This is a genomic window from Holdemania massiliensis AP2, from assembly GCF_000327285.1.
Taxonomy (GTDB): Bacteria; Bacillota_I; Bacilli_A; order Erysipelotrichales; family Erysipelotrichaceae; genus Holdemania; species Holdemania massiliensis.
Genome location: NZ_HE998567.1, coordinates 59,136 through 116,806 on the forward strand (window position 1 = coordinate 59,136; position 57,671 = coordinate 116,806).

General features: G+C 50.7%; 53 protein-coding genes, 1 other RNA gene, 1 pseudogene, 1 riboswitch and 1 other annotated feature (1 of these 57 only partly in view). Of the genes and pseudogenes, 48 read left to right on the forward strand and 7 right to left on the reverse strand.

Going from position 1 to position 57,671, the window contains the following annotated elements:
• The 8 genes from BN162_RS00290 to BN162_RS00325 all read left to right on the forward strand — a co-directional run.
• Positions 1 to 992 (forward strand): V-type ATPase 116kDa subunit family protein (locus BN162_RS00290; protein WP_280109965.1); only part of this gene is annotated, 992 nt, incomplete at its 5' end.
• Positions 993 to 1,007: 15 nt separating this feature from the next.
• Positions 1,008 to 1,451 (forward strand): ATP synthase subunit C, encoded by a 444-nt coding sequence (locus BN162_RS00295; protein WP_006060813.1) that lies wholly within the window; start codon positions 1,008 to 1,010, stop codon positions 1,449 to 1,451.
• Between the two features lie 13 nt (positions 1,452 to 1,464).
• Entirely contained in the window at positions 1,465 to 1,773 is a 309-nt protein-coding gene (locus BN162_RS00300; RefSeq protein ID WP_020223048.1) for a V-type ATP synthase subunit F, read from the forward strand.
• A gap of 10 nt (positions 1,774 to 1,783) precedes the next feature.
• Positions 1,784 to 2,371: a V-type ATP synthase subunit E gene (locus BN162_RS00305; protein ID WP_020223049.1), complete on the forward strand. Its 588-nt coding sequence runs from the start codon at positions 1,784 to 1,786 to the stop codon at positions 2,369 to 2,371.
• A 25-nt stretch (positions 2,372 to 2,396) separates the two neighbouring features.
• The gene (locus BN162_RS00310; protein WP_040451249.1) at positions 2,397 to 4,151 is read left to right on the forward strand and encodes a V-type ATP synthase subunit A; all 1,755 of its coding nucleotides are present in this window, start codon (positions 2,397 to 2,399) and stop codon (positions 4,149 to 4,151) included.
• A 13-nt stretch (positions 4,152 to 4,164) separates the two neighbouring features.
• The gene (locus tag BN162_RS00315; protein WP_020223051.1) at positions 4,165 to 5,577 is read left to right on the forward strand and encodes a V-type ATP synthase subunit B; all 1,413 of its coding nucleotides are present in this window, start codon (positions 4,165 to 4,167) and stop codon (positions 5,575 to 5,577) included.
• Positions 5,578 to 5,581: 4 nt separating this feature from the next.
• Positions 5,582 to 6,208: a V-type ATP synthase subunit D gene (locus BN162_RS00320; RefSeq protein WP_020223052.1), complete on the forward strand. Its 627-nt coding sequence runs from the start codon at positions 5,582 to 5,584 to the stop codon at positions 6,206 to 6,208.
• Positions 6,209 to 6,349: 141 nt separating this feature from the next.
• Entirely contained in the window at positions 6,350 to 6,796 is a 447-nt protein-coding gene (locus tag BN162_RS00325) for a metallophosphoesterase family protein (RefSeq protein ID WP_020223053.1), read from the forward strand.
• Between the two features lie 718 nt (positions 6,797 to 7,514).
• Here the strand turns inward: BN162_RS00325 and BN162_RS00330 are convergent.
• A complete protein-coding gene (locus tag BN162_RS00330; protein WP_020223054.1) occupies positions 7,515 to 7,991 on the reverse strand; it encodes a GNAT family N-acetyltransferase in 477 nt (158 codons plus the stop codon).
• A 153-nt stretch (positions 7,992 to 8,144) separates the two neighbouring features.
• Here BN162_RS00330 and sigG point away from each other — a divergent pair, with 153 nt between their 5' ends.
• The 14 genes from sigG to BN162_RS00400 all read left to right on the forward strand — a co-directional run bounded on the left by sigG (position 8,145) and on the right by BN162_RS00400 (position 19,495).
• Positions 8,145 to 8,918: an RNA polymerase sporulation sigma factor SigG gene (sigG, locus tag BN162_RS00335; RefSeq protein WP_020223055.1), complete on the forward strand. Its 774-nt coding sequence runs from the start codon at positions 8,145 to 8,147 to the stop codon at positions 8,916 to 8,918.
• Between the two features lie 72 nt (positions 8,919 to 8,990).
• Positions 8,991 to 9,260, forward strand: coding sequence for a PRC-barrel domain-containing protein (locus BN162_RS00340; protein ID WP_020223056.1), 270 nt, complete (start codon positions 8,991 to 8,993; stop codon positions 9,258 to 9,260).
• 154 nt (positions 9,261 to 9,414) lie between these two features.
• Positions 9,415 to 9,822, forward strand: a complete 408-nt coding sequence (locus tag BN162_RS00345) for a cell division protein SepF (protein ID WP_020223057.1) — start codon at positions 9,415 to 9,417, stop codon at positions 9,820 to 9,822.
• The gene (locus tag BN162_RS00350) at positions 9,822 to 10,574 is read left to right on the forward strand and encodes a YlmH family RNA-binding protein (RefSeq protein WP_020223058.1); all 753 of its coding nucleotides are present in this window, start codon (positions 9,822 to 9,824) and stop codon (positions 10,572 to 10,574) included. Before BN162_RS00345 ends, BN162_RS00350 begins: the two co-directional genes overlap by 1 nt.
• Before the next feature lie 14 nt (positions 10,575 to 10,588).
• A complete protein-coding gene (locus BN162_RS00355) occupies positions 10,589 to 11,062 on the forward strand; it encodes a DivIVA domain-containing protein (protein WP_020223059.1) in 474 nt (157 codons plus the stop codon).
• Positions 11,050 to 11,271: a binding site (T-box leader), on the forward strand. It overlaps the preceding gene by 13 nt.
• Before the next feature lie 39 nt (positions 11,272 to 11,310).
• On the forward strand, positions 11,311 to 14,040 hold the full coding sequence (gene ileS / locus BN162_RS00360; protein ID WP_020223060.1) for an isoleucine--tRNA ligase: 2,730 nt from the start codon (positions 11,311 to 11,313) through the stop codon (positions 14,038 to 14,040).
• Between the two features lie 249 nt (positions 14,041 to 14,289).
• The gene (locus tag BN162_RS00365) at positions 14,290 to 14,817 is read left to right on the forward strand and encodes a YqeG family HAD IIIA-type phosphatase (RefSeq protein WP_020223061.1); all 528 of its coding nucleotides are present in this window, start codon (positions 14,290 to 14,292) and stop codon (positions 14,815 to 14,817) included.
• Positions 14,810 to 15,868 (forward strand): GTPase, encoded by a 1,059-nt coding sequence (locus BN162_RS00370; protein WP_020223062.1) that lies wholly within the window; start codon positions 14,810 to 14,812, stop codon positions 15,866 to 15,868. Before BN162_RS00365 ends, BN162_RS00370 begins: the two co-directional genes overlap by 8 nt.
• The gene (gene yhbY / locus BN162_RS00375) at positions 15,869 to 16,162 is read left to right on the forward strand and encodes a ribosome assembly RNA-binding protein YhbY (protein WP_020223063.1); all 294 of its coding nucleotides are present in this window, start codon (positions 15,869 to 15,871) and stop codon (positions 16,160 to 16,162) included.
• Positions 16,159 to 17,181 (forward strand): nicotinate (nicotinamide) nucleotide adenylyltransferase, encoded by a 1,023-nt coding sequence (gene nadD / locus BN162_RS00380; protein WP_020223064.1) that lies wholly within the window; start codon positions 16,159 to 16,161, stop codon positions 17,179 to 17,181. Before yhbY ends, nadD begins: the two co-directional genes overlap by 4 nt.
• A complete protein-coding gene (rsfS, locus tag BN162_RS00385; protein ID WP_020223065.1) occupies positions 17,174 to 17,512 on the forward strand; it encodes a ribosome silencing factor in 339 nt (112 codons plus the stop codon). The genes nadD and rsfS overlap by 8 nt, the downstream gene beginning before the upstream one ends.
• Positions 17,509 to 18,210: a class I SAM-dependent DNA methyltransferase gene (locus BN162_RS00390; protein ID WP_020223066.1), complete on the forward strand. Its 702-nt coding sequence runs from the start codon at positions 17,509 to 17,511 to the stop codon at positions 18,208 to 18,210. Before rsfS ends, BN162_RS00390 begins: the two co-directional genes overlap by 4 nt.
• Positions 18,207 to 18,899: a 5'-methylthioadenosine/adenosylhomocysteine nucleosidase gene (locus BN162_RS00395; RefSeq protein WP_020223067.1), complete on the forward strand. Its 693-nt coding sequence runs from the start codon at positions 18,207 to 18,209 to the stop codon at positions 18,897 to 18,899. The genes BN162_RS00390 and BN162_RS00395 overlap by 4 nt, the downstream gene beginning before the upstream one ends.
• Positions 18,896 to 19,495, forward strand: a complete 600-nt coding sequence (locus BN162_RS00400) for a TVP38/TMEM64 family protein (protein WP_020223068.1) — start codon at positions 18,896 to 18,898, stop codon at positions 19,493 to 19,495. The genes BN162_RS00395 and BN162_RS00400 overlap by 4 nt, the downstream gene beginning before the upstream one ends.
• Before the next feature lie 218 nt (positions 19,496 to 19,713).
• Here the strand turns inward: BN162_RS00400 and BN162_RS00405 are convergent, their stop codons facing one another.
• A complete protein-coding gene (locus tag BN162_RS00405; RefSeq protein ID WP_020223069.1) occupies positions 19,714 to 20,427 on the reverse strand; it encodes an IMP cyclohydrolase in 714 nt (237 codons plus the stop codon).
• 32 nt (positions 20,428 to 20,459) lie between these two features.
• Positions 20,460 to 20,540, reverse strand: a riboswitch (ZMP/ZTP riboswitch).
• 66 nt (positions 20,541 to 20,606) lie between these two features.
• Positions 20,607 to 21,185: a hypothetical protein gene (locus BN162_RS00410; RefSeq protein ID WP_020223070.1), complete on the reverse strand. Its 579-nt coding sequence runs from the start codon at positions 21,183 to 21,185 to the stop codon at positions 20,607 to 20,609.
• A 182-nt stretch (positions 21,186 to 21,367) separates the two neighbouring features.
• Here BN162_RS00410 and BN162_RS00415 point away from each other — a divergent pair, with 182 nt between their 5' ends.
• Genes BN162_RS00415 through nth form a run of 3 tightly spaced genes read left to right on the forward strand, consistent with a single transcriptional unit; the run spans position 21,368 to position 23,057 of the window.
• Positions 21,368 to 21,838: a hypothetical protein gene (locus BN162_RS00415; protein WP_020223071.1), complete on the forward strand. Its 471-nt coding sequence runs from the start codon at positions 21,368 to 21,370 to the stop codon at positions 21,836 to 21,838.
• Between the two features lie 3 nt (positions 21,839 to 21,841).
• On the forward strand, positions 21,842 to 22,393 hold the full coding sequence (locus BN162_RS00420; RefSeq protein WP_020223072.1) for a DnaD domain protein: 552 nt from the start codon (positions 21,842 to 21,844) through the stop codon (positions 22,391 to 22,393).
• Positions 22,380 to 23,057 carry an endonuclease III gene (gene nth, locus BN162_RS00425; RefSeq protein WP_020223073.1) on the forward strand — a complete coding sequence of 226 codons (678 nt, stop codon included), beginning with the start codon at positions 22,380 to 22,382 and terminating at the stop codon, positions 23,055 to 23,057. The genes BN162_RS00420 and nth overlap by 14 nt, the downstream gene beginning before the upstream one ends.
• A gap of 156 nt (positions 23,058 to 23,213) precedes the next feature.
• Here the strand turns inward: nth and BN162_RS00430 are convergent, their stop codons facing one another.
• From BN162_RS00430 to recU, 3 genes are all read right to left on the reverse strand, one after another.
• Positions 23,214 to 25,931, reverse strand: a complete 2,718-nt coding sequence (locus tag BN162_RS00430) for a tetratricopeptide repeat protein (RefSeq protein WP_020223074.1) — start codon at positions 25,929 to 25,931, stop codon at positions 23,214 to 23,216.
• A gap of 98 nt (positions 25,932 to 26,029) precedes the next feature.
• Positions 26,030 to 29,020, reverse strand: a complete 2,991-nt coding sequence (locus tag BN162_RS00435; RefSeq protein WP_020223075.1) for a transglycosylase domain-containing protein — start codon at positions 29,018 to 29,020, stop codon at positions 26,030 to 26,032.
• 3 nt (positions 29,021 to 29,023) lie between these two features.
• Positions 29,024 to 29,611 (reverse strand): Holliday junction resolvase RecU, encoded by a 588-nt coding sequence (recU, locus tag BN162_RS00440; RefSeq protein ID WP_020223076.1) that lies wholly within the window; start codon positions 29,609 to 29,611, stop codon positions 29,024 to 29,026.
• Between the two features lie 172 nt (positions 29,612 to 29,783).
• On the opposite strand from recU, the gene BN162_RS00445 reads away from it, so the two are divergent.
• The 21 genes and pseudogenes from BN162_RS00445 (at position 29,784) to BN162_RS00540 (ending at position 52,488) form a co-directional block, all read left to right on the forward strand.
• Positions 29,784 to 30,113 (forward strand): DivIVA domain-containing protein, encoded by a 330-nt coding sequence (locus tag BN162_RS00445; protein WP_020223077.1) that lies wholly within the window; start codon positions 29,784 to 29,786, stop codon positions 30,111 to 30,113.
• Between the two features lie 4 nt (positions 30,114 to 30,117).
• An RNA gene (gene rnpB, locus BN162_RS18230) (RNase P RNA component class B) lies at positions 30,118 to 30,479 on the forward strand.
• A 334-nt stretch (positions 30,480 to 30,813) separates the two neighbouring features.
• Positions 30,814 to 31,695, forward strand: a complete 882-nt coding sequence (locus tag BN162_RS17535; RefSeq protein WP_020223079.1) for a helix-turn-helix domain-containing protein — start codon at positions 30,814 to 30,816, stop codon at positions 31,693 to 31,695.
• Between the two features lie 3 nt (positions 31,696 to 31,698).
• Positions 31,699 to 32,292, forward strand: coding sequence for a CDP-diacylglycerol--glycerol-3-phosphate 3-phosphatidyltransferase (gene pgsA, locus BN162_RS00455; protein ID WP_020223080.1), 594 nt, complete (start codon positions 31,699 to 31,701; stop codon positions 32,290 to 32,292).
• Positions 32,279 to 32,758 carry a CinA family protein gene (locus BN162_RS00460; protein ID WP_147612119.1) on the forward strand — a complete coding sequence of 160 codons (480 nt, stop codon included), beginning with the start codon at positions 32,279 to 32,281 and terminating at the stop codon, positions 32,756 to 32,758. Before pgsA ends, BN162_RS00460 begins: the two co-directional genes overlap by 14 nt.
• 55 nt (positions 32,759 to 32,813) lie before the next feature.
• Positions 32,814 to 33,845, forward strand: a complete 1,032-nt coding sequence (recA, locus tag BN162_RS00465; RefSeq protein ID WP_020223082.1) for a recombinase RecA — start codon at positions 32,814 to 32,816, stop codon at positions 33,843 to 33,845.
• A 238-nt stretch (positions 33,846 to 34,083) separates the two neighbouring features.
• Positions 34,084 to 35,640 carry a ribonuclease Y gene (gene rny, locus BN162_RS00470; protein WP_020223084.1) on the forward strand — a complete coding sequence of 519 codons (1,557 nt, stop codon included), beginning with the start codon at positions 34,084 to 34,086 and terminating at the stop codon, positions 35,638 to 35,640.
• Positions 35,640 to 36,410, forward strand: coding sequence for a TIGR00282 family metallophosphoesterase (locus BN162_RS00475; protein ID WP_020223085.1), 771 nt, complete (start codon positions 35,640 to 35,642; stop codon positions 36,408 to 36,410). The genes rny and BN162_RS00475 overlap by 1 nt, the downstream gene beginning before the upstream one ends.
• Before the next feature lie 49 nt (positions 36,411 to 36,459).
• A complete protein-coding gene (locus tag BN162_RS00480) occupies positions 36,460 to 36,726 on the forward strand; it encodes a stage V sporulation protein S (protein WP_006060855.1) in 267 nt (88 codons plus the stop codon).
• A gap of 31 nt (positions 36,727 to 36,757) precedes the next feature.
• Positions 36,758 to 36,931, forward strand: coding sequence for a 4Fe-4S binding protein (locus BN162_RS00485; RefSeq protein WP_006060856.1), 174 nt, complete (start codon positions 36,758 to 36,760; stop codon positions 36,929 to 36,931).
• A 92-nt stretch (positions 36,932 to 37,023) separates the two neighbouring features.
• Positions 37,024 to 38,478 (forward strand): tRNA (N6-isopentenyl adenosine(37)-C2)-methylthiotransferase MiaB, encoded by a 1,455-nt coding sequence (miaB, locus tag BN162_RS00490; RefSeq protein ID WP_020223086.1) that lies wholly within the window; start codon positions 37,024 to 37,026, stop codon positions 38,476 to 38,478.
• Between the two features lie 318 nt (positions 38,479 to 38,796).
• Complete coding sequence (locus BN162_RS00495; protein WP_020223087.1) at positions 38,797 to 40,464, forward strand: ribonuclease J; 1,668 nt, start codon at positions 38,797 to 38,799, stop codon at positions 40,462 to 40,464.
• Between the two features lie 13 nt (positions 40,465 to 40,477).
• Complete coding sequence (locus BN162_RS00500; protein WP_040451104.1) at positions 40,478 to 41,179, forward strand: hypothetical protein; 702 nt, start codon at positions 40,478 to 40,480, stop codon at positions 41,177 to 41,179.
• Positions 41,180 to 41,328: 149 nt separating this feature from the next.
• Positions 41,329 to 42,771 (forward strand): annotated as a pseudogene (locus BN162_RS00505) (DNA translocase FtsK); the annotation flags it as partial.
• A gap of 169 nt (positions 42,772 to 42,940) precedes the next feature.
• On the forward strand, positions 42,941 to 44,008 hold the full coding sequence (locus BN162_RS00510; protein ID WP_020223088.1) for a BMP family ABC transporter substrate-binding protein: 1,068 nt from the start codon (positions 42,941 to 42,943) through the stop codon (positions 44,006 to 44,008).
• Between the two features lie 188 nt (positions 44,009 to 44,196).
• Positions 44,197 to 45,276, forward strand: coding sequence for an ATP-binding cassette domain-containing protein (locus tag BN162_RS00515; RefSeq protein ID WP_020223089.1), 1,080 nt, complete (start codon positions 44,197 to 44,199; stop codon positions 45,274 to 45,276).
• The gene (locus tag BN162_RS00520; RefSeq protein WP_020223090.1) at positions 45,266 to 46,594 is read left to right on the forward strand and encodes an FtsX-like permease family protein; all 1,329 of its coding nucleotides are present in this window, start codon (positions 45,266 to 45,268) and stop codon (positions 46,592 to 46,594) included. The genes BN162_RS00515 and BN162_RS00520 overlap by 11 nt, the downstream gene beginning before the upstream one ends.
• Positions 46,595 to 46,833: 239 nt before the next feature.
• A complete protein-coding gene (locus BN162_RS00525) occupies positions 46,834 to 48,366 on the forward strand; it encodes an ABC transporter ATP-binding protein (RefSeq protein WP_020223091.1) in 1,533 nt (510 codons plus the stop codon).
• Entirely contained in the window at positions 48,363 to 49,454 is a 1,092-nt protein-coding gene (locus tag BN162_RS00530) for an ABC transporter permease (protein ID WP_020223092.1), read from the forward strand. Before BN162_RS00525 ends, BN162_RS00530 begins: the two co-directional genes overlap by 4 nt.
• Positions 49,451 to 50,407 (forward strand): ABC transporter permease, encoded by a 957-nt coding sequence (locus tag BN162_RS00535; protein WP_020223093.1) that lies wholly within the window; start codon positions 49,451 to 49,453, stop codon positions 50,405 to 50,407. The genes BN162_RS00530 and BN162_RS00535 overlap by 4 nt, the downstream gene beginning before the upstream one ends.
• 116 nt (positions 50,408 to 50,523) lie before the next feature.
• Positions 50,524 to 52,488: an alginate lyase family protein gene (locus BN162_RS00540; protein ID WP_020223094.1), complete on the forward strand. Its 1,965-nt coding sequence runs from the start codon at positions 50,524 to 50,526 to the stop codon at positions 52,486 to 52,488.
• Between the two features lie 753 nt (positions 52,489 to 53,241).
• Here the strand turns inward: BN162_RS00540 and BN162_RS00545 are convergent.
• Complete coding sequence (locus BN162_RS00545) at positions 53,242 to 55,965, reverse strand: InlB B-repeat-containing protein (protein ID WP_020223095.1); 2,724 nt, start codon at positions 55,963 to 55,965, stop codon at positions 53,242 to 53,244.
• A gap of 779 nt (positions 55,966 to 56,744) precedes the next feature.
• Between BN162_RS00545 and BN162_RS00550 the strand changes: the two genes are divergently transcribed.
• Together BN162_RS00550 and BN162_RS00555 are read left to right on the forward strand one after the other, a co-directional pair.
• Positions 56,745 to 57,458, forward strand: coding sequence for a LytR/AlgR family response regulator transcription factor (locus BN162_RS00550; RefSeq protein ID WP_020223096.1), 714 nt, complete (start codon positions 56,745 to 56,747; stop codon positions 57,456 to 57,458).
• A gap of 2 nt (positions 57,459 to 57,460) precedes the next feature.
• Positions 57,461 to 57,671 carry the start of a sensor histidine kinase gene (locus BN162_RS00555; protein WP_020223097.1) on the forward strand. It continues 1,130 nt past the right edge of the window, so the window shows 211 of its 1,341 coding nt (coding positions 1-211); its start codon is at positions 57,461 to 57,463; its stop codon lies beyond the right edge, outside the window.

A 57,671-nucleotide genomic window follows, 5' to 3' on the forward strand; every position in this document is an offset into this window, starting at 1 on the left:
CGATGCTGCACAATGCCTGGCTGTTCCGTCCGTTTGAAATGTTTGTCGAAATGTATGGCCTGCCGAATTATCAGGATCTGGATCCGACGCCGTTTGTCGCCGTGACGTTCTGTCTGTTGTTTGGCATCATGTTCGGCGATCTCGGTCAGGGTGCGCTGTTATTGATCGGCGGTCTGCTGCTAGAAAAATGGAAGCACAACCGGCTGGCCGGGATTGTCGGCCGGGCAGGCTTGACCTCCATGATCTTCGGTTTCCTGTTCGGTTCAGTCTTCGGCGTGGAAACACTGCTCAATCCGGTTCATCAGAGCCTGTTTGGGGTTCGAGAGAAGCTGTTTGAGGTCATGGATGCCAGCGCGACGATGCCCTTGTTGATCGGCGCGGTTGCGATCGGTGCAGTTCTGATCTTAATGACGATGATTCTCAACATTTATCTTAATGTCAAGCGCAAGCAGATGGCCGAGGCGCTGTTCTCCCAGAACGGCATTGCCGGGTTTGTCTTCTATGGCTACATTATTTTGTTTTTAATCGGCATGTTCATGCCGAAAATGCTGCCGTTTAATCCGGGAAGCAAGCCGTTGATGATTCTGTTCATCGGGGTGCCGGTCGTGCTGTTCTTCTTAAAGGAACCGCTCAACGGCTTAATGAAGGGCGAAGGTCTGACGCCGCATCAGGGATGGGGCAACTTTGCGCTGGAAGAAGTGTTTGAAGTGCTGGAAATCATCCTGAGCTTTGTCACCAATTCGCTCTCTTACCTGCGTGTCGGCGGTTTCGTTCTGAGCCATGCTGGCATGATGCTGGTCGTCATGACGCTGGTCAAAATGACCGGCAACGCCGGACCGGTCGTCTTTGTGTTAGGCAATTTGTTTGTCATGGGCTTAGAGGGACTGATCGTCGGCATTCAGACATTACGTCTGGAATATTATGAAATGTTCAGCCGTTACTTTGTCGGCAACGGAAAGAAATTTACGATGATTTCATCGGAAAATGCATAAGGAGGAAAATAAACCATGTTAACATTACTTGAAATGCTGCTGCCTTTGATCGCCGTGATCCTGGTGATCGCACCGCTGTTCTTCATCTACAAAAAAGGCGCTTCGGCGGAAAACCTGAAAACCAAGCTGATCGCTCAGATCTGCGTCTTCGGCGGCGTCTTTGTCTTAGCGGTTCTGTTCCAGTTCGGCGGGGTCCATGCTTTGGCGGAAGGCACCGCGGCCGCTAATTCTATCACCGGCACGCTGGCTCAGGGGATGGGCTTCATCGCGGCCGCTTTGGCGACCGGCTGTTCTGCAATCGGCGCCGGCTGGGCCGTCGCTTCGGCGGCACCGGCAGCGATCGGGGCCATTTCAGAGAATTCGGAAAACTTTGGTAAAGCGATCATCTTCGTCGCCTTGGGCGAAGGCGTTGCGATCTACGGCCTTCTGATTTCCATTCTGATCATCAACAAACTGTAAGCCGGGGATTGTCATGAAACTTTATTTGATCAGTGACAATATTGATACCCAGATGGGCATGCGCTTAGCCGGGGTCGAAGGCGTCGTGGTTCACGAACGGGATGAGGTGCTGGCCGCTTTGGACAAAGTGATCAGCAATCCGGAAATCGCGATCGTACTGATGACCACGAAGATCGTCAACACCTGCCCGGACGTGGTATCCGATTACAAGTTGTGGCTGTCCAAGCCACTGCTGGTCGAAATTCCAGATCGTCACGGGTCAGCCAAAATCGGAGAGACGATCGACCGCTACATCAGCGAAGCGATCGGCATCAAATTGTGAGGTGAAAACAATGGCAGAGAATACAGAAGCGCTCACGGCGATTCAGGAGGATATCCAGGATCAGGCCGGTATGGTTACCCGTCAGATTCAGTCTGAGGTGCAGCAGCTGCAGGATGAGGAGATTCATTTCTTTTCCGAATCGCTGCAAAAGGAAACCGGGCATTATGAAGAAAAAGAAATCAGCGAGCTGGAACTGCTCCAAGCCACAAAGACCTCCCAAGCCAAGCTGAAGATCAAGCGGGATCTGTTGGCGCAGCGTCAGGCGATGGCGTCCGAGCTGTTCAACCATGTCGCAGACGAACTGAAGGCGTTTGCCGCATCCGAGGCGTATGCGGATTTTATGGAAAAGAAGCTGGATAAGCACGCTTCCCTGATCCGCAAACCGGGAACGTTTACCGTGCGCGAGCAGGACGCGGCGCTGATGCGTGAAATTTTAAAACGCCGGGGATATCCGCAGGCTGTGGAAACGGTCTATCTGGAATTTGGCGGATGGCGGTTTATGTGTCCGTCGGAAGGCTTTGAGATCGACGAAACGCTGGACAATGCATTAAGAAATCAGAAAGAGTGGTTCCAGAACAATTCCGGATTCACATTGTAATATGACGAAAACCGAGGTGAAGACATTGAATAACAATTTGATCTATTCAATCAACGGACCGGTTGTCACCGTCAAGGATTCCAAAGACTTTTCCATGCAGGAAATGGTCTTTGTCGGCAATAAGGAAATGATGGGGGAAGTCATCGGTATTGATGAACAGTACACCACGATTCAGGTGTACGAATCCACCACAGGGCTGAAACCGGGAGAACCGGTCCGGCCTTCCGGATCTCTGTTGTCTGCGACGCTGGGGCCGGGAATTCTGAAAAATATCTTCGACGGCATCGAACGTCCGTTAAAAGAATTGATGGAAACAGAAGGGGCATTCATTGCGGCGGGAACAACGGTTTCTCCGCTGGATGAAGAAAAGCTGTGGGATGTGACGATCCAGGTCAAACTGCACGATCGGCTGTGCCCGGGACAGATTTATGCGACCTGCCCGGAAACGGAGCTGATCGAGCATCGCTGCATGCTCAGCCCGATGCTTCCGGAAGGCGAGGTTGTTTACGTTGCGGAAAACGGACAATTTCATATCAACGATGAAATCGTGCGAATTCGCGATGATCAGGGCGTGGAACATGCGCTGAGCTTAGTTCAGAAATGGCCGATCCGCAATCCACGTCCAGTTGGACTGCGCAAACCTATTACCCGGCCTTTGATTACCGGACAGCGCGTGATCGACACGCTGTTTCCGATTGCCAAGGGCGGGGCGGCTGCGATCCCAGGCGGCTTTGGTTCCGGCAAGACGATGACGCAGCATCAGCTGGCAAAATGGTGTGACGCGGATATTATCGTTTATGTTGGCTGCGGTGAACGCGGCAACGAAATGACGCAGGTGTTGGAAGAGTTCACAGACCTGATCGACCCGAAGAGCAACAAGCCGCTTTTAGCGCGGACGGTGCTGATTGCCAACACGTCCAACATGCCGGTCGCGGCGCGTGAAGCGAGCATTTATACCGGCATCACACTGGCTGAATATTACCGCGATATGGGCTATCATGTCGCGATCATGGCCGACTCCACCAGCCGCTGGGCGGAAGCGCTGCGGGAAATTTCCGGGCGTCTGGAAGAAATGCCGGCGGAAGAAGGCTTCCCAGCGTATCTGCCATCGCGAATTTCGCAGTTCTATGAACGCGCAGGCTATATTGAAACCTTAAACGGTGCGGAAGGTTCCGTTACGATCATCGGCGCGGTTTCGCCGCAGGGCGCAGACTTCTCCGAGCCGGTCACGCAGAATACAAAACGTTTTGTGCGCTGCTTCTGGGCGCTGGATAAATCGCTGGCGTATGCTCGGCACTATCCGGCGATTAACTGGAATGACAGCTATTCCGAATATCTCGACGATTTAGAGCGCTGGTACGACAAGAACGTCGACCGGGAATTCAATGCGCTGCGTCAGGAAATCCGGGCGATTCTGCACGAAGAGAATCAGCTGATGGAGATCGTCAAGCTGATCGGCTCCGATGTGCTGCCGGAAGATCAGAAACTGACGATGGAGATCGCCAAGGTGATCCGTGTCGGCTATCTGCAGCAGAACGCCTATCATCCGGCCGATACGTACGTACCGTTTGAAAAACAGTTTAAAATGCTGAAAATTATTTCGTATCTCAACGCGCAGGCCAAAAAACTGGTAGCGCGGCGGATTCCGGTCTCGTTGATCGCGCAGACGGGGATTATCGACAAGGTCGTCAAAATTAAATATGACGTGCCGAATGATCAGCTGGAGCTTTTAGATGGTTATTTTGAGATGATCGATCAGGCTCTGGCCCAGGTGGAATAGGAGGAGAAAACAGATGAGCGTTCAATTAATGGGTTTGAATGAAATCAACGGTTCTCTTGTTGCCCTGGACAATGTCGATGACATCAGCAATGAAGAAATGGTTGAAATTGAGCTGGCAGACGGCTCTGTCCGCAGCGGCCGCGTCGTGCAGATTGAAGGCCGGCGGGCCATCATTCAGGTTTTTGAAGGAACAACCGGCTTATCCAAGACCAATAACAAGACTCGGTTGTTAGGTCATCCGATGGAACTGGCCGTTTCCCAGGAAATTCTGGGCCGGATTTTCAACGGTGCCGGTGAACCGATCGACGGCTTAGGCGAAGTTTATGCTGAAAAACGGCTGGATATCAACGGTCAGCCACTGAATCCGGTAGCCCGGAAATATCCGCGCAATTATATCAACACCGGGATTTCCGCAATCGACGGGTTAAACACGCTGATCCGCGGACAGAAGCTGCCGATTTTTTCCGGCTCCGGCATGCCGCATGACAAGCTGGCGGTTCAGATTGTCCGACAGGCTCAGCTGGCGGAGGGTGACGGCAAGAACTTCGGCATCGTGTTCGGAGCGATGGGCGTTAAAAATGACGTCGCTGATTATTTCAAGCGCAGCTTTGAGGAAACCGGCGTCATGGAAAAGGTTGTCATGTTCATCAATCTGTCCAATGATCCGATTATCGAACGGACGTTGACTCCGCGCTGTGCTTTAACGGCGGCGGAATATCTGGCGTTTGAAAAGAATATGCATATTCTGGTCATCCTGACGGACATGACTTCCTATTGCGAAGCCCTGCGTGAGGTTTCCAGTTCTAAGGGTGAGATTCCGGGCCGTAAGGGATATCCAGGTTATCTGTACTCCGATCTGGCCTCGCTGTATGAAAGAGCGGGCATTGTCGAGGGCGTTGAAGGCTCCGTAACGCAGATCCCGATCTTAACGATGCCTAACGATGACATCACGCATCCGATTCCGGACTTAACCGGATATATCACGGAAGGTCAGATTGTTCTGGACCGCTCGCTGCATCAAACCGGCATCTATCCGCCGATCGGTGTGCTGGCTTCGCTGTCGCGTCTGATGAAAGACGGAATCGGCGATGGCTTTACCCGCAAGGATCACGCGGATGTTTCCAACCAGCTGTTCGCCTGCTACGCGAAGGTGCAGGACGCGCGTTCGTTAGCTTCGGTTATCGGCGAGGATGAACTGTCGGATATGGATAAGAAGTACATGGCTTTCGGCCGTTTGTTTGAAAAAATCTTCGTCGGCCAGGGCTTTGATTCCAAGCGTTCAATCAATGAAACGCTGAATCTGGGCTGGGCGCTGTTGTCTACGCTGCCGATGGAAGCGCTGGATCGGCTGGATCCGGAAGTCATTAAAGAAAACTATGATCCGAAACGCGCGGCACGGATGCTGAACCTCAACGGACAGGAGTAAGCGTATGGAAAACAAAGTGTTTCCGACCAAAGGCAACCTGATCGCGTCCAAGAAATCGCTGGCTCTGGCTCGGATGGGCTATGATCTGCTGGACCGCAAGCGCAATGTCCTGATTCGGGAAATGATGCAGCTTGTCGATAAGGTTAAAATGCTGCGTGATGAAATTACGCAGAGTTATGAGACCGCGTATTATCTTTTGCAGCAGGCTAACGTATCGACGGGAATTATTTCCGATATCGCCGCCAGCGTGCATGTGGAAACCGGGGTGCATGTCACCTACCGTTCCGTCATGGGCGTCGAGGTGCCTTCAGTCAGCATTGAACCTTCGGAAACGAAAATGGAGTATGGCTTTGAAGGCACAAACTCCCGGGTCGATGAAGCGTACCTGCAGTTTCACCGCGTCAAGGAACTGACGATCATTCTTGCTGAGGTGGACAACAGCGTGTATCGGCTGGCCAATGCCATCCGCAAGACGCAGAAACGGGCCAATGCATTAAAGAACATCAGTATCCCTAATCTGGAAGCCACTGTGAAATTCATCACCGAGTCGCTGGAAGAAAAAGACCGTGAGGAATTCTCGCGGCTGAAGGTCATCAAGGCCAACAAAAAGAAGGATACCGCCATCGAATAGAAAAGGTAAAAAACCGCAGAAATCCACACAGACAATCGGTGGAACTGCGTTTTTTTTCTGATTCGTTCAAAAATCGTGTGGGTGAGAGAAACTTTTTTCTGACTTGGGTGTAGAATAAAAGGCAAAAGGCAGGTGTTTAACATGCGCGTAGGTTTGATTTCCGATACTCATAACGTATTGCGGCCAGAGGTGATCAACATTTTAAAAACATGTGATGAAATCTGGCATGCGGGGGATTTCTGCGAGCCTGAGATCTGGGAAGCCTTGAATGCGCTGAAACCACTGCGCAGTGTTCAAGGTAATAATGATGACGATCCGTTTTTCGAGCGGCTGCATACGGTCGAGATCTTTGACTGTGAAGGGCTGCATGTCGCGATGGCGCATATCCGTCAATCGCTGGACTGCGTTGCGGCTGACTTGAAAATTTATGGTCACTCGCATCAGGCGGAGGATCAGATCCAAGGCAGTACGCGCTGGCTGAATCCCGGCAGCTGCGGCCGGCGGCGGTTTCGCCTGGAACTGACGATGATGGTTCTGACGATTCGGGATCGCCAGATCCAAGCGGAACTCATTGTGCTGCAGCCCTAGCAGTCCCTCAGAAAATCAAAAAAGGCATAATTTTAAACAAAAAAAGCTGAACCTCAACCTTGATGTTCAGCTTTTTTTAGGCTGAGTCTGAAACGAAAGTTAGTTTTTTCACTGTACAGGAAGTTATTAGAAGTGGGCAGAAGAAGTAAGTTATACTTCGCTTTCACAATAACTTACGATCAAACAAAGTCTTATCGTAAGTTTAACGAATATATCGAATAATTTTTGTGCTCTCGTCCATGATTTTTACTCAAATAAATACAAAAAGAGTCGAATTCCTTCGACTCTCTCAAGTATGTGTCCGCAAACACATACCCCCATTACTATTTGTATAGTAACGTTTCTCATCAGAATATGCAAGATTTAAATGCAATTTTTCAAAGTTTGCAGATAAAAATCAATTCTCCTCAACATATCAAAATAGCTTTAGTATAGAAACAGGAACCTATGCAATACTATGATATCCTACGTTATGTAATAATTTTTAGAGTAAATCTTAATAAACGAAAAAGAGGAACGGCGAAATTATGTGCAGTGAAATGCAAAAATCTACTGTTCCTTTTTATAATTGCCTTTAACGATACCCTTTACTGAGTAAGAAACTGAAAAAGCCTAAACACGCACCTTTTTCATAGTACAAGCGATGATTATAAAAAAGTGTTGAGAAACGAAAGCAAAACGTAAAAATGCTTTGATTTAGATACGCTGCGCAGAGAACTCAAAGGCCTGCCAGCTGGTGGATCTTGTCTTCACTCAAGCGCCAGGTTGTCCATTCGGTCAAGCCTTCAGCACCTAGGCTCTTGTAGAAATTGATTGAAGGCGTGTTCCAGTTTAAGCATACCCATTCCATCCGGCCGCAGTGCCGTTCGACAGCGATTTCAGCCAGCCGCTTAAAGAAAGCTTTGCCATAGCCTCGGCCGCGTTTTTCCTGCAGGACATATAAATCTTCCAGATATAGACCTTTGCGTCCGACAAAGGTTGAGAAGTTATGGAAATATAAGGCAAAGCCGACAACCTCTTCCCCCTCATAGCCCAAGAGAACTTCGGCTCGGTGCTCCACAAACAGCTGATCATAGAGCGTCGCATCATCCCAGATCACGTCGTCGCTCATTTTTTCATATTCGGCAATCAACCGGATAAACCGGCCGATTGTGGCGCAGTCTTGGGGCTGCGCTTGTCTGATAGTCAATGTCATGGTGTCCCTCCTGAATCTGTTCTGTGATCTATTGTACAAAATTTTATATCGCTTGACCATCCCTTTTCTTCCAAAGAGTGCCAAAGGAATGCGGGAATATTCGATGTCGCCGCGGGAAGACTTCCATTACGCACATCAGGAGGGTCCGGGTCAATGGGTAAATATAAAGTAGATATCTGCGGTGTCAATACTTCGGCGCTGCCGGTTTTAAAGAGTCAGCAGATGACGGAGCTGTTCATCCAGCTGCAGAGTGGTGATCTGTCGGCGAAAGAGAAGCTGATCAACGGTAATTTGAAGCTTGTGCTGTCCATCGTTCAGCGCTTTGCGCACCGCACGGAAAACATGGATGATCTGTTTCAAATCGGATGTATCGGATTGATCAAGGCGATTGACAACTTTGATTTATCCCACGAGGTTCGCTTTTCAACCTATGCCGTTCCGATGATCATCGGCGAGATCAAACGCTATCTGCGGGATAATCAGATGATCCGGGTTTCCCGGCATTTAAAGGATCTGGCGTACAAGGTGCTGAAAGAAAAGGAAACCTTCATTCACACCTACCAACGCGAACCCTCCTTAGCCGAGCTGGCTGAGATCATGGGTGTCAGGGAAAAGGAGATTGCGGAAAGCCTGGAATCTTTGCAGAGCGTCGTCAGCATCTTTGAGCCGATCTATAATGATGACGGTGATACCTTATATCTGTTGGATCAGATCAAGGATGATCACGATGAAATTGGCAAGCTCTCCAGCCTGATCGCTCTGCGTGAAAGCATGAAGCATTTAAGTGATAAAGAAGCGCAGATCATCAATAAGCGTTATTACCAAGGCCAGACACAGACGGAAATCGCCTCTGAATTAGGCATTTCGCAGGCGCAGGTATCCCGCTTAGAAAAAAGCGCGCTGCAGTGTTTGAAAAAGAATTTCTGACAAAAGCTATAAAAATTCGATAGCGAAGCACAAAAATTCGACAGCGGCATACACTGGAATCAGGTGATAAAAATGAAATTCAGTGAACTGCAGGACAAACAGGTCGTCAATGTTCAGGACGGCACCCTGATCGGCCGCGTCGAGGATTTGGATGTGTCGCTGACCAACTACCAGGTTCAGTCATTTCTTGTCGGTAAAAATTCCAGCTGGCTCCGCTCTGTCTTCGCGTTTTTGTTTCCTCCGGCCCGCATCATCGTCGGACTGGATCAGGTGGTGAGCGTCGGCGAAGATGTGATTTTGATTCATCCGCGAAGCAAGAGCGGAAAAGCCAAAGAACAATAAACTGGAAAGAGCTGGAAAAGCATCAGGCTCTTTCATGACTTTCCGCAAACTTTGATGGAAAAAGGGCATTGAAATCCTTTCAATTCTGTGAACTCGGTATTCCCATGCGCAGATTTATGATATAATGAACAAGAATTAAAGGAAGGTGCAAACCATGGGAGTATTGGATAAAATGAAGAATTTCATCGCTCCAGTCGACGATGATTACGATGAGGAAGAACTGGAAGTAGAAGAAGACGAGATTGCCGCACCCGTCAAATATGAACAGCCGCAGACTAAAGGTGTAACCAAGATCGCTTCGGATACGAAAATGGTTTTATTTGAGCCGCGTTCATTTGACGAGGCTGAGGAAGTCGCGAAGCATTTAAAGGAAAGACGGGCTGCCGTTGTCAATCTGCATCGGCTGCAGCGGGAATATGCGCAGCGTACAATTGACTTTTTGACAGGCGTTGTCTTTGCTTTAGATGGAACGATTCAGAAAATCGGTCACAATGTCATTCTGTGCACGCCTAAATCCATCGCCGTCCACGGTGAGATCAGCTTGGACAGCGACGAGGAATAGTGCGGAACGCGCATTTTTCAAAGTCGGATGACGCCGCGCTGCAGGCCCGGCTGGAAGACTGGATGGATCAGTGCAGGACGCGCCGCAAGCCGGTGCGCTCCTGTTTTCTTTCACCTGCCCAACAGGCTTTTCTGACCCCGTTTCTGCCTTGGGATCTGGCGTACAAATGGGATGGCGGCTGTTTGGGGGCAGAGCGGAAAAAGTTGATTCTGGCGCCTGAGGAAGCCGATTTAAGCAGCGATATTGTCTGTCTGACCGCCCGGATTTCGGATAAATTTGTGCAGCTGAAACATCCGGATGTTCTGGGAGCTTTGATGAATCTGGATCTGGATCGTTCGCAGTTTGGCGATCTGTGGGTCGAGCCGGGGCGGATTGTGATCTATACCAGTGATGACCTGGCAGATTATGTCTGCATGAACCTGACGCGGATTCATCGCTTGTCAATTCAGCTGCAGCGATCCTCAATGCGGTATGAGCCAGCCGTTGAAAAACAGACGCTGACAGTGATCGTGACTGCATTGCGGTTAGACTGTGTGATCGGCGGGCTGTGCCGGATGTCACGGGCTAAGGCGCAGGAGCTCATCCGGGCGCAGAAGGTTTCCGTGAATCATAAAATTCTTGATGAATGCGACTTTCTGTGTCATAATGAAGACACGATTTCCGTGCGCGGGTACGGGCGTTTTGTGCTGAAAGGCCAGCGCGGACAGACCCGCAGCGACCGGATCGTTGCCGAATTTGAAAAATACGTTTAGAGAGGGGGATTTCTTTGGAACCGGGAACACCGAAATTCCGACTGATGAAAAACGGATATGACCGCTTTGCCGTCGATAATGCGGTTGACCGGTACGTCCAGGAAATAGATTCTCTGAAAAAACAGCTGGATCTGACCAGTCGTCAGATTCAGTCGGCCAACGAACAGCTGGCGGTGATCCGTCAGCGTTATCAAACCCTGGTCAGCGAATTAACCGTGAAGGAAAAGGCGGCGGATGATATCGCCCGCCTAGCCCTCAAGGAAGCCAACACGATCATCGAAACCGCGCAGAACAACGCGGATGCGATTGTGAGTGAAGCGCTGACAACCGCCCGGATCATTCTCAATGACCTCTCGCGGATCGCGTCGGAGGCGACGGAGATGAAAGGGGATATGCAGGAACAGCTGAGCTCGCTGATGGGCATGCTGGACCAGTTTGAAATTCCGCCGGTTCCGAAATCGGAATGGCTGAATCACGAAAAGCTTTGATGCAGGACGCGCCGTTTCCACACAAGCGGGAGTGCAGAGAGTCTGCGGGATGGTGAAACGCAGAACCCCGGCTGGAACTGGACATCACCTGTGAGCTGTCTTTTTGAATTCAAGTAGAAAAGACCGCGGCTCGGCGTTATGAGAAAAGCGCATCGCTGGTGCAAATCAGCGGTGAACGAAGGTGGTACCGCGCATCGTGCGTCCTTTTTGCAGGGGCGCTTTTTTATTGTTTTAGGAGGTAGAAGGATATGGATTACAAAAACACACTGCTGATGCCGAATACGAAGTTCGAGATGAGAGGCAAGCTGCCGGCCAAGGAACCGGGCTATCAGAACCGCTGGAAAGAACAGGCAATCTATGAAAAAATGCTGGAAAAACGAGAAGGCTGCGAGGCCTTTGTGCTGCATGACGGTCCCCCGTATGCCAACGGCGACATTCATTTAGGTCATGCGCTGAACAAGATCTTAAAGGATGTCATCGTCCGTTCCCATTACATGGCAGGCTACAAAGTGCCGTATATCCCCGGCTGGGATACGCACGGTCTGCCGATTGAAACCGCGATTACCAAGCTGGGCTATGACCGCAAGAAGATGGAACTGTCCGCTTTCCGCAAACTGTGTTACGACTATGCTTTGGAGCAGGTAGAGCGGCAGAAGGCCGGGTTTTTATCCTTGGGTGTCGTTGGAGATTATGATCACCCCTACATCACGTTAAAGAAAGAATTTGAAGCGCATCAGATTCAGATTTTCGGTCAGATGGCGATGGATGGCCTGATCTATAAAGGCTTAAAGCCGGTTTACTGGTCGCCGTCCAGCGAATCTGCGTTGGCGGAAGCAGAAATCGAATATAAAGATATCAAATCACCGACGATCTTCGTCAAGTTTGCGGTCAAGGACGGCAAGGGGATCCTGGACAGCGATACCTCGTTTGTGATCTGGACGACAACGCCGTGGACGATTCCGGCCAATCTGGCAATCTGTCTGAATCCGGAGCTGACCTATGCGTTAGTCGACAGTGAAAAAGGCAAGCTGATCGTGCTGGAAGAACTGATTGATTCGCTGTGGACGAAGTTTGGTTTGGAGAAAAAGGAAATCCTGAAGACGTTCAAGGGCCGTGAGCTGGAAATGATCACCTGCCAGCACCCGCTGTATGACCGCGAATCCTTGATCATCCTGGGCGATCACGTTACCGCGGATGCCGGTACAGGATGCGTCCATACCGCTCCAGGTTTTGGTGCTGACGACTTCTTCGTCGGACAGAAATATGGACTGCCGGCGTATTGCAATGTCGATGAGCACGGCTGCATGATGGAGGATGCCGGAGACTGGCTGAAAGGTCAGTATGTCGACGATGCCAACAAGACCGTGGCCAACCGTCTGGATGAGCTGGGCGCGTTATTGAAGCTGGAGTGGATCACGCACTCCTATCCGCATGACTGGCGGACGAAAAAGCCGATCATCTTCCGGGCGACAACCCAATGGTTTGCCTCGATCGACAAGATCCGTACGGAGCTGTTGGATCAGATTGACAAGGTGGACTGGATTCCGAAGTGGGGCCAGCAGCGGATGCACAACATGATCGCTGACCGCGGCGACTGGTGTATTTCCCGCCAGCGTGCCTGGGGCGTGCCGATTCCGATTTTCTACAACGAAGATGGTTCGCCGATCATGGAAAAAGCGGTCTTTGAGCATGTTGCTGATCTGTTCCGCGAACATGGAAGTAACATCTGGTTTGAGAAGGATGCGAAAGAACTGCTTCCGGAAGGTTATGCCAATCCGGCTTCCCCGCACGGAGAATTTACAAAGGAAACAGACACGATGGACGTCTGGTTTGATTCCGGTTCCTCACATACCGGAGCGATGATCGAACGCGGTCTGGGCTATCCGGCAGATCTGTATTTTGAAGGCAGCGATCAGTACCGCGGCTGGTTTAACTCGTCGCTGATCGTCGGTATCGCTGTACATGGACAGGCGCCGTACAAACAGGTATTAAGTCATGGCTTTGTCATGGACGGCAAAGGCGTCAAGATGAGCAAGTCGCAGTGGAACGCTGTCGCGCCGGGTGAGATCACCAAGAAATACGGCGCGGATATCCTGCGGCTATGGGCGGCCAGCGTTGACTATCAGGCGGACTGCAGCATGTCTGAAGAGATCTTGAAGCAGATCAGTGAAAACTACCGCAAGGTCAGAAACACATTCCGCTTCCTGTTAGCCAATATCAACAACGAGGAAGACTTCACCCGTGCGGATCTGGTTGCCGTCAGCGAACTGCCGAAGCTGGATCAGTACATGCTGGCGCTGCTGAACGACGTTAATGAGAAGTGTCAGCTGGCTTATCAAGAATATCGGTTCTCAGATGTCACAACGCTGCTGACTAATCTGATGACCAATGAATTCTCCGCTTACTACCTCGACTTTACCAAGGATATTCTGTATATCGAGCAGAAGGATTCACCACGCCGCCGTCAGGTTCAGACGGTGCTGTACCATGCGGTCGATGTGTTAGTCCGGCTGTGGGCGCCGATCTTAGTCCATACCGCGGAAGAGGTCAACGATTTCTTCCAGGGTGAAGCCGAAAGCATCCATCTGGGCAAGTTTGCCGAAATGTTTGCGGTGGAGGACGCCGAAGCCTTAAAGGCCCAGGTTGCGCGGCTGATGCTGATCCGCTCCGATATCTTCAAAGCACTGGAGGAAGCCCGTGCGGCTAAGGTCATCGGCAAGTCGCTGGAGGCCGAAGTGCTGGTCAATGTCAGTGATGAGGATCGGGCATTGATCGCCGAGCTGTGTGGGGATCAGTTCCATCAGTGGCTGATTGTTTCCAAAGTCAGCTTCTCGATTGATGAGCTGAAATCCTATGAAGTCTGCCAGGTTGAAATCGTACCGGCCGAAGGCACTGTCTGCCCACGCTGCTGGAACCTTTCCGAACAGGCGGACGAAGAAGGACTGTGCCCGCGCTGCCGCAAGGTGCTGGGTAAATAAGCTGGTGATTTTTTAGAACCGTTCAGATCCTGATGCAGAATTTCTGCACGGGATCTTTTTATCTTTTCAGAAAAACGAGCTAAATCGTTGTGCGCTATTGGATCAATTATGAAATCAGATCCATTCCTTGCTTTGCCAAAGGGAATAGGAAGGCTGTAAAAGTTAGACAAAAGACCATGATCGTTGACGTCTTTTTCGTTTCTTTGTAGGAAGGAATCTGATATAATCATTAAGATAAGGAGGAACCGTATGCTGCTGAAATACTTCACGCCTGCGCTCTATCTGAAAAGCTTCGAAGATCTGGATCTGAACTGGCTGATCAGCCGGAAGATCCGGCTTTTGATTTTAGATATCGACAACACGCTGGCTGCCCATGATGAACAGACAGCCGGTGTTCAAGCCCAAGCGTTTGTTCAAAAATTGAAAGATCATGGCATTCAGGCAGTGGTCATGTCGAATAATAATAAAGACCGCGTCAGTCTGTTTGCTTCCAGTCTGGACGTACCGTATTATTATTTCTCAACAAAGCCGCTGAAGCGGATGTATAAAAAAGTTCTGCGCGACACCGGATTGCAGCCGGAGCAGTGTGCGGTGATCGGCGATCAGCTGCTGACGGATATTCTCGGTGGCAATCGAATGCATTTTGTAACGATTTTAACAACACCGCTGGTCAGCCGGGATATCACCTGGACAAAGTTGAACCGGCTGGTTGAAAACCAGGTTTACCGGTGTTTGGAACAGGCTGAAATCTTGAAAAGGGGAGAATACGATGAGTGAAAAATGTCAGGGCTGCGGCGCCGTACTGCAGCATGATCAGCCGGGGGCGGCTGGCTATACGCCGAAGGTTGGCAGCAAGCTGTGCCAGCGCTGCTTCCGCCTGACGCATTATGATGATCTGCAGTTTTCGATGCGGGAGGGCATTGATCCTGATCGAATTCTGGCTCAGATCCATACAATGGACGCCCTGGTGCTGTGGGTTGTCGATCTGTTTGATCTGGAAGCGAGTCTCTTGGACGGTATGAATCGTCATCTGTTCGGTAAGGATGTGATCGTCGTCGGGACCAAGCGCGATCTGCTTCCGGAAACGGTCGGCAATGAGAAGCTGGCCCGGTTTATCTACGGGCGCTTAAAGGCGTTGGATATCCATGTTCAAGGGCTGGTCGTGACCGGCAAAAATATCCCCGGCGGCCCGGAAGAGGTGCTGCATGCCCTGCATTGGGCACACGGCAAGGATGTCGTGGTGATGGGGATGGCCAACGCCGGCAAAAGTACGCTGCTCAATGCGTTAATTGACAAACCGCAGCTGACCAGTTCGCGCTATCCCGGAACGACGCTGGATTTCAATCCGATAGTCATTGACGGCGTCACGGTTTACGATACGCCGGGGCTGACGCCGCGCAATTCCATGCTGCTGCATTTAGCGGAAAACGATCTGAAAACCGTGCTGCCGTCTAAAGCGGTCAAACCGGTCGGCTTTCAGCTGCGCGGGGATCAAAGCTTTGCGGTCGGCGGATTATGCCGGATTGATATTCTGAATGCCAAACCGGCTTCGGCGGTGTTCTACTGCAGCAATCTGCTGGAGCTGCACCGCGGGCGGGTGGATAAGGCCGATGAGTTGTGGCAGAAGCATTATGGTGAACTGCTGCAGCCGGTACCGACAACCGCACCGGTGAACCAGTGGAAACGAACTCTACTGACGCCGTTAGGCGAGAAAGAAGATATTGTGATTCCAGGGATTGGCTGGATGTCGCTGAGCGGAAATTACGATCAGATCGTCGTCACCCATCCTCAGGAAATCGAAATTAAACAAAGAAAGGCAATGATATAGATGTTAACCAATAAACAGAAAAGTACGCTGCGCTCGATGGCGAATTCGCTGCGGCCGCTCTTTCAGGTCGGCAAAGACGGTGTCTCGCACAATTTGATCAACACGCTGTCTGATTCGCTGGAAGCTCATGAATTAGTCAAGCTCAATATATTAAAGACCTGCTCAGAGGATGTCCGGCAGGTCGCTCTGGATCTGTCCAGCGGCACGCATGCCGAGGTTGTGCAGATCATCGGAAGAACGATTGTGCTGTACCGCGAAAGCCGCGAGCACCGCAGAATCGAGCTGCCGCGATGAAAATCGGACTGTTGGGCGGAACCTTTGATCCGATCCATAACGGTCATCTGGCGATCGCCAAGACGGCTTTGAAGCAGCTGAGATTGGATCAGGTCTGGTTTGTTCCGTCGCTGAAAACCCCGTTGAAGGACCGGGTGCTGACGCCCTTTGAGCTGCGTGTGGCGATGATGGAGAAGGCGCTGCAGCCCTATCGGCGGATGAAGATCTGCCTGGTTGAAAAAGACCTGCCGACCCCTTCCTATACCATCAACACCGTCAGAACGTTGAAGAAACAGGTTCCTGACGCAGATTTCGTATGGATCATCGGCGATGATCAGTACGCCAATCTTGATCACTGGAAAGACGTCGATCAGCTGCGTCAGCTTGTCCAGTTTGCGGTATTCAGCCGGCAGGGAATCGCCGTTAAGCAGCCGGGTTTTCTCTATGTAGAAAACTTCGCTCATTCCGCTTCCTCGACGGCTGTCCGGCAGGGAGCCTTAAAAGACGTGCCGAAGTCAGTGCGGCGGATCATTCATGACAGCGGGCTGTACGTGGAGGAGATAGCCAAGGCCTATTGCCATCCGCGTCGCTATCAGCACTGCGTTTCAGTGAGCGAGCTGGCAGTAAAACTGGCCAAGGCTCACGGCGTGAATCCGCGCAAAGCCTATATTGCAGGGATGCTGCATGATATCGCCAAGGGTCTGGATGAGGAAGCCGCCCGCAACTGGATTGAAGTCTACTGGCCGCAGGCTCTGGATCAGTCCTGGAAGATCTGGCATCAGTATATTGGGGCAACCTGGCTGAAAACCCGGCTGTATCTCTATGATCGTGAAATCATCGAAGCCGTCAGAGAACATACAACCGGAGACTGCCGCAGTGATCTGGCAAAAATTATTTACATCGCGGATAAAATTGATCCTGGCCGCGGTTATGATATCCGCCGTCAGTTGGCGGTATGCATGAAGGATCTGGATCAGGGTTTCCATCTGGTTCAGCAGGAACAGAAAATGTATTTACGCAAGGAGGGATTGAATGTCTGAATTACTGCAGTTGGTGGTCAAGGCCGCAGATCAGCGCTTGGCGGAAGCGATTTCCGTGCTGGATTTCCGCGGTCACAGCCCGTTTACCGATTACTTTGTGATCGCTTCGGCCAAAAATGAACGAATGGCTGATTCCATCGTCGATCATGTGATTGAGGAAGCCGAAAAGGCCGGATTCGCGGTCCGCAATGTCGAAGGCGGACAGGGCAGCCGATGGCTGTTAGTCGATCTGTATGAGGTTGTCCTGCACGTCTTTGTCGGCGAAGAACGGCAGGTGTATAATCTGGAAAAGCTGTGGGGCGATCTGCCGCGAATTGAGGTCGAGCTATGAGCTATGACAGTCTGGCAGCTTATTATGACGCTTTGGTCAAGGATGAGGAAGCCACGGCAGCCTGGCTGGATTATACCCGGCGCTATCTTGAGCCATGTTCATTGCTGGAGCTGGCCTGCGGCAGCGGTGAGATTTCGATTGCCTTAGCCGAAGCAGGGTACACTGTCGATGCGACAGACTTATCCCCAGCCATGATTCAGGCGGCTCAGGAGAAACCTCATCCAGACGCGGTAACTTTTCGCGTTATGGATATGCTGGATATGCAGACAGCGCTGTCAGTGGAAGGCATTGTGTGCTATTGCGACAGCTTAAATTATTTGACGTCGCTGGATCAGGTGGGACAGTTTATGGATCAAGCTGCAGAATTGCTTGAATCTCATGGCGTTTTGTTGTTTGATATGCATACGCCTCAGCGATTGGAAGAGTTCACTGAGGAATATATTGAAGAAGGGGTGCTAGAAGATACGCCGTATCAATGGACGATCTTAAGTGATGAGGATCGGATTTATCAGCACTTTGCTTTCTGGACGTCAGAAGGACTGAAAGAGGAACATCACGTCCAGACTGTTTTCGATCCGCTGGCTGTGCTTCAGCGGATGGAAGCGGCCGGATTTGAAGTAGAAATCATGACGGATTTTACTCAGCTGGGAATTCAGCCGGGTGAAAAATTATTTTACGCAGGGAGGAAGAAAGCATGATCGCGATTATCGGAGCGATGAAGGTTGAAATTGACGCGCTGCTGGCTTTGATGGAGGACGTCGAAGCCAGCTCAATTCAGAAGATTCCGTTTTATACCGGAAAGCTGGCTGATGTTCCGGTGGTTGTCACGCAAAGCGGCGTCGGCAAAACGCTAGCCGCGATGAGTACCACGCTGCTGCTGGAACATTTTGATGTCAGCGGTGTGATCAATATCGGCACAGCCGGCGGATTAATGGAAAATCAAGAGGTTCTGGATGTCGTCATTTCCACGCGGATTGCGCATCATGATGTGGATGTGCCAGGGTGGAATCATGGCTTCGGCCTAGATAACCCATGCTGCTTTGCCGCGGATGAACGGTGTGTTCAGGCTGTTTCCCGGGTCATTCAAGAGCACGACCGGGCCTGGATCGGTCCGATTGCTTCCGGCGATTGCTTTGTCAATACCGCACAACAGGTCGCAAGGATCAAACAGGAATACCCTGAGGCGCTATGTGCGGAAATGGAAGCCGCGTCAATCGCGCAGGTCTCTGCACATTACGGCGTTCCGTTTGTCGTTGTGCGTTCGCTGTCCGACATTACGTTAAAAGCAGGCAATGCAATGACGTTTGAAGAATATGCGCAGAAAGCCTCTGTCCGTTCGGCGGCATGGTGTGAAAAGGTTGTTGTGAAGCTGGCTGAGTGCTTATGAGTGAAACGCTTCGATTCTGGCTGGAACGGATCATGACCGTTGAGTTCTGGGTGGAAGCACTCTCGGCGTTTAAAGATCTGGGACCCTTGGCTCCAATCTGTTTGGCCTTGGTGGAATCCTTGATACCAGCCTTGCCGTTAGTCGCGATTGTTACGATCAATATCAGCGCCCACGGCGCGATCCTGGGTTTTTTTTATTCCTGGATCGGAACGACGGTGGGTTCACTGATCGTCTTTCTGTTCTTCCGTCGGATTGTCAAGCACCGGCTGATGCCCTGGTTCAGCCGCAGCGCTTCAATTCAAAAAGCCTTGAATTGGGTCGCCGGCCGCAATGCCGCGGTGCTGTTTATTTTAGTCGCAATGCCGTTTACGCCCAGTTCCTTCATCAACATTGCTTTCGGCCTGTCCGATTTTGAAGAATCAAAATTTATTAAAACCTTGATCGCGGCGAAGCTGATTATGATGTTCGGCTTAAGCGTGTTCGGCAAGACTTTAAGCATTTCGTTTACCCGCCCGATTTATCTGCTGCTGGCCGCTGGAATTCTGGCTGTTCTGTATTGCGTTTCTGTTCATTTCCGAAAAAAGCATGGGTTATAAAACTAACCTGCATCTTTTAAATTCGGGAATAAAGTTAAAACAGTAAGAACAGGATTAGAGAATAAGGCCGCGGCTGAAAGATTGGCTTAGTGTTCAGGCTGACCTGTATTCTGGGGTTTGAGGTCTAAAAAAAGGATACGCAATGAGCCGTTCTGTTATCCGGAACCGCTTCATTTCGCATCCTTTTATTTTGTTTTTAATTTCTTCTCAGCAACGGCTTAGGCGTGTTTATTGACAATCCGGGTTTCTGTTTCACCGCTTGCCAGATCGATCATCCGAACAAACAGCGAAACCTTATTGTCAGGATTCAGATTTGTCCATAACAGTTCTGTCATGGCATCCAGTGAATCGAGGATTTCCACCCGTTTTGGTTCTCCTTCAAAGCTAGGCAGCGGATCGCCGTCATGCATGTAGGTATGGATGAAATGGCCTTCGCCCGCCAGCGGATTTTCGTAGGCAAAGGTGTAGCGGTGGCAGGACTGCGGATCGCCGTCGCTGCTCTTTAAGATCGACAGCGCATAGTTGAACTTGCCGCTTTCAATATGCAGAATGCCTGAAATGCGGGGCGTAAAGTTCGGTCCGTCCGGCTCAAATTCCCGGCTGCGCAGCGCTTGTTCAAAAGTCAGCTGACGATCCATGCCGGCATAAATCGTATCGGTCTGATCCCCGTTGGTGACGATGGTCTTGTTGCCCAGAACCCGAACCGGAGCGTAAATGATTAAGGATGGATCAACCAGCTTTGACGGATCGTAGGCCTGCGTGCGGATGCCCTGTCCCTCAGTGACAAAAATACGATTGCGGCTGTTTTCACTGCGTCCCATGATGAAATAAGCGGCTACGGCTTTGCGTCCGTCCGGAGTTTTGCCCAGTACGATGCCCCGTCCGGGATAGGTGTTCCGTTGAAGATCGTCTTTGAGTGAGATTTTTTGCATAAATTTTCCTCCCTACATATGACGGGAAATGCTTTCCCGGCCCAGGCGGTCGGCTGATTCCGGCTTGTGCTCCCTGTGGTTATTCCACTGATCCGCCAGTTGCACATCCAACAAGAGTTTAGACTATTCCACGGAAAAAAACAAGGTCGTAAAAAAGAAAAGCCCTGAAAATTCAGGACTTACTCAGGCTGTTCAATTAACTCTCCCTGTTCTTCAACTTCACCGGTCCAGACGCCGTTGTCAATCATCCAGAGCTTCAGACTCGCAGCGTCAATCGGATCTTCTTTGTTCCAGCTGAGAACATTGTTGATGGTCTGCGCGCCGTCGTCGGCAACCGTCAGGGAGACAAAGGCCGGGAAGCTTTCAAAGCCCCACTGGCTTTTCAGCTTGGCTGCCGGATAATACTCACCCAGACTTGTCAGATCATAAAATTCAAACGCATCCAGCGCGGTGGTCTTCAGTTCCTGCGCTAAAGGCTTAAAAACATATTCATTGATATAGGCGCAGTCGTCATTATCCGGCCGGCAGAAATAAATCGTATGCGTGCCGGGAGCTAATTCTGACTGAGCCGAAGCTGAGGCCGGTGCTGCGTCATCGGGCGGCTCAACAGATCGAAGCATAGCGGAAGGCTCCGCGGCGCTTAAATAACTTTCTTCTATGCCGGTTGCGGCTTTCGGCTCCAGCGCTCGGTAAGAAAACAAGGTTGCGCTGCTGAGAAAAAGGAATCCCATCGATCCGATCATCAGTTTCTTTAACACATCATCACGCTCCTCAAATGCCAAATCATCATATCATGTTTCACACGCTTTTGCAAATCGGCCGGGCCGGGCGGAGAATCTTGCGGCGCAAAGCAAAAACTTACCTTTGCGTTAAAGCCGGGTCGAGTTCATTGTTTCAGCTGTCTGAATTTGATATAATAATGATCACAGAGGTGAAGGCCATGAATTCCAGGCGCGTCAAGTCGCTGCTCCTTTCGGGAGCTTTGACGGTTATTTTATTTTTATGTATTTTTATCAGCAGCGCAATTTTTGTTCAGGGTCCCTATATCAAAGACCGCAGTGCGGATCTGCGGCTGCATCGGCAGCTGATGGAATCAATGCGGGCTCAGGAAGGGGAATGGGTCGGTCGTTATGCTCTGAATGAAGTTACGTATATATCGCGTGTTACCTCCTTGTCCAAGCGATGGCTTGTTTGGTATGATGATCAGCTGACGATTAAGGCTCAGATTGAAGAAGCGCAGATTGATTCAGCGCAGGCTTTGGTGATTGGGGAACAAAATGGAATCCAGCAGGCCCAGATCCAGTTTGGCTGGGTACAAGACCGGCCGGCTGTGATTCTTGAAGATGCCAACCGTGAGCTCGCTCTGGACGCAGAGACCTTAGAAAAATTAATGCTGTATGAAAAGAGGTAGAGGATGAAGGCATGGTGGAAGCAGCCCTATATCAACCGGCTGCAGTGGATTCTGGAACATTATGAATGGTTCGGCTTTTCCGAAACGGAAGGGTTGGTTGTTTTGATGATTGAATATCTGAATACGTGTCAGACACCGATTACCCCGGCGTTGTTGGAAAAGAAAACAGGGCTGACGAAGGCAGCGCTGGATCAGGCGCTGAGTGTCTTATGCGCGAAGAAGTATCTGGAATTGAAAGCTGGACGGTCTTCGGTCAGTTTCAGCTTAGACGGACTTTATAACGCGGATACGGCGAAATCACAAAAAGCGATGGAACAGCCGGTTTTTGATTTATTTGAGGGAGAATTTGGCAGGCCGCTGAATTCTAATGAACTGATGACGCTGCAGACTTGGGTCAGCCGCTATGATTCTTCCGTTTTAGTCAAGGTTTTGAAAGAAGCCAGCATGTATCAGAAACTGAATTTTGCCTATATGCAGCGAATTTTGTCGGAATGGCAGCGGAAGGGTTGGATTGGGCCGGATGGCCGGGAGGTTAGAAATCATGAAAGTGGATGAAATTTTAGCGAAGCTGACGGAAATGTTTCCCGATGCGCATTGCGAGCTGATTCACCGCAATCCCTTTGAACTGGCAGTGGCTGTTGTCCTGTCAGCGCAGACCACAGACGTGTCCGTCAACAAAGTCACGCCGCAGCTGTTTGAGAAATTTCCGACGCCCCAAGCGCTGGCTTCCGCTTCATTAGAGGAAATTGAATCCTGCATTCGCCGGATTGGTCTGTATCATAATAAAGCCAAGAGTATTCAGGGACTGGCACGCGGCGTTGTTGAGCAGTTTGACGGGGTGATGCCGCAGACGATGGAAGAGCTGATGAGTCTTCCGGGAGTGGGGCGTAAAAGCGCCAATGTCATTATGTCTGTCTGCTTTGGTATGCCGGCGATCGCAGTCGATACGCATGTCGAGCGGGTGTCGAAGCGCTTAAGGCTGGCCGCTCCCAAAGATACTGTGCTGGAAGTGGAAAAGAAGCTGATGCGCAAGCTGCCGAAGTCAGAATGGTCGCATGCTCATCATCTGTTTATTTTTTTCGGCCGTTATTTCTGCAAGGCTAAAAATCCGCAGTGTCAGGACTGTCCGTTTACTTCCTTCTGCCGAGAATATCAGGCGCAGCAGAAGCAGGCTGAGAAAGTAGAAAAACAAAAAAGGGTCAAAGCCAAAGCGGCATAAACCGTGGGAAAATGAGTTCGTGGGATGGAAGACGAACACTTTGATCAAATTGAAATAAAGAAAAGGCGGATGTTTGACTGCTTGCGGCAGTTGTGCATGCGCCTTTGTTATATTTTATTTGAGCTGCCGTCAAAAACGAATTGGATTTCAGTTCGTTTATTTGCCCTTGAACAATTTAAATCCTTTTGGTTTCTCAAGCTCTTTTTGAGCCTGTGCCATCCACTCTGAGTCTCTACCTTCCGCTTTGGCTATTTTCAGCCATTTCAGCGCTTCTTCACGCTGATCTGTTTTCCAATAATGATAAGCCAGAACACTATGGAACCATGGCGTATCATACCCTTTCTCCAAGGCTTCCTTTAAATAAGCTTCGGCTTTCGGGTGGTGGCCTAAACGATCCTCTGTGCAGCCCAGCTGAGCCAGCAGCCAGCCGCTTTTTTCCTGCCGCAGATGATAGGCCCGCTGGAAATAATCCAGAGCTTTATCGTATAATTCCATTTCACTGTAATTCCAGCCGAATTCTTCATAGAGCGAAGCTTCGTCATGATCCTTTGCTTTGCGCAGATGGACAATCGCTTCGCGATGTTCTCCCATTGGACCTAAATTGCGGGCCATCATCCAATGATAATCGCTGCAGTCCTTTTCCTCTTCATCAAACCCCAGCGGGACTTCCTTTAACGCCTCTTCATACTTTTCCATGCGATTGTAAACGACGGCCAGCTGATAATGCGGCCAGCTGTCGGCATATCCCATATCAAGACCTTTCTTCAAACTGGCTTCGGCTTCTTCCAGCTGATCGATATTTTTATAAGAGATGCCTAACTGACAATACGTCCAGGCATTGTCGGGCTTGAGTTTGATTGAACGCTTCAAGTAGCCGATTGCTTCTTCGCTGCGGTCCAGCTGATTCAGACAGTAGCCGGCCTCACCCAATACCCAGCGATCTTCAGTTTCCGGCAGATTCAGCTTTTCCAGAACGCTCAGTTCTTCCTGATAGCGGCTAAGCTGAGAAAGAATCCAAGCGGTTTCTCGCAGATTCCAAGGTTCTTCAAAATTCAGCTGTTTTGCTTTTTCCATTTCAGCCAGAGCTTCATCAAAACGTTTAAGCCGACTCAGAGCGTAGCCAAGCTGAGCATGGGCCCAGCCGTCTTCCGGATCCTGTTCAATTGACCGCTCAAATAATTGGCGGCCTTCTTCATAGTTGTCCAGCTGAATTTGATTCCAGCCGATTTCGTTGATGATCCACAGATCGTCGCGGCCCAGCTCCTGTGCTTTTTTCAGCTGTTCCATCGCCGCTTCATTCTTACGCTGCCGGCCATAGTTCCAGGCTCTTAAGGAATACAGCTCAATGTCCTGCTTGCCTTTTTGTTCGGCAATATCCAATTCACTTAAGGCCTCGTCATAACGGTCAAGCTGACTGTAAGCATCGGCTTTGCGGTAATGCAGCCAATCATCATCGCGGCCCATTTCCTGCGCTTTCTGCAAATATTCCAGTTCTTGATCGTAAGCGCCGAGGCGATGATGCAGCCAGGCACAGTCGCTCCAGATCCAGATTTCATGGATGCCGGTCGCAAGAGCCTTGGAATAATTTTCCCGGGCGGATTCCAGCTGATCCATGCGGACTTGATTCCAGGCGATTTGAGCCAGTACCCAGCCGTTTTCAGGCTGTTCTTCCAACAGTTTGAAATAGACCTCAAGCGCTTCTTCCTTATGTCCGCCGGCTGCTAAATTCCAGCCCAGCTGAGTTTTAACCCAGAAGGGATCGTTATGGATTGGAGCGGCTTTTTCGTAGTATTGGACGGCCTTGTCATAGTCGTTGACTTCAGAATAATCGTAGCCCAGCTGAGCATACAGCCACCCGTCATCCCGTCCCAGGCTCAACGCTTTTTCAAGCAGCGGCAGGGCCTGCTTGGAATCGCCTTTCTGGGAAAGCTGGTAAGCTAAATGAGAAAGTGCGGCAATGTTGTCCGGGTCTTTCTGCAGTGCCAGCTCAAACTGCGGGATGGCTTCCTCCGGCAGATTCATGTCTTCTTTGACATAACCGATCTGAACCTCGATCCAAGCATCATCCCGACCCAGCGCTTTGGCTTGAAGAAAGTGCGGCAGGGCGGTTTCCGGTTTGCCCTGCATCGCATAGCAGCGCGCCAGCTCGCAATGACTCCAGATGTCCTGATCATTTAAAGCTACCGATTTTTCAAGATAGGACTGCGCTTGATCCGGATGATCAAGACTGTTGCAGCAGAAACCCAGCTCATTGAGCAGCCATAAATCTTCAGGATTCTCCTTGATCAGCTCCTGCAGCACTTCCAGCTCATCCTCCAACCGGTTAACACGCGAGCAGCTCCAGGCATATTCCTTCATGACCCATAGGTCGCGGTAATTCATGGTCAGTGCTTTTTTCAGTTCATTCAGAGCCTGATCGGGCTGTTCCATCCGATTGTAGCAGAATCCGATCTGAGCATGGCACCAGCCGTCGGTCTGATCAAAATATAGGGCTTCTTCAAAGTAACCAATCGCTTCTTCATATTTGTCCAGCTGGGTCAGCGTCCAGCCTTTTTCGCGATACAGCCAGGCGTCGTCGCGGCCTTTCTTTTCCGTCTGGTTTAAATAGTCCAGGGCGGATTCATGCATCTCCATCTTGTTCAGAACCCATCCCAGCTGTGAGAGGAGGCCGGCATCGTCCTGTCCTAAGCTTGAGGCTTTGCTTAAGCTCCAGAACGCTTCCTGATAGCGTTCCAGCATGCCCAGAATCCAGCCGCGTTCACTGTAATACCAGGCTTTATCATGAATCTTTGCTTCGTTGGCGTCGAGTGTCAGCAGAGCCTGCTGAATCTGATCTTCGTCGACCAATTTTTGGATTTCTTCTTCGATTTTCAAGTTATCAGCTCCTTGTTCTCATTTTAACATAAAAACGGCAGAGCAAATTGAATTTCCTCTGCCGTTGGCGAAATTAAGATTTTTGTAAGAATACGGAATCAGTTTTGTTCTTCGTTGTTGGTATCCTGTGAATCTTCACTAGGGGTCGGAGCAGGGGATTCGGAGGTATCCGGAGAGGGATCCGTCGGCGGAGTCGTCTCCGGGGTAGGATTCGGTTTGGCCGTACAGCCTTTGATCGGATCGCCTTCAAAGCCCTGATTGCACGCGCAGGCGCCGTTGACGATCGAGGCGTTGCTGCCGCAGGACAATCCGACGTACAGCGTTACCGCGAAGCGGGCCTGACCGATCGTCGACTGCATGAAGGTCATCGTTGTGCCGTTGACTTTAGTGCCGTTGGAAAGAATTTCATTGGTGCCTTTCTTCGCTTCGTCCGCAACTTCGGTGAAGCTGACCGTGACGCCGTTGGCGTTCGCCCAGCTTTCGATCTCGGCTTTCGTCGCTTTATCCGATGGAACCGCCAGCTGGATTTCCTTGTCTTCAACCTGAATTTCCTTGCAGATCTCATTGCTTCGGTAATTCATATTTTCATAAGCGTAGTAACCGCAGACATTCAGCTTATCCCCCGGTTTGACGTCAATCTGCTGATCAAAGCTGGCCTGTTCGCTGGTTACGTCAATCGAGAAGTCCTGAATGGAAACCTGCGCCTTGTAGCGAATAGGTCCATAGACCCACGTCCAGTCGAAAGCGACAGCACAGTTCGGGGCATCGTACCATTTGCCGCCGACCTCAATGCCGAGGTTGGTCGTATTCGGAGCGACGGTGAGTTTGCTTGGATCCGGGTAATCTCCCCAGGTCAGATGCAGATTGCCCTCTGCGCTCAGACTGGCGTCAAAGGTACCGATATCTTGAACGGAAGCCTGTAATGGATCGGCTAGCTTGTTGAATTCCTTCTTGATTAAGCCGGTGGTGACAAAGCTGCCGTCCATGCCCTCCAGAACAGCAGTGTAGGGATAAAGGCCCTTGATATGTGTGATTGAGGTAACGCCGTCCGGCTGACTGATCGCCGGCGGGTTTTCTTCGCCCTCGTGCAGCACATCGAGCATCAATTTGGAAATGTTGCCCGGAATGTTCAGCTTGCTTTTCTTGGAATCAAAGTAGGTATCTTTATCTTTCACGCCTTTTTCATAACCAACCCAGACCGCGTTGGTGTATTTGGAACTGGAAGCAATCATCCATTTATCCTTGGCTGCGCCTTGCGGAATATTGAATTTCAGACCATCGCTGCCCCAGTCCGTCGTGCCGGTTTTACCATAAATCGGATAGCTGCGTTTTAACAGCTGCATGTAATTGGAATAAGGACCGGAAACGGCCTGATACATCAGATATGAAGCTAAATAGGCGGATTCGGCGCTGATCACCTGCGTGCCGGAATAATCCGGAACCACCGGCGAGGTGCCGTCCTTAAATTCAATCTTGGTGATCGTGTGCGGTTTGATATAGCTGCCGCCGTTGATCATCGTGGCATGCGCGCCGGCCATTTCCACCGCGCTGGCTTCGTAGGTGGAGCCGCCGATCGCATAACCGACGTTGAACTCATCCTGCGTGACGCGGCTGAAGCCGAGATTCTGCAGATACTGCACGACCTTCTTGCTGCCGATCGCGTCGATGACTTGCTGCAGTGTTTTCAACGCCGGGGTATTCAGGGAATTGCCCACGGCATATTCTAAAGGAATATCGCCATAGTAGCGTCCGTTGAAGTTCTTGACGACTTTGGTCGTGCCGGCGTAGTTGAACGGCGAATCGGTCACGGTATGCGAGGTCGACCAGCCGAGGTTCTCAAAGGCCAGCGCATAGGAGAGGAACGGCTTAACCGCCGAGCCGGGCTGCTTGAACTGATCCGTTGCATGATTTAAAAGCAGGCTTCCGCCGCCGGCATAATTGCGTCCGCCGCCGATGCCGACGATTTCGCCGGTCTGGTTGTTCATGGAAACAATCGCAATTTCCATCAGCTCATCCGGGAACTGAACATCGGTTTTGCCGGCCTGAATATCGTCGATCTGAGCCTGAACCTGAGGATCCATCGAGGTATAGATTTTCATCGGCACAACCGTCGGATCCATGCCGGTCAGCTCTTTGGTTTCCGCGATCACCGCGTCGACGTAGCTCTGATATTGGGTGCCGCCGTCGGTGCTGCCCTTATTGGCGGAGCTGTCAACCAGCTGATCTTCAACCTTAATTGACTTGGCCAGCTCGGCTTCCTGCTTGGTAATGTAGCCGTGCCGCTGCATCAGATTGAGAACCGTGTTGCGCCGGTCGGTCGCATAGTCGAGATTTTTAAACGGGTTGTAGGCATTCGGGGCGTTGATAACGCCCGCCAGCATTGCGCTCTCGCTGAGCGTCAGCTCGCTGACGTCCTTGCCGAAATAGTATTCCGCCGCTTTCTGAACGCCGCGGATATTGCCGGAGCCGCCGAAATTCAGCTTGTTCAGATACAGCTCAAAGATCCGTTTTTTATTCGTCTGATTTTCCAGCTGCATCGCCAGAAAGATTTCCTGGACTTTACGCTTGACCCCGGCCAGCTTGCTGCGGGCTGCCATTTCGCCGGTTTCATCATTGGTAAAGTATGTATTTTTGACCAGCTGCATCGTAAAGGTCGAACCGCCCTGCGAAAAGCTCAGCGTTTTCAAATTCGTCAAAAAAGCCTTGGTAAAGCGCGGCAGGTCAAACCCGTTATGTTCAAAGTAACGGCTGTCCTCGACGGCCACAAAGGCATCGATCAGTGATGAGGGCATATCGTCATATGAAACGTTGGTGCGGATCTGCTGGCCAATGTCCTGAATCAGATTGCCGTCTTTATCGAGAATCTGCGTCGATTCTTTGCTTTCAAAGTTGTTAATATCAATCTTCGGGGCGTCTTTGAGCATGCTGCCTAAAACCACCATGCCGGCGCTGCCGCCGATTAAGCCCAAAACTACGATGATCGATACGATGATCGTCGCCATGTTTTTGGCATTGATCTTTCTTCTTTTTACCGTTTTCTTTTTTGCCGCTGGTTTTTTCTTCGGCGGCTGTTTCTGGGTCGTATTCATAGCTCACTTCTCCTTAAAGTATAGTTCGTCGATCACCCGCAGATAATGAACCGGCGGGGTCAGCGAATAAGGGATCAGAATCCCTTCCTGAACAAACCAGGAATAAGGCAGGGATTTGCGTTCGGCAAGGCGGTACTGACGAATCATTTTTTCAGCTTCGACAAAGTAGGTTTCATCAAAGGCGATAAAACGGACGATGACGAAGGCGATCGCGCCCTGCCGCAGCACCCGCTCAAGATGTTCGATCTGATGCAGATGGATGTGGGAGAACGGGAACGCTGTCTTAGAACGCGTTTCCTTGGCCTCAAAGTCGATCGCTTTGCCGCGGTAGACGCCGTTGTAATCGGTTGTGGAAGGAACCTTGAAGTAGGCTTCCGTGATTTTGGCGGCGCTGCGTTTAGGATAATCGACCTGCACGATCTGGATCGGCGTCGGCTTCTTGTGGATCACCGCTTTGTCCAGCTGCAGATAGTAATCATTGGTCTTATTCAGATCATTTTCCAAAGACATACCGCGCCCGCCCGCAGATTGTTTTACCGTCTGCGGATTCAATGAGCGGGAGGCAGTCTTTCCATTCGGATAACCGATCATATCATCACCTTCCATTATTATATACAACATTGCGCCGTTTTTCTAGAAATACCCGGGATTCGTAACAAAATCGTAAAGTCTGACATTCCTTTGTCAAAAAACGTTTTGTGATATGACTTGCTTTTTAAGCCCTGATCTGCGAAAATAAAAGCAGACGGAAGGTTGTGACACGATGGAAAACAAGCTGAATTTAGATCCGCAGACGATCCTAGATAAAGAATTTCATGTTGACTTCAAGGGATATTCCCCGGCGGAGGTTGATGAATTTCTGGATTCAGTCATTCAGGATTATCAGGTCTATGAACGTGTGATCGGTGAGCTGGGAGAAAAGCTGCGGACGCAGGAGCGGACCAACGCTTCGCTGAAAGCCCGGATCATTGAACTGGAAAGCCGTCAGAAGGTACTGGAAGAAGCGGGTCAGAACTCGTTCAACCAGGTTGATATTCTGAAACGCTTGTCGCGTCTGGAACAGGAAGTCTATAAAAATAAACAGATGGATTAGCCTTCTATCCGGGCAATCGCTGGCTTGACCAAAGCTAGAGGAAAGTCCATGCTCGCACAATCTGCGATGATTGTAGTGTTTGCGCCGGCCCAATCAATAAGACCGGGCAGCCGGCAGGCTGACGGCTGACGAAACCCTTAGGTCCCTTCGGGGATGATGGCGGACGTCTGTAACAGTGTCACAGTGACGGAGTTTCCGGGGAAACCCGGAAAGTGGAACGCGATAAACCCCGCAAGCGAGAAACCCAAATTTGGTAGGGGAACTTCCAAGCCTGAAATGAAGGGTGAGGAAGCCGTCCGCAAGGACGGAGATAAATGGTTGCCGCCTGTTTCGGTAAGAAACAGGAACAGAACATGGCTTACACGATAGAAGGCCGGGAGCTGAGTGATCAGCTCCTTTTCTTTTTATGAACCTGATACAGGAACAGAGAAGTAAAATTCAGCTGCCCTTACATCAAAAAGCAGCCAAGGTCTGAGCAGATAAAAATGAATTGCAGTCAAGCAGGTAAAAAATCAGAGAAGAATGAACTTGAAAATAATTCATCTTTGTGTTATAGTGAGCTTGTTCAGCAAAGTCTGCTCTCCTTCGCATTTGTTTGACAAACGTTACGCTTTGTCGACCGCTTTCAGCGAGTTCATGTTTTACAATTAGAACAACACTTGCTATAATTGTTCTGATATGAAAAAAGAGGTGCAGCAGAATGAAAGAAATTGGTGCTACATTGAAAAAACGCCGGGAAGAACTCGGCTACACTCTTGAAGAGATGAGCAATAAAACGCGGATTTCCGTTGCGCAGCTCAAAGCGCTGGAAGACGGGGATCTGGAGTTCTTTAAGGATGATCTGTCGTATGTCCGTTATTTTGTCCGTTTCTATTGTCAGGCGCTGTATTTGGATTTTGATCCGCTGCGCGATCAGTTGAGTCAGGATCTGGATCAGTTCACTGAAACGATGAGCTTAAAAGCAATTCATGAACGGGAAGAAATGCAGTCCAATATTGAAAAGAAAATCAACAAGGCTTCCGGCACGCTGAAAAAGGAAAAGAAAAAGATTGATTATTCTTTGGTCTCATTGCTGGCGGTGATTGCCGTCATGCTGATATGCTTAAGCGTCGTGCTGTTTAAAACGGTGCCGAATTGGTTTAAAGCGCAGCCGGAGAAGGACAGCTTTCCGGTCGTTGAGGTTACGCCGACGCCCTCACAGCAGCCGACCGATACTCCTGATGTCCTAGATCAGCCGTCGGCACTGACGGTCACCATGGCAGCCAATGATCCTTCAACGTATGAAGTGCGCGGCTGGAAGGCGCAGGAAAGCTTTACAATCGCCGTTACCTTTGCCCAGGATACCTGGATTCGGGTGCTGGAAAATGATGTAGCGACGGATAATCCGGCGAGCACAACCTATCATGCGGCGGATGTTATGGAAATTACCCGCACGGCGTCGCAGGATTTAAAAATAACGATTCACTTCGGAATTGTCAAAAACAATACGATTACAATTAATGGCGAGGCGGTCGTGCTGGATGCCCAAATTGCAGCGAAGACCAGCGGCCAGAAAGTCAACTTTATTCTGAAAGGAGAATAAGCTATGAATTTACCTAATCGTTTAACCGTGATGCGGATCATTATGATCCCAGTCATCATCCTGATCGCGATTTTCCCTTATTCTCAGTTTGGTATCGAAATCCCGATGCTGCAGTTTGGCTTTGTAACGCTCTCGGCTGTCAATATCGTCATGCTTGTGCTGTTCTGCATCGCCAGCTTTACTGATTTTTTGGATGGGTATTTGGCACGCAAAAACAATTTAGTCACAACCTTCGGTAAGTTTGCGGATCCGATTGCGGATAAGCTGCTGGTTACGACGATGTTTGTTTTATTTGCGGCGCAGGGAACGATTCCGGTTGTGCCGGTTCTGATCATGGTTGCCCGCGATACGATTGTGGACGGAATTCGCATGATTGCCTCCAGTAATGGCGTCGTCATGGCCGCCGGCTATCTGGGCAAGCTGAAAACCGTCGTTCAGATGCTTTCCATCATTACGATTCTGCTGAATAATCTGCCGTTTGAGCTGTATCGTCTGCCGGTTTCGGATTTCCTGCTGTGGTTTGCGGCGTTTACATCGCTGGCCAGCGGTATTTCTTACTTCAACCAGATGAGGGAGTATATTTTTGAAAGCAAATAGCATGGCCGAACTGGCGGAGCTGATCCGTCAGAAGCAATGGACGCTGTGTAGCTGTGAAAGCTGCACCGGCGGTTTGTTTTCCAGCCGTCTGACCGAGGTGCCTGGAGTTTCCGCTTTCTTTAAGGGCGGGGTTGTAACGTATTGGACCGAGGTCAAAACCAATGTCGTACATGTTGATCCGGCGATTATCGAAGCCGAGGGCGTTGTCAGCGAAGCGACAGCGAAAGCGATGGCTGAGCAGTGCGCCGAGCTGATGCACTGCGATATGGCGGTTGCGTTTACCGGCAATGCCGGACCGGACGTGATGGAGAATAAACCGGCGGGGATGATCTGCACGGCCATTCATGTGCCGGGCCAAACCTGGACCTTTACGGACTTGCTGAACGGGACGCGGCAGGAAGTCCGCGAACAGATCGTAGAGCGGGTAACAGAGCGTAGTTTAACAATTTTACGACAGATTTGGTAAAATAAACAGGAATTTTGAAAAATTTGCGTATATAAGAAGTAGCGGAGGGACAGCTATGGCAGAAAAAGAGAAGAATAAAGACGTACTCCTTCAGGACACACTCAAACAGATCGAGAAGCAATACGGCAAAGGTTCAATCATGAAGCTGGGCGACCGGGCGAATGTCGATATCGATGCGATCAGCAGCGGTTCGATTGCGATTGACTATGCTTTGGGCATCGGCGGTTATCCAAAGGGCCGGATCATTGAAATCTACGGGCCGGAATCTTCTGGTAAAACGACGCTGGCGCTGCATGCGATTGCGGAGTGCCAGAAGGCCGGCGGCCGGGCTGCCTTTATCGATGCGGAAAATGCGATTGACCCGATGTATGCGAAAAATTTGGGCGTGAAGATCGACGACTTGATTTTGTCACAGCCCGACAGCGGCGAACAGGCTTTGGAAATCACGGAGCTGCTGATTAAGAGCGGTGCGATTGATTTAATCGTCATCGACTCGGTTGCGGCGCTGGTGCCGCAGGCGGAATTGGATGGAGAAATGGGCGACTCGCAGGTAGGTCTGCAGGCGCGGTTAATGTCAAAGGCAATGCGAAAGCTGGCTGGCGTTATGAACCGCAGCCAGTGTACGGCCATCTTTATCAATCAGCTGCGGGAAAAGGTCGGCATCATGTTCGGCAATCCGGAAACAACGCCGGGCGGCCGAGCCCTAAAGTTCTATTCTTCCGTGCGGCTGGATGTCCGCCGCAGTGAAGCGATTAAAAGCGGCACGGAGATCGTCGGCAATAAAGTCAATGTTAAGGTCGTAAAAAACAAGGTTGCGCCGCCGTTCAAAGTGGCAGCAATCGAAATTATGTACGGTGAGGGAATTTCGCATATCGGCGAAGTGGTCAGCCTAGGCGAATCGTTTGAAATCATCAACAAGAGCGGCGCCTGGTTCTCTTATAACGGCGAAAAGATCGGTCAGGGCCGGGAAGCAGTGCGGGCTTTCTTAAAAGCCAATCCGCAGCTGGATGAGGAAATCACCGGAAAAATCAAACATAAGCTCTTCCATGGTGATGAGGAAGAGGCTCCGGTACAAGAACAGGCTTAGGCTTGTTCTTTTTTTTCAGCATTGAAAAAAAGCGCCTAGCCACGGGATAAATGTGAATTCGAGCGTGAAAGGGCTTCCTTTTTTGATACTGGAAATCATCGTTGATGGAATGAAAAAGCGGATGAAAAAGAAAGAAATTCTGGAAAAACCATGCTTTGTTATTGTGAAAACGGTTAAAATTAGGTATTATTATAAAGGAGTCACAACTCTGAACAACTGATAATGGAGGAAATAAGTTATGAACAATCCACTTGTTTTGTCCATTTTATCTGGTATTGGGGGTTTAGCTGTCGGTGTGATCATCATGGTGATTACATCCCGGCTGGGCTTGAATCGTGATCAGCAAAAGGCAAAATTGCTGTTAGAAGAGGCAACAATTAAATCTGAGAACTTAGTCAGACAGGCTGTGCTGGACGGCCGTACGCAGGCGTACGAGCTGAAGCTGGCTGCTGAAAAAGAGGTTAAGGAGAGAAAACAAGAGCTTCAGGATAAAGAAAATAAACTGACGCGTCGGGAAGATAACCTGAATTTTCGTGATGAAACCTTAACGGCGAAAGAAAAGCAGATTGAAAACAAAAACAGCCAGATCACGGATAAACTGAATGTACTGGAGAAGATGGAAAGTCAGCTGCAGGCCAAGATCGACAATCAGATTGTCGAATTGGAACGCATTGCATCAATGAGCGCCGACGACGCCAAGAAAGAATTAATGGATGCCGTCGAGAAGAAAATGGATAAAGAAGTCAGCGTGTATATCCGCGAGAGGGAAGATGAAGCCCGTTCCAAAGCTGCCGACTCTGCCCGCAATATTATTGCGCTGGCGATTCAGCGTTATGCTCAGGAAGAAACGATTGAGCGGACGGTTTCCGTCGTCGGCCTGCCTTCTGAGGAAATGAAAGGCCGGATCATCGGCCGGGAAGGACGCAACATCAAGGCGATTGAACAGGCGACTGGTGTTGACCTGATCATTGATGATACGCCGGAGACGATTACGGTTTCCTGCTTTGATCCAATCCGCCGCGAAATCGCGCGCCAGGCATTGGAAACGCTGATCCGGGATGGCCGGATTCAGCCGGGGCGGATTGAAGATGTCGTCCGCAAGGTCACTAACGAGCTCAACGACACGATTATGAAGACCGGTGAGGATGCGGTGTTTAAGCTGCAGATCGGGCGGATTGACAAAGAGCTGGTCAAGCTGCTGGGCCGCCTGCGGTTCCGTTACAGCTATGGTCAGAACGTCTTGCAGCACAGCATGGAAGTTGCTTATCTTTCAGGCATGATGGCCGCGGAGCTGGGCTTGAATCAGACGCTGGCCAAGCGGGCCGGTTTATTGCACGATATCGGCAAGGCGCTGGACTTTGAAATGGACGGCAGCCACGTTGAATTGGGTGTGAAGGTCGCTAAAAAGCATGGAGAGAATGCGGTTGTCATCAATGCGATTCATTCGCATCATGGCGAAGTTGAACCGACGACGTTGATTTCCAACCTTGTCGCCGCCGCTGACGCCTTAAGCGCAGCTCGACCAGGCGCTCGGTTTGAGAGCTTTGAGAACTATATCAACCGGCTGGAACAGCTGGAAGCGATCGCCAACGGATTTGAAGGCGTCGATAAGACGTATGCCATTCAGGCTGGACGTGAAATCCGCGTCATGGTCATTCCGGATAAGATTGATGATGTGGCGTGTCATCGCGTAGCACGGGATATTAAAGATAAGATCGAAGCCGAACTGACCTATCCTGGACAGATCAAGGTCACAGTCATTCGGGAAACCCGCGCCAGTGAATTAGCGAAATAATGCGAATTTTATTTATCGGCGATATCGTCGGTTCCCCAGGCAGGCAGATGCTCCAGCAGCACCTGCCTGCTTTAAAAACCAAGATCTGTCCGGATCTGACGATCGTCAATGGTGAGAATGCCGCACATGGCAAAGGCATCACGAAAAAGATTTACCATCAGCTGCTAAGCTGCGGCGCGGATTACATTACGATGGGCAATCATACCTTTTCCAAAAGTGAGCTGAAAATGTTTATTCAGGAGGCCGACCGTTTGATTCGCCCAGTGAATCTGATACCGATGGAGCTGGGTGAGGGGGTACGGTTTGCCCAGGTTCAGGACAAACGGATCGGCATGGTCAATCTGTGCGGTCAGGTGTTCATGGATAATGTCGCGCGCAGCCCGTTTGAATGCATGAGTGAAATTTTTAACCGCCATGCTGCGGATCTGTGGTTCGTGGATTTCCATGCGGAAACGACCGGGGAGAAGGAAACATTCGCCCAAGTATTCGCTGATCGGTGCGTTATGATTGTCGGCACGCACACGCATGTGCAGACGGCCGATGAACAGCTGATGCGCGGCTGCGGCTATATCAGCGACGTCGGTATGTGCGGCGCGTTTGACAGCATTCTGGGCCGCGATAAGCGCGAGGTCATTGAGCGTACGCTGTATCAGATCAAGACACGCTATACTGTCGCCGAAGGTCCGGCGATGCTGTGCGGCGTTTGGACAGAAATTGATGATTTGACCGGCCGGGCTTCCTTCATCGAGCGGATTCAGATCAGACCTTAACATAAACCCCTTTTTTCTCACATATCCTGTTAGAAGAAAGGGGTATTTTATGGAAATATTAAAAGTATCAACGAAATCCAACCCGAATTCGGTAGCGGGCGCGCTGGCCAACTTACTAAAAGAAAACGATCGGGTCGAAGTCGATACGATCGGAGCGGGAGCGATTAATCAGGCGATTAAAGCTGTCGCGATCGCCCGCGGCTTTGTGGCGCCGATCGGTTTGGAACTGTTCTGCGTTCCGGCGTTTATGGATATCGTGATCGATGGTCAGCCAAGAACGGCGATAAAACTTATTGTTGAAAAAAAGCAACCATGATATAATAGGGAGCATAAAGGAGGATGAAACAATGCCAGCAAAAGTAGATAAAGATACATGCATCGGCTGCGGCGCATGCGCAGGAGTTTGCCCGGTAGGAGCCATTGCATTACAGGATGATGGAAAAGCGGGTGTTGACGAAGGAACATGCATCGATTGCGGTGCCTGTGTTTCGACCTGCCCAGTTTCTGCCATTTCGCAGTAATTCCATCCTGAAATAAGCAGATCAACGGAAAGAAGGCGACAAAAAGCCTTCTTTTTGATATAATAAAACGCGTTATGAAAAAGGAGAGGCCTATGAAAAAAGACTGGAAGCTGCCGTCGCTGAAGGCGGCGCAAATACGGACACCGCAGGAAGCGGCGATTGAGCGTTCACTGTTTGCCTTAGATCCGCAGGTGCGCAGTCTGGGCATCGGGCGGCGTTATTTCATTCATACCTATGGCTGCCAGGCTAATGAACGCGATTCGGAAACGATCGCGGGGATTCTGGAAGCGATGGGTTTTGTCCCGGCTTTTACAGAAGCCGAAGCGGATTTAATCCTGCTCAATACCTGTGCTGTCCGTAAAAATGCCGAAGATAAGGTCATCGGGCAGCTGGGGGCGCTGAAGCGCATGAAGCGGGAAAATCCGGATCTGATCTTCGCGGTCTGTGGATGCATGGCCCAGGAAGAAGATATTGTCGATCTGATTCTGAAAAAATACCATCAGGTCGATCTGATTTTTGGAACACATAATCTGCACCGGCTTCCGCAGTTATTAATGCATGCGATGATGAGCCATGAGCGGACGGTGGAAATCTTCTCCAAAGAAGGGGAAGTAATTGAAAACCTGCCGGTTCGCCGCTTTGGCAAGCATAAAGCCTGGGTGAACATCATGTATGGCTGCGACAAGTTCTGCACCTACTGCATCGTGCCTTATACCCGCGGCAAGGAACGTTCGCGGGATCCGCAGGATATTTTGGCCGAGGTGCGCGAACTGAAAACGCAGGGCTATAAGGAGATTACGCTGCTGGGGCAGAACGTCAACGCCTATGGCAAAGATCGGGCCAGCGGTTACGGTTTTGCGCAGCTGCTGCGCGATACGGCCGAGATCGGTGTAGATCGGGTGCGCTTTACGACCAGCCACCCGTGGGACTTTACCGATGAGATGATAGAGGTGATCGCCGCTTATGACAACATTATGCCTGCGATCCATTTGCCGGTGCAGTCCGGCAGCAGCGAGATGCTTAAGATCATGGGACGCCGTTATACCCGCGAGGAGTATTTAGCCCTGTTCCATAAGATCAAAGAGCGGATTCCCGGCTGTTCGTTCACTACGGACATCATCGTCGGTTTTCCCAATGAAACCGAGGAACAATTTGAAATGACGCTGAGCTTGGTTGACGAATGCCGGTATGACGGAGCCTTTACGTTTATTTATTCCCCACGGACAGGGACTCCGGCAGCACGGATGAAGGACAATGTTCCCGCGGAAGTCAAAAGCCGCCGTCTGCAGCAGCTCAATGAAAAAATTGCGTATTATGCCCATCAGAATAATGAACCGTATCTCGGCCGGATTGTGACCGTGCTGGTCGATGGCCCGTCGAAGAAAAATGATCAGGTTTACAGCGGTTACAGTGAAACCAACAAGTTGGTCAACTTTACCGCCGATCATGCGGAGGCGGGGGATCTGGTTCAGGTTCGGATTACGGAAATTCATTCCTGGTCGCTCAACGGGGAAAAGGTCGAGCAGTCTCAACCTCAAACCGCTTAGTTTTAACCTTTGCCGCAGTCCGGCTGCTTAAACCAAGGAACTGCGGCTTTTTGTTTGCCGGTTTTTCACTTTCACCGGGTAATCGGTGAAAGCAGGGTGAAAGCGAATCAGCGCCAGTGTTAAAATGATTGAAATTCAAGCGGTGGTATGATATAGTTTACCCACGAAGCCATCCCTGCAAAACTGGATCATCTTACGATTAAACCGGCTTGGACAAGCGCTTTTCAACGAATTGAAAGCGTTTTTCCTGTGGCTGGCGCAGTTGTCAGGAAGCTTTTGGCAGGGTATAATAAAGAAAACATCATAGGAGGAAATTTCATGGATCAAGTACGTCTGTTCGCTTTGGGCGGATTGGATGAAGACGGCAAAAACATGTATGTGGTTGAAGTCGGCGAATCCATTTTTGTCATTGAAGCGGGCTTAAAATATCCGGAATCTACCGATCAGTTAGGGATCGAGCGGATCATTCCGGATTTCAAATATTTAGTTGAAAATCAGCATCGAATTCAGGCGATTTTCATTTCTCACGGGCATGACGATGTCATGGCGGCGCTGCCGAATCTGCTTCGGCATGTCAAGGCGCCGGTGTATTCCACGCCGTTAACTGCGATGCTGATCGAAGAGATGCTGAAAAAGGAAGGCCTGCGCGATATCCGCGTGCATCGCGTTAAGCGCAATTCAAGTTTTAAAATTGCCGGAATTGCGGTTCGGACTTTTGGCATGACGCAGTCGATTGCGGATGGCTTTGGCCTGGCGATTGAAACGCCGCAGGGTTCGATTGTGTATACCAGCGAGTACATTGTAGATTATGATATTCATAACGATGCTTTTTCCTGCGACATCACGGCTTTGGCGGAAATTGGCAAGCGCGGCGTTCTGGCTCTGATGACCGAATCGGTCGGAGCCGACCGCGAAGGACATTCAGCTCCGCATCATCGGATTACCGAATTTGTCGAGCCGGCCTTCGAGGATGCCGAGGGGCGCATTCTGATTACGACCTATCATCAGAATTTATACCGCATTATTGAAATTATCGAACTGGCGAATAAATACAACCGCAAGGTGATCTTCTATGATGACGATTTGCGGGCGATTTTAAAAGCGGTTGAAAAGATGGGGTATTACCGGATGCCGATTGGTTTGGAAATCCCCAAAGCCAAGTTTACCAATGACTTAAAGGATGTCGTGGTGATCGTATCCGGCTCCGGCGATCATGTGTTCAGACGGATGCATAAGGTGGCTCTGGGTGAAGATGCTATGCTGCGGCTGAACAGTCAGGATACGGTGGTCATCGCCTCCCCGGTTGTGCCGGGAACCGAACGCGAAGCGACGAACATGGAAAATGAGCTGTATAAGGAAAATGTCCGGGTGGTGACGCTGGATCGGCGCAAGGTGTATTCAATGCACGCTTCGATTGAAGATCTGAAGATGATGCTGTATCTGTTTAAGCCGACGTACTACATGCCGATCAAAGGCGAATACCGCCAGCTGGTTTCCAATGCCAACATCGCTTTGAACATGGGCTATCACGCGGATAAGATTCTTGTTCTGGACAATGGTCAGATTGCCAAGTTTGAAAATGGAATTTTAAAATCGACAGCGGATCAGCTGACGCTGGAGGATGTTCTGATCGACGGCAATGAAAATCTGGATGTCAGCGGCATGGTGCTGCGGGATCGGGAAATTTTATCCACCGACGGCGCGATTATCGTCGGAATCGTCGTCAACCACAAGACCAAGGAAGTCATCGGCGGACCGGATGTCCAAAGCCGCGGCGTGATCTATCTGAAAGACGCGGATCACATCGTCAAGGAAATCGGCAATATTATTGAAAAAACCGTTGAGGATGCCGTCAAGGAAAAACGTTACGAAAATATGGCCGTGCGGATGGAAGCGAAAGACAGGATCGTAAAATATGTCTTGAAGGAAACCGGCAAGCGGCCGATGATTTTGCCGGCGATTGTCGAAATCAATGTCACGGAATAGGAGATGATGATCCGTGGCGAAAACGAAGCAGAAGAAGAAAAAAAACAATGCCAAAAGTACCGTGGATTCGGAAATCCTGCGCTATGTGATTGCACTGGCGGCGATCACTGTGACGTTGATCGCAGCGCTGCAGTTGGGGATCGTCGGTCAATTTCTGACAACGATTACACGGTATTTGTTTGGAACGTATTACGGAGTCGTCTACGGGATGTGTTTACTCGGGGGGCTGGCTGTCTTGTTCGGACAGAGGTTTCCCGTTTTCTCCGTTAAGACGCTGATTGCGATCGCCGCCGTCTTCATCGCGATGATTTTGTGGTCGGCGATTCCGCAGGATCCCCAACTGAGCGGATTTCGTGTGTTCAGTGATTATCTTTCGCATACCGGCGAACATTTCAGCTCGCCGACAACCGTCGCTGCCCAGGGCGGAGTTTTAGGCGCCCTGCTGTACTCGCTCAGCTCACTGCTGTTTGCGCGGACCGGAACGGTTCTGGTGATTTTTGCGCTGCTGGCTTTAGCGGCGCTGTTGATGATCAAGACGGAAGTTTATGTGTCGATGTGGCATTCGATTACCGGCGCGCTGCATCATGAAAAAAAGCCGAAGACAAAGCGTTCCCCGCGGCCGATGGAAATCGAAGAGCTGGAAGAATCCGGCGAAAGCCGCAGGGTGATCGGAAGTGTGGAACTGGGAAAAAAGAAAAAAAATCAATTTTCTTAACGCCCGATGATGAACCGGCCGAAGCGGAACTGTCCGCTTCGCCGATCGTCAAAAAAGAAAAGAAAAAAGAGGAAAAAGAGAAACCTGCGCCGCTGCAGGAGGAACTGCCGAAGGTGGTTTCCATCGGCAGCGGGGCCGGGGCGGTAGGCTATACGCTGCCGGCATTGACGATGCTGGATGAAATGCAGGCGAAATCGCGTTCGGTACTGAATCAGAACGCCGCTTCGATCAAGGGCAAGAAACTGATCGAGGTCTTGGGCAATTTCGGCATCAATGCGCAGCTGGTCGCCACGCATATCGGACCGGCGGTCACCAAGTTTGAAATCCGGCCGGATTCGAATGTGAAAGTATCGAAGATCAACGCGATTTCCGATAACCTGAAAATGGAGCTGGCGGCTAGGGATATCCGGATTGAAGCGCCGATTCCCGGACGCAATGCGGTCGGGATCGAAATTCCGAACGTGGAAACGACGCCGGTGAAGATGCTGGAGCTGATGCGCCAGCTGCCGGAAGATAAGAAAGACAAAAAGCTGCTTTTGGCGCTGGGTAAGGATCTGATGGGCAAAGGGATTTTCTGTCAGCTGGACAAGATGCCCCATCTGCTGATCGCCGGGGCCACCGGCAGCGGCAAGTCGGTCTGCATGAATACGATTATCACTTCGCTGCTGCTGCGGACTTCGCCGGATGAAGTGAAGCTGCTTTTAGTTGATCCGAAGAAAGTCGAGTTTACGCCTTACCGTGAAATTCCGCATTTGATCGGTCCGGTGATTTCGGATGGAGCCGAAGCGGCACGGGCCTTGAAAGTCATCGTCATGATGATGGAGAACCGCTATGAGGTCTTCGCTCAGGTCGGCGTGCGCAACATTGCCGGCTACAATGAAAAACTGGCGAAAGAGCCGCAGCCGAATCTGCAGCCCATGCCGTATATTGTTGTGATTATCGACGAGCTGGCCGATTTGATGGCTGTCGCCGGCAAGGAAGTGGAAATGAGCATTCAGCGGATTACCCAGCTGGCGCGGGCGGCTGGAATTCATTTGATCGTCGCCACTCAGCGGCCTTCCACGGATGTCATTACCGGAATTATCAAGGCCAATATTCCAAGCCGGATTGCCTTTTCCGTTTCCAGCGGCATCGATTCGCGGACCATTTTGGATCATGTCGGGGCGGAACGCCTGCTGGGCAACGGCGATATGCTCTATTTCCCGATTGGCGAACCCAGTCCGGTGCGTCTGCAGGGCGTTTATGTTACCGATGATGAAGTCAAGCGCATTACCGATTTTGTTTCCGCGCAGATGAAGCCGCGCTATGAGGACGCCTTCATCCGTTTGGAAGGTGTGGACAACAATGAAAGTACGGCAGTGATGTCCGCTCAGGATGATCCGCTGTATGAAGAAGTTCGGGAATATGTCATTGAAACGCAGAAGGCGTCGACCTCACTTCTGCAAAGAAGGTTCGGAATTGGATATAATCGCGCGGCCAGACTGATTGACGTTCTGGAAGAACGCGGCATCATTGGTCCGGTGCAGGGCTCCAAACCAAGGGATGTTTACATCAAAAAGAACGAAATCCCGGACGACGAAGAAGAAAATTAAAAAATCACATGTGAAACCGGAATGAATCATTTTCTGAATCAATCCGGTTTTTTTCTTGATTTGATCGAATTGTCTGAAGAAAACGGCCGGTTAAGTTGACAAATGGCATTTTAAAAGTCTAATATTATATTGTAAGCATAGCTTGCATAAAGCAATGGAGGGAAAGAAAATGAAAAAATTGCTGACCTTTGCTTTAGCGCTGCTGATGGTTGCCGGCTGTTCCAACAATGGTGGAACAACAACGACGCCAACACCAGATGCTGACGCAAACAATGAAGGTGGAAACACTGGCTGCACCATTACCATCGGATTAGTAACAGATTTAGGCGGTATCGATGACAAGTCCTTTAACCAAGGCACATGGGAAGGCGTAGTTCAATTCGCTGAAGATAATAACATGGGCGAAGAATGCTACGGCTACCTGCAGTCTTCCGCCGATGCGGATTACATCCCGAACCTGAGCACTTTTGCTGACCAGAAGAAAGATCTGATCGAAGCTCCGGGCTTCCTGTTTGAAGATGCGATGAAGGAAGTCGCTGATCTGTATCCGGATCAGAAGTTTGTTATCATTGATACGGAAGTTGACAAACCGAATGTTGCTTCGGCCATCTTCAAAGAGCAGCAGCCTTCTTACCTGGTAGGCGTTGCGGCAGCGATGAAAGCCAAAGAAGCGGGCATGACGAAAGTTGGATTTATCGGCGGTGTTGAAAACCCGATTATCGAGCGTTTTGAAGCAGGCTACAAGCAGGGCGTTGCCAGCGTTGATCCAAGCATTGAAGTGCTGAGCGACTATGCGAATGCCTTTGATGATCCAGGCAAAGGCTCGACATTGGCTCAGAAGCAGTACAATGACGGCGCTTACGTTATTTTCCATGCAGCCGGTGCAACAGGCAACGGTCTGATCAAAGAAGCGAAGGACCGCCGCGAAGCCGGTGAAGACGTTTGGGCAATCGGTGTTGACTCTGACCAGTATGACGCCGGTCTGATGTCCGACGGCACTTCCGCAGTTCTGACTTCCGCATTGAAGCGCGTTGATACCGCGGCTTACTATTTCGCAGATCAGGTTAAAAACGGTACGTTCCAGGGCGGAACGATGGTCTTTGACGCCAGCAATGACGGCATCGGCTTCCCGAAGGAAAATCCAAATCTGTCTGATGAAATCGTTAAGGCGATGGAAGACGCTTTAGCGAAAATCAAGTCCGGCGAAATCGTCGTTGACGAAGCGCTGCAGAAATAAGCAGGATACGGAAAAGGAGAGCGCAGGCTCTCCTTTTTTTCGTCAGTCGAGAACAGACTGAGCGTTTCCGATCAGTTTGTGCTGAGGCACTGCAGAAATAGCCCAGCTTCGGGGCAACTCTACCGTCAGTAGGTGTTCTTTTTTCCGCTGTTCGACTACAATCAAAGGCAGACGAGGAGGTCAAAGTCATGGATCAAGTCAAGATTGGCCGTTTTATAGCCGCATGCAGAAAAGCCGGCGGATGGACACAGAGTGAAATTGCAGCGCAGCTGGGAGTGAGTGATAAAGCCGTTTCTAAATGGGAAACGGGAAAATCTCTGCCGGACTATCCGCTGCTGCTGCCGTTGTGCAGTTTATTGAAGATTACATTGAATGAACTGCTGTTGGCAGAGCGGATCAGTGATGCAGAATATAAGGAAAAATCAGATCAGATTCTTTATGATATGATCGGTCAATGGCTGGGACAGGATCAAGCTTTGCCGCAAAGGAAGAGGAATCATTCCTGTCCGGTATTAAACGTATCGCATGTCAGAAAAATCTATACAGAGGAGGAAGTAAAGACCCTGGCGGTGGATGACGTCAGCTTTGAAGTGGAAAAAGGCAGCTTCATCGGGATTATGGGCGCCTCCGGGTGTGGGAAGACGACGTTGCTGAAATTGATTGCCACGATGGATCGCGTATCAGAGGGAACGATTGAAATTGCCGGTCAGCCGCTGCAGGCTTTAACTGAACCCCAGTTAGCGCAGTTCCGCGGCACTCATCTGGGGTTCATCTTTCAGGAATACAATCTGCTGGATACGCTGACGCTGCGTGAGAACATTGCGCTGGCGCTGGCGATTCGCTCAACCGCGCCGGCTCATTCGCAGAAGTTCATTGAAGAACTGGCCGAAAAGTTTGAAATTGCGGAAGTTTTGGATCAATTTCCCTACGCGGTTTCAGGCGGACAGCGGCAGCGCTGTGCCTGTGCCCGGGCGATTGCCTCGCATCCCAGCCTGATTCTGGCTGATGAACCGACCGGGGCTCTGGACAGCCGCAGCGCCCGGCAGCTGCTGGAAATGCTGGTCATGCTGCGCAGAGATTACGGTGCGACGCTGTTAATGGCAACGCATGATGTGATGTCAGCCAGTTACTGCGACCGGATTTTGTTCATGCGGGATGGCCGCATTCAGACCGAGCTTGAACGCGGTTCGTTAAGCAAGCAGGCGTATTTTACAGAGATCTTAAAGACGCTGACAGACGTCACAGAGCGGGCAGTTCATGGCGCTTAAACTGATCTGGCGCAATATTCAGCGCAGTGGGGGTGACTATCTGCTTTTGGCCCTGACGGTAACCCTGTTGGTCGCGATTCTGTGTCTGGCCAACTGCATCGCCGTTTTCGGCAGCATCCAGGCTGGTTTTCAGACTGCGTCCCTGCCGGTTCTGATCGTGATCATCTTATTCCTTTTGATCAATACAATTCATACGTTCATGCTCCATCAGCGCGCGCAAGCGCTGGCTGTGACCTTGCTGCTGGGGATGGAGCGCAGGAAGCTGCGGCGGTTTTATCTGGGTGAGCTGTGCGTGATTGGTATCGGCTGTTTTCTGCTCGGCACGCTGCTCGGCGCCAGTTTATTCAGCGTGGTCATTTCTCCGCTGCTGCAGATCAGGACAAACACATCCTGGCTCTCATTGATGAGAAAAAGCATTCTTCAAACCGGCGGTTACTTCTTTCTGGCCGAGCTGCTGTCAGGAATGCGGATTGACCGCCAGCTGGCAAGCCTGCAGATTAGTCAGCTGCTTGTTCAGAAGCGCCGCAATCATCCGATTCACAGGAAAAATCTGCGGTTCTGGCAGCGATGCTTTACGATCAGTTTTGCGCTTTTTCTGATCTTTTTGATCGGGATAGCGGCGGCGCAGGGAGTGCTGCTGACCCTTTGTGTCGGCGGAATCGCTTTGCCGATGCTGGCATGCATCATCACTTTCTATCAAAGTCTTTACGCTTATTTTTCTCATCTGAGATCGGCTGAAAAATCAGGCCGGATCAAAGGCAATCGTTTGCTTTGGCTTGCCGAATTGACAACCGGAGCGAAAACCAGCACCAATCTCAACGCGCTGCTGTGCGTCTGTCTGGTGTTTGCCGCATCGGCTTTCGGGTTCGGCATGCTGCTTTTGGACAGCGGGGTAAACTTGTTTGAAGGATCCATGCAGACCTATATGGGGTTTATGCAGATCAGTCTTTGCCTGATATTTCTGATCCTCTACTTTTCTGCGCTGTCGCTTTTACAGATCTTGGATCTGAAGCGGCAGGCCCGCTCCTTGAAAATTCTGCATGCTTTGGGGAAAGATCGTGCATCATTGAATCGGTGGGTGTGCATTCAGACCTTGTTTCATCTGGGACTTCCGGCTGGGATGGGACTGGCGCTGTTAACGATAGCGGCGCCGCTGATCAATTTCCGATTGAATGCTGAAGCATCGGCGTTTCGGCAAAATCAGGTGCTGCGGCTTTGCGGAAGCTTCGGATTCTGCTTCTGCGCATTATATCTGGTCTATTTCTTAGCTGTAACGGTGATCAGCAGGCGGAATTTAAAGTCGGTGATTGAAAGCTGAAGCTGCGGTTTTGTTCAGAATTTTGAGAACCGCAGAGAACTAAGAAAAGCAGATTGGACAAGCCGGATTTCTTTTCCCGAGAGGTTCGGTTTTTTCGGTTCTTTTAAAATTACAGAGAAGCTGATGTTTTGAGAGTGCCGGGGTGTCAGATGTCACGTTTATTTGTGAAAATCGCAAAAAAGACGGCGACAGCCTGAGGAATTATGTTATAATTTTGAATAGTTAATGGAGGGAAAATAATGAGTTATGCGATAGAGATGCTCAACATCACGAAGGATTTTCCAGGCATCCGCGCCAATGATGACGTAACTCTTCAAGTAGAGGAAAAAAGTATTCATGCTCTCTTGGGAGAAAACGGGGCAGGAAAATCAACGTTGATGTCGATCTTGTTCGGTTTGTATCAGCCGACCCGCGGCACGATTAAAGTCCGCGGCCAGGAAGTCAAGATCACGGATCCGAATGTCGCCAACAGCCTGGGGATCGGGATGGTGCATCAGCATTTTAAATTGGTTGAATGCTTTACGGTAACGGAAAATATCATTTTGGGCATGGAGCCGAAAACAAAGTTTTATACGACGGACATCAAGTCGGCGGCGCAGCGGATTCAGCAGCTCAGTGAAATGTATGGATTAAATGTCGATCCGTATGCGAAAATCCAGAATATTTCCGTTGGGATGCAGCAGCGGGTAGAAATTTTGAAAATGCTTTACCGCAATGCGGATATTTTAATTTTTGATGAGCCGACCGCGGTGCTGACGCCGCAGGAAATCCATGAGCTGATGGAGATCATGCGCAATCTGACAAAGGAAGGCAAAACAATTATTTTAATCACGCATAAACTGAAGGAAATCAAGGAAGTCGCCGATGTCTGTACGGTTTTGCGGCGCGGCCGGTGTATGGGAACCATTCAGGTAGCAGAAACCTCGGAAGAGGAAATGGCAAAGCTGATGGTTGGCCGGGAAGTGGATTTCGGCGTTGAAAAACAAGTCCAGCAGGCCGGAAAAGTCGTGTTGGAAATCGATCATTTGAAGGTTAAAAATTCCAAGGGCCTTTTAGGCGTGAAGGATTTCAGTCTGCAGGTTCGCGCCGGGGAAATCGTCGGCGTCGCCGGCATCGACGGCAATGGTCAGACGGAGCTGGTCTATGCGCTGACCGGTTTAATCAAAGCCGAGGACGGCAAAGTGCTGCTCAACGGCAAAGACATCACGCATAGTTCGATTAAGCACCGGATTGAAGCCGGAATGGGGCACATTCCGGAAGACCGGCATAAGCATGGTCTGATTCTGGATTTCAAGCTGAAAGAAAATATGGTCATCCACAGCTACAATCAGGCGCCGTTTGCGAAGAACGGACTTTTGCAGATCCCGGCTATTGATAAGAAAACAGATGAATTGATTGAAATGTTCGATGTCCGCAGCGGTCAGGGACGGGAAACGATCACCCGCAGCATGTCCGGCGGCAATCAGCAGAAAGCGATTATCGCCCGGGAGATCGACCGCAGTCCTGAACTGTTGATCGTCGTTCAGCCGACCCGCGGATTGGACGTCGGGGCGATTGAATACATCCATAAACGAATTGTTCAGGAACGGGATAACGGCAAGGCCATTCTGTTAGTTTCATTAGAGCTGGACGAGATTTTGGCCTTGTCTGATCAGATTGCAGTCATGTTCAACGGCGAGCTGACAGGCTGGGTCAAAGCCGAGGAAACAGATGAAAACGAGCTGGGCTTAATGATGTCCGGTTCAATCCGAAAGGGGGTCGGCGAAGCATGAAGAAACGAGAAAAACTGACAGCTCCGCTGATTGCGGTTTTATTGGGTTTGTTAGTCGGCATGATCATCGTCATCGCCAGCGGCAAATCGCCGGTGCTTCTGATCTCAGCGATCATCAAGAGCTTCTGCGGCTTTGATATCCTGAATCCGGGGCCGATTAATCCGCGGTATTTCGGCGAATTTATCGTCTTCTCGATGCCGCTGATTCTGACGGGTTTGGCGGTCGGCTTTGCTTACCGCACAGGATTGTTCAATATCGGCGGGGAAGGTCAGGTCATGGTCGGTGCGCTGGCAGCGACCGTTGTCGGAATTCTTGTCCCGCTGCCGCCGGTGCTGCATGCGATCGTCTGTCTGATTGCCGGCGGAGCAGCCGGCGCGCTGTGGGCATTTTTGCCGGGTTTTCTGAAAGTAAAGCGGAATATTTCGGAAGTGGTCACGGCGATCATGATGAACTACGCGGCGCTGTATTTCTGCAACTACATCTTAAAAGCACTGCCGGGATCCACACAGACCCGCACCGTTGATCTGCCGGCCTCGGCTCTGATCAAATCGGATTTTCTCAAGCAGATCACCAACAATTCGCGTCTGCATTGGGGTATTCTCGTCGTTTTTCTGGCAGTCATCGTCTATCATATCATCATCGAGAAAACAACGTTCGGCTACAGTCTGCGGGCGACCGGCTTCAATGCCGAGGGTGCGCGCTATGCCGGCATGAAGGTGGAGCGCAATGTCGTCTATGCCATGATGATTTCAGGCGTAATGGCGGGATTGGCCGGCGCAATTATGGTTTTAGGCACCTTCGGTTACGGACGTGTGCTGAACACGGCTGAAAACTATGGCTTTGACGGAATTGCGGTAGCCTTGGTCGGCGGCTGCAATGCGATCGGCATCTTCTTTGCCGGCCTGCTGTTTGGCCTGCTGAAAGTGGCTCAGCCGCTGATGCAGTCGATGCAGATTCCGAAGGATATCGCGACGATTATTTCTTCCACGATCATCATGCTGGTAGCCATGCAGAACGGCATTATCTACATTATGAACCGATTGCCGAAAAAGAAGGAAAACGCTGAGAAAGGAAGTGAACAGGCATGAGTTTATTTTATAACATGTTTACCATCACTCTGATGATCTCAGCTCCGATTATTATCGCGGCGCTGGGCGGACTGTTCAGCGAGCGCAGCGGCGTTGTGAACATTGCTCTGGACGGCATCATGCTGGTCGGCGCCTTTGTCACCGCGGCGGTCGTCGTCGTGCTGGATCCAAGCGGAGCCAACAGCAAAACCGCGATTCTGATCGGTTTGGCCGCCGGCACGATTGCCGGGATGGTGTTCTCGTTGCTACATGCCTATGCGAGCATTGATTTGAATGCCGATCAGACCGTTTCCGGTACCGCTTTGAACTTGCTGGCGGCGGGCATCACCGTTTATCTGTGTCAGATTTTCTTCAATCAGCAGCGGACGCCGGCGTTTATCCGCGGCATTACCCGGATTGACGTACCGGTGCTGAAGGATATCCCGGTGCTGGGTGAAATGTTTTTCAAGCAGGTGCATCCGACGTTCTATCTGACGATTGTTCTGGTGTTTGTAACCTGGTATGTTGTATTTAAAACACCGTTTGGTCTGCGCATGCGCTCGTGCGGTGAATTCCCGCAGGCTTCTGCCTCCATGGGCATCAACGTCCGCAGAATGCGTTATTTCGGGGTTTTGGTTTCCGGGGCGCTGGCGGGTTTAGCGGGCGGCGTCATGGTTTTAACCCAGGACGTTCAGTTTACCGTCGTTACGGTCCATGGCTTTGGCTTCATCGCGATCGCGGCGCTGATTTTTGGCAAGTGGAATCCATTCGGCGTTCTGGGTGCCGGCATGTTCTTCGGCTTCTCCCAGACGCTGGGCTTTTATGCCAAGGATATTCCGTTTTTGGCCACATTGCCGACAGAATTCTTCAGCATGTTCCCGTATGTTTTGACGATCATCGCGCTGGTCATTTTTGCCGGCAAGTCGGTGGGGCCGAAGGCATCGGGTGAAATTTACGATACAGGCAAGCGTTAAACAGAATCCGGTTGAAACAATTCAGCCGGATTTTCTTTTTCTCTGCCGGATTCTGGTATAATAAAAATAACGAAGTTGTCCGGATCAGCATTCCGGAAGATAGAAAGAGGAAATTTATGCAGATCGAAGAAATTAGAAAACAATGGCGTCAAATCATGACGGCGAAGGAATTAAAGCAAGTTTCCGAACTGCTGCGTCAAAGTTCTGAACGGGATATCCTGATGCAGCGGGGAAAGGAATTGTGCGCGCATACCTTTGTGTTTGACCATCCATGGGATATGGAACGCTGCCTGACCCCGCATACCTTGGAAACAATGAAGTGGAATCAGGTATTCAACGAAGATGAAGAATGGACGTTTATGCTGAACCGCATGGATTATTGGTCGGTTCTGGCAAAAGCCGCGCTGATCAGTCAGGATACGCGATATCTGGATCAGGCTAAAGATTTCCTGCTGGACTGGATTGCGCAGCATCCGCAAATGGAATACAGTCTGTCAACGCGAACGCTGGACACGGGAATTCGGATCGTCAATATGCTGGAATGCGCGATGCTTTTGGAAGTGTCGGAAAAACTGACCGAAGAAGAACTGCGGCAGATCTTAAACAGTGTTGATCAGCAGATGACGTATTTAAAAGACAATTATATTGAAAAATACACGCTGAGCAACTGGGGCAGTATCCAGACCTGCGGGGTGATCGTCAGCTGCGCTGTGATGGGGAAGAATCCGGAAAATGATGAGATTTATCGCTGGGCGCTGAAAGAACTGGAAACGCAGATGCAGATTCAGATCGGCGCCGACGGCATGCTTTGGGAACAGTCGACCATGTATCATGTGGAAGTTCTCAACAATCTGCTGCGGGTGTTGGAGTATGCCCGGTTCTATCCGATTCCGCTCGCTTCGCGGATTCAGGATAAAGTCCATGCGATGGCGCGCGCATTAATGCATATGATGATGCCGGATCATCAAATTGAAACCTTTGGGGATTCGGATCGGGTCAATGCCGAGGACGTCATGAATCGGTGCGCTGTTTTATTTGACGACCCACAGCTGCATGCGATGGGCAGCGACGTGTGCGACAGCGATTTGCTTGTCAACGGCGGAATGCCGGTCTGGCGCAAGCTGCAGACGATACCGAAGCAGCTTCCGAAGACGTTGCTTTATGCGGGGGAGGACTGCGGCATCACCGTGCGCCGGAGTGATTTTGGACAGCAAGCGGAATGGATGATGGTCCTTAACGGAGAACTGGGCAGCGGACACGGCCATTCTGATAACCTGCATTATTCCCTTGTTCACCGCGGTGTCCCGTTTGTCATTGATCCAGGCCGTTTTACTTACCGTGAGGATCATCCCGTCCGCGTTGAGCTTAAAGGCATGAGCGCTCACAATACGGTAGTTTTGGATGATCAGCCGGGCAGCATTCCGGATTCCAGCTGGACCTATCAAAAATTTCTGCGGCCGCTGGCCACCGTTGTCCGCGATACGCCGCAGGCATTGTATTGGGAAGGCGGCGTGCTGACACAACAGCCGCAGATGACGCATATTCGTAAAATAATCATGCTGCCGCAGGGATGCTGGCTTATCTGCGATGAGATTTTCTGTGAGGGTGAACACAATGTAGTCAGCCGGATCCATCTGGATCCGCAGACTGAGGTTCATGGCAGGCAGCCGGATTGGCAGCTGAAGCACGGAAATGTTCAGCTCAACTATCGCCATAAGGGCTTGCCGCTCAGCGTGAAAACAGGGCCATGTTCGCTGCGCTACAACGAATTACTGGAAAACGCGGTCTTTGTCAGTGAGGGAGTTCTGCACGGCCAGCTGTTTCAGGATGAAGTGTTTTATGGCGATGATTTCCGGTTGGAACAGGCTGAAGTCGTTCAGCCAGGCCGAGGAAAACTGCCGGAAGAGGAAGTCAGCGCATGGCGGTTTGTTCGAGGAGAGGAAAGCTTCACCTGCGTAATCTTTCATCAGCAAATCTATCGCGGTAAAAAGATTTTGTATTGCGAAGATTTGCCGCTGCATAATCAAGCCTGTTTAATTATTCAAAGGGCAGGCTTGAAAAAGCTGATCCGGCTGAAATAATGGTTGGAATCAGAAAATATGAATTAACTCAGAAATCAAAATGTCTGTAAAGAAAGGTGCGGCTGAAACGCGGCGTCTTTACCATTCTGCCGCTTATGAGTGCGGTCTGCGGACCGCTGAATGCCGGATCTTCTTAATCCCTCTGCATCAAGATAATCTTGCTTTTCAAAGCTCTTCTTGGATAACAATAACTAACCCTGTTTCGTTAAAGTGTGTTCCGTCCTACTTTTATAGCTCTTTCCCATTAAGGAAGAAAGTGACTGCAGTCAGCAAAAATATAATTCTCACTCGAACAGGGTTAAAGATAAAAAGGCAGACAGGCAAAGCGACAAACAAGGCTTTATCAGTCTGCTTCATTGAATAAGAAATGCCAGCGCTGCCCCAAACTGAACAAAAACTGAAAAGATCACAGCTCTTTCTTTCCGTAAAAGGAACAAGGACATTCCTAATGTTTCTGTATTACTCTAATTGTATACTTTGTAATTTAAAAGCCGTCGATCTTCGTAGTTTCGACGGCTTTAATGAGGATATAGAACTTTTTCCAGATTCGATGAAATTGGCGGTATTTTCTGTCGGCGGGCAGTTTCCAGCTCCTTAACGAGGCAGGGGAACCGTTTTTTAAGTCATGCAAATCTATTCCGCAATCATCGGCGCCCGTAGAAGAGATCAGGTCTGGCCGGTCATGATCAAGGATTAGCGTTGAGCCGCTGTTTCGCCGCAAATTTTTCTGTCCTAGCTCACCGTTTTTTCAACTTATCCGTTTCGTTTTTTGCCGCTGTTTCTTTTGACCGTCACCAGCGCCGTGCATCCCAGAAGCCCGGCCGCCAGCAGCGCCCAAAGCCAGACACTGCTTAAAGCGTTCGGCTGCGAAGCCGCGGAAGAATGGACAGTCAGGGTTATCGTGAAAGCTGCATCATCCACAGTATAAGTGATGGCAGCCGTGCCCTCTTTCAGCGCCTTGAAGGTGCAGGTATCGCCGCTTGCGGTCATTTCCAGCAGGTCGCTGTCACAGCTCCAGACCCCGCCCGCAGGGACTGGCGTCCAGCTCACCGTTTCTCCCGTCATCAGCGTATAGCTCTCGGGCAGACCCGTGACTTCGGCGCTGGCCTGAACCTTGAATACGGCGTAAGGGGACAGGCTGGAGAAGGTGCCGGCGGCCATGCCGTTTTGGACGGTAACCGTCCGGCTTTCCAAGACTTTTTCATGGCAGTGGAGAATCTCAACGGTCTGTCCGCTGTACGTTTCTCCCACTGGAATTTCTACTTGAAGCTCACCTTTATACTTACCCGATTTCAGGCTGAGGTCAAAAAGTATAATCAGCTCGCCTTTTTTCTGCCGCTCGCGGATGCCGTCGCACCCGTCGCAATCTCCCTCAAGGTGCGGCAGCTTATCTCCAGCCTCCAGAACCGCGCCGTCTGTGAATAAGCCGCTCACCCGCACGCCGGAAGGATCGGTCAAGGTCTGGTCGGTATAATCCAAGGCATGTGAAACGCTGTTCTTTTTCTGGAATGCGGCGGTAACCACGGTCGCCTGCGCCGGCATTGTAAAGGTTGTGCTGAGGCTGCCTGAATTGGCAAAACGGCCTCCGTTTGAGGAGCTCCAGCCGGCAAATTCATAGCCAGCGTCAGCCTGGGCCTGCAGGAAAACCGGCGATTCCGCTGGGTAGCTGCCGTTAGTTCCCGTTATGATCGTTCCGCCCGCGCCGGCCTGAATGGTCAGACTGTAAACGGGGTCAGGAGCCGGATCGGCACCCGCCGGCTGGGATTTCGTGACCTTTACCTGCGCGGTTCCGCTTTGCTTTGTATCAAACATCGAAGTGGCCCGGATCGTCAGCACATCCGCACTTTCATCCGGACCGACGGTCATCAACCCCGCTGTGTCGATCTTCGTTTTCGCTGACCGGCTGCCCTCTACCGTCCATTGAACACGGTCATCTGCGCCGCTCACCACCGCTACGCTGACGCGGAACTGGTGCTGCTTGCCCTGACTGACGGTAACACTTGCAGGACTCACCGTTAAGCCTGTGACCGCGGGCGGCAGGACCGTAACGCTTGTACTAGCCTTCACCTTACCCAACAAACCATTTTCATGGACACTTTCCGCCTGAATAGTGAGGGTATCCGCACTTTCATCGGCGCCCACGCTCAGGCGGCCCATTGCGTCGATCACCGTCTTGCTTGAATGATTGCCGCTCACCGCCCAAATGACCGTATCCTCAACCGGACAATCCGAAGTACTGACGTTCTTAACATCAGCGTCAAACTGCAGTGTGCCGCCTTTTTCAACGGTGGAAGCCGATGGCATGATCTCTACGCCTGTCACACCCGCGACAGTCAAGGTGCCGATCCTCGCCTGCACAGATTGGTTATGCTCTGTTTCCTCACTTTTGAGCTTGATGTCATAGATTCCCGGAATCAGGTTCATAAAATTCAGTCCTCCCACACTGAAAGTAGGCGTATCATCGTAGGCGTTGATCTGACCGGACATCAATACTTTATCGCTGATTGTTACTGTATACGAAATCGTTTCCGGATAGCCCTCCTTACCACTTATCAGCATCAGCTGCAAGCCCGCAGAATCACCCGCATATCTTGCTGAATGATTGTTATCGGCGAACACCGGCTTATACTTCTCGATATGTGCTGTGCCCAGAGTGAGATCAAACCCCTCAATTCGCTCATTACCCGGGGAGGATAGTTTAATCGGATAATCCCCCGCCGGCAGGCTGTTGAGGTCGGCAGCAGAGAGATATTGAGTAAACTTCTTTCCATCTTTTACGCCAAAATTCACCTGCCAGGTAAACGCTAATGATCCGATGGAATGAGTAACTTCGACACTATCTTCTTTTTCACAGAGCAAGCTGTAAATGACGTGCCTGTCACCGACATCCTTCACCTTGGCAGTGAAATCCTCGCCGCCATTGCCGCTAATAGCTACAACTTTCAGCTGATACTTCTCGATATGCGCTGTCCCCAGTGTAAGATCGAACCCCTCGACTTGATCATTCCCCGGGGAGGATAGTTTGATCGGATAATCCCCTGCCGGCAGGTTGTTGAGGTCGGCACTGTCCAAAGTCTGTTTGTATTGGCCAAAAGAAATATTGTCAGTAACCCTTACTTGTCCGATGGAATACGTCACTTCGATACTTTTGGGCATGTCGGGTGGTAACCTGAAATCGACATCCCTGTTACCGACGTCCCCTACTTTAGCGGTGAAATCCGCGCTGCCATCACCGCCAATAATATCAACTTTCGGCTGATACTTCTCCTCGATATGTGCTGTGCCCAGGGTGAGATCGAACCCCTCAACTTGATCACTACCCGGGGAGGATAGTTTGATCGGATAATCCCCCGCCGGCAGGCTGTTGAGCCTGGCAGCGTCACAAAGAAAGTCGTTTCCGCCAAATGTGCTAGAATAACACTTGCCAGTAACACTTACCTGTCCGATGGAATACGTCGCTTGAATACTTTTGGGCATGCCGCGTGGCAAGTAGAATATGACATTCCTGTCACCGACGTCCCCTACTTTAGCTGTGAAATCCGCGATGCCGTTGCCGCTAGTAATATCAACTTTCGGCTGATACTTGCTGACGATGATGTCATGAGAGAAAGTTCTCTCTTGGCCATTGTCATATATAACATTCAGTCTAACAGTATTTTTCCCTGCAGTTGTAAACGTATAGTTAGAAACGTTAGTATCTATACTCACTATCCGCGCGCCGTTAGGCCATGTCCAAGTCCACTGGGTCACGGGCTGGCCATGGGAGCTGTCGGTGTCTGGCCCGGTGAAAGTCACACGTTCCCCCACCCGTGGGTTTTGTGGTTCCCATGTAAAGCCCTCGTCCTCAGCGAAGGCCGTCATGGGCAGCAGCATCAGCACAAATAGTGCTATCCGTGTGATCAGCCTGATTTTCCTCATTCCGTTCATTTGTTTCTCCTCCTTTGCCGCTAGAGCGCCGTCTGGCGATCCTATAAAACAGCGGGCCGAGGGATGTTTGTCTTGCCTAGGCAGGAGGCAAGACAAGGGGTACCCCTTGGGCGCAGCCTTTAGTTTCACGAAGGACGCTTTTCGGCTCCCGTGATTTTATGTAATTTCATTATCGCAATTTTATCGCTTGGAGGCCATCGAAAAAGCCTAAGCCGTTCCCCCGCAGCCTGAGCCGGTGTTATTGGCCGCAGGACAGCCGCTTTCCATGATATAATGACCTTGACAAGTTATCAATTCGATGATTCATCTTGCGGAAGGGAGGAAGAAACATGATGGCTGTGATCTGCGACGATCGGGCGGCCGATCGGGAAATCCTGCTCGGGTTTTGCGCCCGGTACGCGAAGGAAAAGCATCTGCCCATCGCCAATCTGGAGTTTGAAAATGCCGGGGCGCTGCTGAACAGCCGAGAGGCCAGAAGTGCCGACGTGATGTTTCTGGATATCTATATGGACGGGGCGCTGGGAGTCGACGCGGCGCGCATCCTGCGGGGCAAGGGGTATCGGGGAGCGCTGGTCTTCATCACGACCAGCACTGAACATTACGCGGACGGTTTCGACGTGGAGGCCGCCCATTATCTCTTGAAGCCGGTCAGCTGGGACGCCTTCTGCGAAGCGATGCGGCGGGTGCAGAACCGGATGCAGATCACGACGCGAAGGGTGCGGGTCATTGTCGGGCGGGATGAAGTGGATATCGATGTTTCCGGGATTAAGTACATCGAGGTTTATGGCCACAAGACCGTGCTGCATACCATCAAGGGCGAGCTGGCGGTAAACCAGTCCTTGTCCGCGTTGGAGAAAGCCTTGGGCGGTGATCCGTTTCTGCGCTGTTACCGCTACTTTATCGTGAATATGGATTTTGTGAAGCGGTTGAACAAAGATGGCCTTCTCATGCAGGACGGGCGGGAAATTCCGCTTTCCCGGGATGGCCGCGCCGCTCTGAAAAGCCGGTACATGGCGTATGTGTTCGCACGGATGGAGGAATGAGAATGGAAGCGATTTTTTCCGAGTATCTCATATGGGTTATTGACATAGCGATGACCATCTTCTTTTGTCTTTATGTCCTCAAAGAACGCCTGCGGGTGCGGACGTCGATCTTGTGCGGACTGGCGGCAGCGCTGACCCTTTTCGGGGCTGCCGCAAGCCTTGGCGCGGCGCTCTATGTCAATGATTGGCTCCCTATCGCGATAGATTATACTT

Coding starts and splice junctions, on each gene's coding strand:
- BN162_RS00295 (WP_006060813.1), top strand. CDS start 1,008: ATGTTAACATTACTTGAAATGCTGCTGCCTTTGATCGCCGTGATCCTG.
- BN162_RS00300 (WP_020223048.1), top strand. CDS start 1,465: ATGAAACTTTATTTGATCAGTGACAATATTGATACCCAGATGGGCATG.
- BN162_RS00305 (WP_020223049.1), top strand. CDS start 1,784: ATGGCAGAGAATACAGAAGCGCTCACGGCGATTCAGGAGGATATCCAG.
- BN162_RS00315 (WP_020223051.1), top strand. CDS start 4,165: ATGAGCGTTCAATTAATGGGTTTGAATGAAATCAACGGTTCTCTTGTT.
- BN162_RS00320 (WP_020223052.1), top strand. CDS start 5,582: ATGGAAAACAAAGTGTTTCCGACCAAAGGCAACCTGATCGCGTCCAAG.
- BN162_RS00325 (WP_020223053.1), top strand. CDS start 6,350: ATGCGCGTAGGTTTGATTTCCGATACTCATAACGTATTGCGGCCAGAG.
- BN162_RS00330 (WP_020223054.1), bottom strand. CDS start 7,991: ATGACATTGACTATCAGACAAGCGCAGCCCCAAGACTGCGCCACAATC.
- sigG (WP_020223055.1), top strand. CDS start 8,145: ATGGGTAAATATAAAGTAGATATCTGCGGTGTCAATACTTCGGCGCTG.
- BN162_RS00340 (WP_020223056.1), top strand. CDS start 8,991: ATGAAATTCAGTGAACTGCAGGACAAACAGGTCGTCAATGTTCAGGAC.
- BN162_RS00345 (WP_020223057.1), top strand. CDS start 9,415: ATGGGAGTATTGGATAAAATGAAGAATTTCATCGCTCCAGTCGACGAT.
- ileS (WP_020223060.1), top strand. CDS start 11,311: ATGGATTACAAAAACACACTGCTGATGCCGAATACGAAGTTCGAGATG.
- BN162_RS00365 (WP_020223061.1), top strand. CDS start 14,290: ATGCTGCTGAAATACTTCACGCCTGCGCTCTATCTGAAAAGCTTCGAA.
- BN162_RS00370 (WP_020223062.1), top strand. CDS start 14,810: ATGAGTGAAAAATGTCAGGGCTGCGGCGCCGTACTGCAGCATGATCAG.
- yhbY (WP_020223063.1), top strand. CDS start 15,869: ATGTTAACCAATAAACAGAAAAGTACGCTGCGCTCGATGGCGAATTCG.
- nadD (WP_020223064.1), top strand. CDS start 16,159: ATGAAAATCGGACTGTTGGGCGGAACCTTTGATCCGATCCATAACGGT.
- rsfS (WP_020223065.1), top strand. CDS start 17,174: ATGTCTGAATTACTGCAGTTGGTGGTCAAGGCCGCAGATCAGCGCTTG.
- BN162_RS00390 (WP_020223066.1), top strand. CDS start 17,509: ATGAGCTATGACAGTCTGGCAGCTTATTATGACGCTTTGGTCAAGGAT.
- BN162_RS00395 (WP_020223067.1), top strand. CDS start 18,207: ATGATCGCGATTATCGGAGCGATGAAGGTTGAAATTGACGCGCTGCTG.
- BN162_RS00400 (WP_020223068.1), top strand. CDS start 18,896: ATGAGTGAAACGCTTCGATTCTGGCTGGAACGGATCATGACCGTTGAG.
- BN162_RS00405 (WP_020223069.1), bottom strand. CDS start 20,427: ATGCAAAAAATCTCACTCAAAGACGATCTTCAACGGAACACCTATCCC.
- BN162_RS00415 (WP_020223071.1), top strand. CDS start 21,368: ATGAATTCCAGGCGCGTCAAGTCGCTGCTCCTTTCGGGAGCTTTGACG.
- BN162_RS00420 (WP_020223072.1), top strand. CDS start 21,842: ATGAAGGCATGGTGGAAGCAGCCCTATATCAACCGGCTGCAGTGGATT.
- nth (WP_020223073.1), top strand. CDS start 22,380: ATGAAAGTGGATGAAATTTTAGCGAAGCTGACGGAAATGTTTCCCGAT.
- BN162_RS00435 (WP_020223075.1), bottom strand. CDS start 29,020: ATGAATACGACCCAGAAACAGCCGCCGAAGAAAAAACCAGCGGCAAAA.
- recU (WP_020223076.1), bottom strand. CDS start 29,611: ATGATCGGTTATCCGAATGGAAAGACTGCCTCCCGCTCATTGAATCCG.
- BN162_RS00445 (WP_020223077.1), top strand. CDS start 29,784: ATGGAAAACAAGCTGAATTTAGATCCGCAGACGATCCTAGATAAAGAA.
- BN162_RS17535 (WP_020223079.1), top strand. CDS start 30,814: ATGAAAGAAATTGGTGCTACATTGAAAAAACGCCGGGAAGAACTCGGC.
- pgsA (WP_020223080.1), top strand. CDS start 31,699: ATGAATTTACCTAATCGTTTAACCGTGATGCGGATCATTATGATCCCA.
- recA (WP_020223082.1), top strand. CDS start 32,814: ATGGCAGAAAAAGAGAAGAATAAAGACGTACTCCTTCAGGACACACTC.
- rny (WP_020223084.1), top strand. CDS start 34,084: ATGAACAATCCACTTGTTTTGTCCATTTTATCTGGTATTGGGGGTTTA.
- BN162_RS00475 (WP_020223085.1), top strand. CDS start 35,640: ATGCGAATTTTATTTATCGGCGATATCGTCGGTTCCCCAGGCAGGCAG.
- BN162_RS00480 (WP_006060855.1), top strand. CDS start 36,460: ATGGAAATATTAAAAGTATCAACGAAATCCAACCCGAATTCGGTAGCG.
- BN162_RS00485 (WP_006060856.1), top strand. CDS start 36,758: ATGCCAGCAAAAGTAGATAAAGATACATGCATCGGCTGCGGCGCATGC.
- miaB (WP_020223086.1), top strand. CDS start 37,024: ATGAAAAAAGACTGGAAGCTGCCGTCGCTGAAGGCGGCGCAAATACGG.
- BN162_RS00495 (WP_020223087.1), top strand. CDS start 38,797: ATGGATCAAGTACGTCTGTTCGCTTTGGGCGGATTGGATGAAGACGGC.
- BN162_RS00510 (WP_020223088.1), top strand. CDS start 42,941: ATGAAAAAATTGCTGACCTTTGCTTTAGCGCTGCTGATGGTTGCCGGC.
- BN162_RS00515 (WP_020223089.1), top strand. CDS start 44,197: ATGGATCAAGTCAAGATTGGCCGTTTTATAGCCGCATGCAGAAAAGCC.
- BN162_RS00520 (WP_020223090.1), top strand. CDS start 45,266: ATGGCGCTTAAACTGATCTGGCGCAATATTCAGCGCAGTGGGGGTGAC.
- BN162_RS00525 (WP_020223091.1), top strand. CDS start 46,834: ATGAGTTATGCGATAGAGATGCTCAACATCACGAAGGATTTTCCAGGC.
- BN162_RS00530 (WP_020223092.1), top strand. CDS start 48,363: ATGAAGAAACGAGAAAAACTGACAGCTCCGCTGATTGCGGTTTTATTG.
- BN162_RS00535 (WP_020223093.1), top strand. CDS start 49,451: ATGAGTTTATTTTATAACATGTTTACCATCACTCTGATGATCTCAGCT.
- BN162_RS00540 (WP_020223094.1), top strand. CDS start 50,524: ATGCAGATCGAAGAAATTAGAAAACAATGGCGTCAAATCATGACGGCG.
- BN162_RS00545 (WP_020223095.1), bottom strand. CDS start 55,965: ATGCCCAAAAGTATTCAAGCGACGTATTCCATCGGACAGGTAAGTGTT.
- BN162_RS00550 (WP_020223096.1), top strand. CDS start 56,745: ATGATGGCTGTGATCTGCGACGATCGGGCGGCCGATCGGGAAATCCTG.